The organism is Cupriavidus taiwanensis LMG 19424 (genome assembly GCF_000069785.1).
GTDB classification, from domain to species: domain Bacteria; phylum Pseudomonadota; class Gammaproteobacteria; order Burkholderiales; family Burkholderiaceae; genus Cupriavidus; species Cupriavidus taiwanensis.
This window is the reverse complement of sequence record NC_010528.1, coordinates 788184-844599: the sequence shown is the minus strand read 5'-3', so window position 1 is coordinate 844599 and position 56416 is coordinate 788184. Positions and strand designations below refer to the sequence as shown.

The 56416-nt window shown below is 66.6% G+C and carries 51 protein-coding genes and 1 other RNA gene (1 of these 52 running past the window's edge); 16 read left to right on the top strand and 36 right to left on the bottom strand.

The annotated features are described in order from the left end of the window. Nucleotides 1-14: 14 nt before the first annotated feature. On the bottom strand, nucleotides 15-3527 hold the full coding sequence (gene dnaE, locus RALTA_RS03915) for a DNA polymerase III subunit alpha (protein ID WP_012352120.1): 3513 nt from the start codon (nucleotides 3525-3527) through the stop codon (nucleotides 15-17). 208 nt (nucleotides 3528-3735) lie between these two features. Here dnaE and RALTA_RS03910 point away from each other — a divergent pair, with 208 nt between their 5' ends. Continuing rightward, nucleotides 3736-4584: a sulfurtransferase gene (locus RALTA_RS03910; RefSeq protein WP_012352119.1), complete on the top strand. Its 849-nt coding sequence runs from the start codon at nucleotides 3736-3738 to the stop codon at nucleotides 4582-4584. An 84-nt stretch (nucleotides 4585-4668) separates the two neighbouring features. Here RALTA_RS03910 and RALTA_RS03905 read toward each other — a convergent pair whose 3' ends face one another. The 5 genes from RALTA_RS03905 to rpsP all read right to left on the bottom strand — a co-directional run bounded on the left by RALTA_RS03905 (nucleotide 4669) and on the right by rpsP (nucleotide 7782). Continuing rightward, nucleotides 4669-5349, bottom strand: coding sequence for a CoA pyrophosphatase (locus RALTA_RS03905; RefSeq protein WP_012352118.1), 681 nt, complete (start codon nucleotides 5347-5349; stop codon nucleotides 4669-4671). A gap of 144 nt (nucleotides 5350-5493) precedes the next feature. Further along, nucleotides 5494-5886, bottom strand: a complete 393-nt coding sequence (rplS, locus tag RALTA_RS03900) for a 50S ribosomal protein L19 (RefSeq protein WP_012352117.1) — start codon at nucleotides 5884-5886, stop codon at nucleotides 5494-5496. A 74-nt stretch (nucleotides 5887-5960) separates the two neighbouring features. Continuing rightward, entirely contained in the window at nucleotides 5961-6743 is a 783-nt protein-coding gene (gene trmD, locus RALTA_RS03895) for a tRNA (guanosine(37)-N1)-methyltransferase TrmD (protein WP_012352116.1), read from the bottom strand. Between the two features lie 42 nt (nucleotides 6744-6785). Then, the gene (gene rimM / locus RALTA_RS03890) at nucleotides 6786-7409 is read right to left on the bottom strand and encodes a ribosome maturation factor RimM (RefSeq protein ID WP_012352115.1); all 624 of its coding nucleotides are present in this window, start codon (nucleotides 7407-7409) and stop codon (nucleotides 6786-6788) included. A 121-nt stretch (nucleotides 7410-7530) separates the two neighbouring features. Next, a complete protein-coding gene (gene rpsP / locus RALTA_RS03885) occupies nucleotides 7531-7782 on the bottom strand; it encodes a 30S ribosomal protein S16 (RefSeq protein WP_012352114.1) in 252 nt (83 codons plus the stop codon). Nucleotides 7783-7934: 152 nt separating this feature from the next. Here rpsP and RALTA_RS03880 point away from each other — a divergent pair, with 152 nt between their 5' ends. The 4 genes from RALTA_RS03880 (at nucleotide 7935) to RALTA_RS03870 (ending at nucleotide 10693) form a co-directional block, all read left to right on the top strand. Beyond that, nucleotides 7935-9059 (top strand): PQQ-dependent sugar dehydrogenase, encoded by a 1125-nt coding sequence (locus tag RALTA_RS03880; RefSeq protein ID WP_012352113.1) that lies wholly within the window; start codon nucleotides 7935-7937, stop codon nucleotides 9057-9059. A gap of 153 nt (nucleotides 9060-9212) precedes the next feature. After that, complete coding sequence (locus RALTA_RS03875; RefSeq protein ID WP_012352112.1) at nucleotides 9213-9608, top strand: hypothetical protein; 396 nt, start codon at nucleotides 9213-9215, stop codon at nucleotides 9606-9608. A gap of 287 nt (nucleotides 9609-9895) precedes the next feature. Further along, on the top strand, nucleotides 9896-10054 hold the full coding sequence (locus RALTA_RS30610) for a hypothetical protein (RefSeq protein ID WP_012352111.1): 159 nt from the start codon (nucleotides 9896-9898) through the stop codon (nucleotides 10052-10054). 147 nt (nucleotides 10055-10201) lie between these two features. Then, nucleotides 10202-10693, top strand: coding sequence for an NINE protein (locus RALTA_RS03870; RefSeq protein WP_012352110.1), 492 nt, complete (start codon nucleotides 10202-10204; stop codon nucleotides 10691-10693). A 319-nt stretch (nucleotides 10694-11012) separates the two neighbouring features. On the opposite strand, the gene RALTA_RS03865 is transcribed toward RALTA_RS03870, so the two are convergent. Both RALTA_RS03865 and RALTA_RS03860 read right to left on the bottom strand, forming a co-directional pair. Then, on the bottom strand, nucleotides 11013-12242 hold the full coding sequence (locus RALTA_RS03865) for a PA0069 family radical SAM protein (protein WP_012352109.1): 1230 nt from the start codon (nucleotides 12240-12242) through the stop codon (nucleotides 11013-11015). 11 nt (nucleotides 12243-12253) lie between these two features. Then, complete coding sequence (locus tag RALTA_RS03860) at nucleotides 12254-12757, bottom strand: Lrp/AsnC ligand binding domain-containing protein (RefSeq protein WP_012352108.1); 504 nt, start codon at nucleotides 12755-12757, stop codon at nucleotides 12254-12256. A 107-nt stretch (nucleotides 12758-12864) separates the two neighbouring features. On the opposite strand from RALTA_RS03860, the gene RALTA_RS03855 reads away from it, so the two are divergent. Continuing rightward, nucleotides 12865-14169 (top strand): D-amino acid dehydrogenase, encoded by a 1305-nt coding sequence (locus RALTA_RS03855; RefSeq protein ID WP_012352107.1) that lies wholly within the window; start codon nucleotides 12865-12867, stop codon nucleotides 14167-14169. A 75-nt stretch (nucleotides 14170-14244) separates the two neighbouring features. Here the strand turns inward: RALTA_RS03855 and RALTA_RS03850 are convergent, their stop codons facing one another. The 8 genes from RALTA_RS03850 to RALTA_RS03815 form a co-directional block, all read right to left on the bottom strand. Next, on the bottom strand, nucleotides 14245-16029 hold the full coding sequence (locus RALTA_RS03850) for an acyl-CoA dehydrogenase (RefSeq protein ID WP_012352106.1): 1785 nt from the start codon (nucleotides 16027-16029) through the stop codon (nucleotides 14245-14247). 109 nt (nucleotides 16030-16138) lie between these two features. Continuing rightward, complete coding sequence (locus tag RALTA_RS03845) at nucleotides 16139-17074, bottom strand: electron transfer flavoprotein subunit alpha/FixB family protein (RefSeq protein ID WP_012352105.1); 936 nt, start codon at nucleotides 17072-17074, stop codon at nucleotides 16139-16141. A gap of 19 nt (nucleotides 17075-17093) precedes the next feature. Next, nucleotides 17094-17843, bottom strand: a complete 750-nt coding sequence (locus tag RALTA_RS03840; protein WP_012352104.1) for an electron transfer flavoprotein subunit beta/FixA family protein — start codon at nucleotides 17841-17843, stop codon at nucleotides 17094-17096. Nucleotides 17844-18063: 220 nt separating this feature from the next. Beyond that, nucleotides 18064-18861, bottom strand: a complete 798-nt coding sequence (locus RALTA_RS03835) for a MetQ/NlpA family ABC transporter substrate-binding protein (protein WP_012352103.1) — start codon at nucleotides 18859-18861, stop codon at nucleotides 18064-18066. A 32-nt stretch (nucleotides 18862-18893) separates the two neighbouring features. Then, on the bottom strand, nucleotides 18894-19547 hold the full coding sequence (locus RALTA_RS03830) for a methionine ABC transporter permease (protein WP_012352102.1): 654 nt from the start codon (nucleotides 19545-19547) through the stop codon (nucleotides 18894-18896). Then, a complete protein-coding gene (locus RALTA_RS03825) occupies nucleotides 19537-20571 on the bottom strand; it encodes a methionine ABC transporter ATP-binding protein (RefSeq protein WP_012352101.1) in 1035 nt (344 codons plus the stop codon). The genes RALTA_RS03830 and RALTA_RS03825 overlap by 11 nt, the downstream gene beginning before the upstream one ends. A 164-nt stretch (nucleotides 20572-20735) precedes the next feature. Then, entirely contained in the window at nucleotides 20736-21539 is an 804-nt protein-coding gene (locus RALTA_RS03820; protein WP_012352100.1) for an enoyl-CoA hydratase, read from the bottom strand. 12 nt (nucleotides 21540-21551) lie between these two features. Then, on the bottom strand, nucleotides 21552-22475 hold the full coding sequence (locus tag RALTA_RS03815) for a histone deacetylase family protein (protein ID WP_012352099.1): 924 nt from the start codon (nucleotides 22473-22475) through the stop codon (nucleotides 21552-21554). 170 nt (nucleotides 22476-22645) lie between these two features. On the opposite strand from RALTA_RS03815, the gene mltB reads away from it, so the two are divergent. Further along, the gene (gene mltB / locus RALTA_RS03810) at nucleotides 22646-23752 is read left to right on the top strand and encodes a lytic murein transglycosylase B (RefSeq protein ID WP_041232071.1); all 1107 of its coding nucleotides are present in this window, start codon (nucleotides 22646-22648) and stop codon (nucleotides 23750-23752) included. Nucleotides 23753-23834: 82 nt separating this feature from the next. On the opposite strand, the gene cysM is transcribed toward mltB, so the two are convergent. The 11 genes from cysM to cmk form a co-directional block, all read right to left on the bottom strand. Beyond that, on the bottom strand, nucleotides 23835-24737 hold the full coding sequence (gene cysM / locus RALTA_RS03805) for a cysteine synthase CysM (protein ID WP_012352097.1): 903 nt from the start codon (nucleotides 24735-24737) through the stop codon (nucleotides 23835-23837). A 135-nt stretch (nucleotides 24738-24872) separates the two neighbouring features. Then, nucleotides 24873-26174 (bottom strand): solute carrier family 23 protein, encoded by a 1302-nt coding sequence (locus RALTA_RS03800; protein WP_012352096.1) that lies wholly within the window; start codon nucleotides 26172-26174, stop codon nucleotides 24873-24875. A 231-nt stretch (nucleotides 26175-26405) separates the two neighbouring features. After that, on the bottom strand, nucleotides 26406-26813 hold the full coding sequence (locus tag RALTA_RS03795; protein ID WP_012352095.1) for a ComEA family DNA-binding protein: 408 nt from the start codon (nucleotides 26811-26813) through the stop codon (nucleotides 26406-26408). A gap of 165 nt (nucleotides 26814-26978) precedes the next feature. After that, nucleotides 26979-27974 carry an ADP-glyceromanno-heptose 6-epimerase gene (gene rfaD, locus RALTA_RS03790; protein WP_012352094.1) on the bottom strand — a complete coding sequence of 332 codons (996 nt, stop codon included), beginning with the start codon at nucleotides 27972-27974 and terminating at the stop codon, nucleotides 26979-26981. A 27-nt stretch (nucleotides 27975-28001) separates the two neighbouring features. Next, nucleotides 28002-28949 (bottom strand): D-glycero-beta-D-manno-heptose-7-phosphate kinase, encoded by a 948-nt coding sequence (gene rfaE1 / locus RALTA_RS03785; RefSeq protein WP_012352093.1) that lies wholly within the window; start codon nucleotides 28947-28949, stop codon nucleotides 28002-28004. Nucleotides 28950-29029: 80 nt separating this feature from the next. Then, nucleotides 29030-30421 (bottom strand): UDP-glucose dehydrogenase family protein, encoded by a 1392-nt coding sequence (locus tag RALTA_RS03780; protein ID WP_012352092.1) that lies wholly within the window; start codon nucleotides 30419-30421, stop codon nucleotides 29030-29032. 35 nt (nucleotides 30422-30456) lie between these two features. Further along, nucleotides 30457-31689 (bottom strand): lipopolysaccharide assembly protein LapB, encoded by a 1233-nt coding sequence (gene lapB / locus RALTA_RS03775; protein WP_012352091.1) that lies wholly within the window; start codon nucleotides 31687-31689, stop codon nucleotides 30457-30459. A 3-nt stretch (nucleotides 31690-31692) separates the two neighbouring features. Continuing rightward, nucleotides 31693-32034, bottom strand: a complete 342-nt coding sequence (locus tag RALTA_RS03770) for a lipopolysaccharide assembly protein LapA domain-containing protein (RefSeq protein WP_012352090.1) — start codon at nucleotides 32032-32034, stop codon at nucleotides 31693-31695. A gap of 282 nt (nucleotides 32035-32316) precedes the next feature. Further along, on the bottom strand, nucleotides 32317-32736 hold the full coding sequence (locus RALTA_RS03765; protein WP_025582633.1) for an integration host factor subunit beta: 420 nt from the start codon (nucleotides 32734-32736) through the stop codon (nucleotides 32317-32319). A gap of 30 nt (nucleotides 32737-32766) precedes the next feature. Further along, on the bottom strand, nucleotides 32767-34461 hold the full coding sequence (gene rpsA / locus RALTA_RS03760) for a 30S ribosomal protein S1 (RefSeq protein WP_012352088.1): 1695 nt from the start codon (nucleotides 34459-34461) through the stop codon (nucleotides 32767-32769). Between the two features lie 164 nt (nucleotides 34462-34625). Beyond that, nucleotides 34626-35294: a (d)CMP kinase gene (cmk, locus tag RALTA_RS03755; protein ID WP_012352087.1), complete on the bottom strand. Its 669-nt coding sequence runs from the start codon at nucleotides 35292-35294 to the stop codon at nucleotides 34626-34628. A gap of 123 nt (nucleotides 35295-35417) precedes the next feature. On the opposite strand from cmk, the gene RALTA_RS03750 reads away from it, so the two are divergent. Next, nucleotides 35418-35666, top strand: coding sequence for a DUF2061 domain-containing protein (locus RALTA_RS03750; RefSeq protein ID WP_012352086.1), 249 nt, complete (start codon nucleotides 35418-35420; stop codon nucleotides 35664-35666). On the opposite strand, the gene aroA is transcribed toward RALTA_RS03750, so the two are convergent. The 7 genes from aroA to gyrA all read right to left on the bottom strand — a co-directional run bounded on the left by aroA (nucleotide 35656) and on the right by gyrA (nucleotide 45079). Next, nucleotides 35656-36960: a 3-phosphoshikimate 1-carboxyvinyltransferase gene (gene aroA / locus RALTA_RS03745; protein WP_012352085.1), complete on the bottom strand. Its 1305-nt coding sequence runs from the start codon at nucleotides 36958-36960 to the stop codon at nucleotides 35656-35658. The genes RALTA_RS03750 and aroA overlap by 11 nt on opposite strands. A gap of 49 nt (nucleotides 36961-37009) precedes the next feature. Next, on the bottom strand, nucleotides 37010-37906 hold the full coding sequence (locus tag RALTA_RS03740; RefSeq protein WP_085960190.1) for a prephenate dehydrogenase: 897 nt from the start codon (nucleotides 37904-37906) through the stop codon (nucleotides 37010-37012). Between the two features lie 87 nt (nucleotides 37907-37993). Continuing rightward, nucleotides 37994-39127: a histidinol-phosphate transaminase gene (gene hisC, locus RALTA_RS03735; protein ID WP_012352083.1), complete on the bottom strand. Its 1134-nt coding sequence runs from the start codon at nucleotides 39125-39127 to the stop codon at nucleotides 37994-37996. 27 nt (nucleotides 39128-39154) lie between these two features. After that, on the bottom strand, nucleotides 39155-40318 hold the full coding sequence (pheA, locus tag RALTA_RS03730) for a prephenate dehydratase (protein WP_012352082.1): 1164 nt from the start codon (nucleotides 40316-40318) through the stop codon (nucleotides 39155-39157). A 105-nt stretch (nucleotides 40319-40423) separates the two neighbouring features. After that, nucleotides 40424-41581 (bottom strand): 3-phosphoserine/phosphohydroxythreonine transaminase, encoded by a 1158-nt coding sequence (gene serC / locus RALTA_RS03725; protein WP_041232070.1) that lies wholly within the window; start codon nucleotides 41579-41581, stop codon nucleotides 40424-40426. Between the two features lie 161 nt (nucleotides 41582-41742). Further along, nucleotides 41743-42306, bottom strand: coding sequence for a DUF2059 domain-containing protein (locus tag RALTA_RS03720; RefSeq protein ID WP_012352080.1), 564 nt, complete (start codon nucleotides 42304-42306; stop codon nucleotides 41743-41745). 94 nt (nucleotides 42307-42400) lie between these two features. Beyond that, on the bottom strand, nucleotides 42401-45079 hold the full coding sequence (gyrA, locus tag RALTA_RS03715; protein WP_012352079.1) for a DNA gyrase subunit A: 2679 nt from the start codon (nucleotides 45077-45079) through the stop codon (nucleotides 42401-42403). Nucleotides 45080-45513: 434 nt separating this feature from the next. Between gyrA and ompA the strand changes: the two genes are divergently transcribed. From ompA to RALTA_RS03690, 6 genes are all read left to right on the top strand, one after another. Beyond that, nucleotides 45514-46167, top strand: a complete 654-nt coding sequence (gene ompA / locus RALTA_RS03710) for an outer membrane protein OmpA (protein WP_012352078.1) — start codon at nucleotides 45514-45516, stop codon at nucleotides 46165-46167. A gap of 116 nt (nucleotides 46168-46283) precedes the next feature. Beyond that, on the top strand, nucleotides 46284-47042 hold the full coding sequence (gene ubiG, locus RALTA_RS03705) for a bifunctional 2-polyprenyl-6-hydroxyphenol methylase/3-demethylubiquinol 3-O-methyltransferase UbiG (protein WP_041232069.1): 759 nt from the start codon (nucleotides 46284-46286) through the stop codon (nucleotides 47040-47042). Next, nucleotides 47039-47728 carry a phosphoglycolate phosphatase gene (gph, locus tag RALTA_RS03700; RefSeq protein ID WP_012352076.1) on the top strand — a complete coding sequence of 230 codons (690 nt, stop codon included), beginning with the start codon at nucleotides 47039-47041 and terminating at the stop codon, nucleotides 47726-47728. Before ubiG ends, gph begins: the two co-directional genes overlap by 4 nt. 85 nt (nucleotides 47729-47813) lie before the next feature. After that, nucleotides 47814-48172, top strand: a transfer-messenger RNA (tmRNA) gene (gene ssrA / locus RALTA_RS28985). A gap of 328 nt (nucleotides 48173-48500) precedes the next feature. Further along, a complete protein-coding gene (locus tag RALTA_RS03695) occupies nucleotides 48501-49592 on the top strand; it encodes a fimbrial protein (protein ID WP_012352075.1) in 1092 nt (363 codons plus the stop codon). Nucleotides 49593-49691: 99 nt separating this feature from the next. After that, entirely contained in the window at nucleotides 49692-50093 is a 402-nt protein-coding gene (locus RALTA_RS03690) for a hypothetical protein (protein ID WP_012352074.1), read from the top strand. Between the two features lie 52 nt (nucleotides 50094-50145). Here the strand turns inward: RALTA_RS03690 and RALTA_RS03685 are convergent, their stop codons facing one another. Next, a complete protein-coding gene (locus tag RALTA_RS03685) occupies nucleotides 50146-50640 on the bottom strand; it encodes a cyanophycin metabolism-associated DUF1854 family protein (RefSeq protein ID WP_012352073.1) in 495 nt (164 codons plus the stop codon). After that, nucleotides 50630-52924: a cyanophycin metabolism-associated ABC transporter gene (locus RALTA_RS03680; RefSeq protein ID WP_012352072.1), complete on the bottom strand. Its 2295-nt coding sequence runs from the start codon at nucleotides 52922-52924 to the stop codon at nucleotides 50630-50632. Before RALTA_RS03680 ends, RALTA_RS03685 begins: the two co-directional genes overlap by 11 nt. A gap of 238 nt (nucleotides 52925-53162) precedes the next feature. Here RALTA_RS03680 and cphA (RALTA_RS03675) point away from each other — a divergent pair, with 238 nt between their 5' ends. Next, complete coding sequence (gene cphA, locus RALTA_RS03675) at nucleotides 53163-55796, top strand: cyanophycin synthetase (protein ID WP_012352071.1); 2634 nt, start codon at nucleotides 53163-53165, stop codon at nucleotides 55794-55796. Between the two features lie 44 nt (nucleotides 55797-55840). Next, nucleotides 55841-56416: the start of a cyanophycin synthetase gene (cphA, locus tag RALTA_RS03670; protein WP_012352070.1), read on the top strand. Its footprint extends 1995 nt past the window's final position; 576 of the gene's 2571 nt are visible here — the first part of the coding sequence; its start codon is at nucleotides 55841-55843; its stop codon lies beyond the right edge, outside the window.

Genomic DNA, 56416 nt, shown 5'->3' with positions numbered 1-56416 from the left:
AATGCAGGGGCCGCTTATTCGTAGACTGTGCTGACGGCATCCGCTGACAGCACCTGGCGCAGCGCGGTCAGCGCCTCGTCGGAAGGCACCACCTGCCACTCGGGGCCGAGCATGGCTTCGCAGCTGGCCGCCTTCGCCTCGTAGCGGATCCGCACCGGCAGCCCCTGCATGCCGCTGGCGCGCGCCAGGTGAGGCATCAGCAGCTCGCGCAGCATGCCGGTCGAGGAATTGCCGTTCATCGACAGCCGCACCGCGCTGGCAAAGCGCACCCGCGCGGCGACCAGGTCCATCACCGATTCGGCGGTAAAGCGAACCCCGCCCGTGAAGGTATCGTGGCGCGCATTGCCGGTGGCGATCAGCAGTTCGTCCTCGCGGAACATCTGCCGGTTGGCGTCGAAGACCTCGTTGAACACGGTCATCTCGACCAGGCCGGTGCCGTCGTCGAGCGTGACGATCAGCATCTTGCCGCGCTGGGTCATCTGCGTGCGCATGCCGCTGATCACGCCGGCAATGGTCTTGCCGCGCACGTCGCGGCCGAAGCCGCCGCCGTTGCCCTGCACTTCCTTTTCCAGCCCGGCCAGCGTGCCCTTGTTGAAGCGGCGCACCTCGTCGCGGTAGGCGTCGAACAGGTGGCCCGAGAAGTAGTAGCCGAGCGCCTGTTTTTCTTCCTGCAGCGTGCGCTTGGGGCTCCAGCGCGGCTCGTCGAGCAACTCAGGGCGATGCGCATCGCCGGCATCGCCCATCAGGTCGAACAGCGACACCTGGTTGGCCGACTCCGCCTTCTGCTCGGCGGCTTCCATCGCGATCGGCACCGACGCGAGCAGCTGCGCGCGGTTGTCGTTGAGGCTGTCGAAGGCGCCGGCGCGGATCAGCGCCTCGATGGTGCGGCGGTTGACCTGACGGCGGTCGACGCGCTCGCAGAAATCGAACAGGTCGGTGAACGGCCGCTCCTCGCGCGCGCGCAGGATGTCTTCGATCGCGCCCTGGCCGCTGCCCTTGATGCCGCCCAGGCCGTAGCGGATGGTCTTCGGGTCCGTCGGCGCGAAGCGGTACTCGCTGGCGTTGACGTCGGGCGGCAGCACCGCGATCTTGTTGAGCTTGCAGTCCTCGTAGAGGATCTTGACCTTGTCGGTGTCGTCCATGGCCAGCGACATGTTGGCTGCCATGAATTCGGCCGGATGGTGGGCCTTGAGCCAGGCGGTGTAGTACGCCAGCAGCGCATAAGCGGCCGCGTGCGACTTGTTGAAGCCGTAGCCCGCGAACTTTTCCATCAGGTCGAAGATGTCGTCGGCCTGCTGCGCGGACAGCCCGTTCTTGTCGGCGCCCTCGCGGAACATGACGCGGTGCTGCGCCATTTCCTCGGGCTTCTTCTTGCCCATCGCGCGGCGCAGCAGGTCGGCGCCGCCGAGCGAGTAGCCGCCGATGATCTGCGCCATCTGCATCACCTGCTCCTGGTAGACCATGATGCCGTAGGTCTCTTTCAGGACGGGTTCGACGCGCGGATCGGGATACTCCACCTTCTCGCGGCCGTGCTTGCGCGCGCAGAAGCTGGGGATCAGGTCCATCGGACCCGGGCGGTACAGCGCCACCAGCGCGATGATGTCCTCGAAGCGGTCAGGCTTGGCATCCTTCAGCATGCCCTGCATGCCGCGGCTTTCCAGCTGGAACACGGCGACCGTGTTGGCGGTCTTGAGGATGTCGAAGGCAGGGCCGTCGTCGAGCGGGATATGGCTGCAGTTCCAGTCGGCCTTGCTCGGGTCCAGGCGGCGGATATAGCGCTCGGCCCAGTCCAGGATGGTCAGCGTGGTCAGGCCCAGGAAGTCGAACTTGACCAGGCCGGCGGCCTCGACGTCGTCCTTGTCGTACTGGCTGACCACGCCGCTCATGCCGTCGTTCTGCCCGCCCTGCGTGTACAGCGGGCAGAAGTCGGTCAGCTTGCCGGGCGCGATCAGCACGCCGCCGGCATGCATGCCGACGTTACGCGTCATGCCCTCGACGCGCTGCGCCAGCTCCAGCAGCTGGCGCACTTCTTCCTCGTTGCGCTCGCGCTCGGTCAGCAGCGGCTCTTCTTTCTTCGCTTCCTCGATGGTGACCAGCTTGCCCGGCTTGAACGGGATCAGCTTGGCGATGCCGTCGACGAAGCCGTAGCCGAGGTCGAGCACGCGCCCCACGTCGCGCACCGCGGCCTTGGCGGCCATGGTGCCGAAGGTGGCGATCTGCGACACCGCATCCTTGCCGTACTTCTCCTTCACGTAGGTGATCACGCGATCGCGGCCGTGCTGGCAGAAGTCGATGTCGAAGTCGGGCATCGAGACCCGTTCCGGGTTCAGGAAACGCTCGAACAGCAGCGCGTACTTGAGCGGGTCGAGGTCGGTAATGCCCAGCGCATAGGCGACCAGCGAGCCCGCACCCGAGCCGCGCCCCGGGCCCACCGGCACGCCGTTGTTCTTGGCCCAGTTGATAAAGTCGGCCACGATCAGGAAGTAGCCGGGGAAGCCCATCTTGATGATGGTGCCGGTCTCGAACTCCAGCCGGGCGTAGTATTCGGGGCGCTTCGCTTCGCGCACCGCCTCGTCCGGGAACAGCACCGCGAGGCGCTTCTCCAGGCCTTCCTTGGCCATGAACACCAGGTAGTCGTCGAGCGACATGCCGTCCGGCGTCGGGAACAGGGGCAGGCGCGGCTTGCCCAGCTCCAGCGTCAGGTTGCAGCGGCGCGCGATCTCCACCGCGTTCTCGAGCGCCGAGGGGATGTCCGCGAACAGCGCGCACATCTCGTCCTGGGTCTTGAAGTACTGGTCGGTGGTGAAGCGCCGGGTGCGGCGCGGGTTGGCCAGCAGCTCGCCCTCGGCGATGCACACGCGGGCTTCATGCGCGGTGTAGTCGTCCGGCGTCATGAACTGCACCGGATGCGTCGCCACCACCGGCAACTGCAGCGACGCCGCCAGTTGCACCGCCTGCTGCACGTAGGCGTCGGTGCCGGCGTGGCCGGCACGCTGCAGCTCGATGTAGAAGCGCTGCGGAAACACCGCGGCCCAGTGCTGCGCGGCACGGCGCGCGCCGTCGGCATTGCCGTTGGCCAGCGCCATGCCGATGTCGCCGCCCATCGCGCCCGACAGCGCGATCAGGCCGGTGGCCAGCGGCAGGTCGTCCTCGCCCGGTTCCTGGAACCAGGCCGGGTCGATCTCGGCGCGGCCGCGATGCTGGTTGCCCAGCCACGCGCGCGACAGCAGCATGCACAGGTTCAGGTAGCCGCGCCGGTCCTGCACCAGCAGCAGCAGGCGCGCGGGCTTGTCGCGGTCCTCGGCGTTGGTCAGCCACACATCGGCGCCGACCACCGGCTTCACGCCCTTGCCGCGCGCTTCCTTGTAGTAGCGGATCAGGCCGAAGGCGTTGGCTAGGTCCGTCAGGGCGAGCGCGCCCATGCCATCGGCGGCGGCGGCCTTGACGGCATCATCGAGGCGGACAATGCCGTCCACGATGGAGTATTCGGAATGCAGGCGGAGGTGTACGAAGCGGGGTGCAGACATGGGCGACATTGTACCGGCTCGGCCCGCCCGCATGCCGCCAATGTTGCGTGCTACCGGAGCCGGCGCGCGGGGGCGCATAGCTGATTGGCGTGCTGGGGAATGGGCCACGCGCACGGTCCGCGCACGCTATAATTTCGCCTTTCCAATCAGGCAGTTATCGCAAGCTGTCGGCGCCCCTCGGGACGCCGCCGCGGCGGCGCAGTCTCCCATGCAGATCGTCAATATTTCCGCTTACAAGTTTGTCTCGCTGGACGACATCGAGACCCTGCGCCCGGCCATGCGCGAGCGCTGCGAGGCGGCGGGCCTGAAGGGCACGATCCTGCTCGCGCCGGAAGGCATCAACCTGTTCCTGGCCGGCCCGCGCGAAGCCATCGACGGCTTCATGGCGTGGCTGCATGCCGATGCGCGCTTTGCCGATATCGCCCCCAAGGAAAGCCTGTCGGAGAACCAGCCCTTCAAGCGCATGCTGGTGCGCGCCAAGAAGGAAATCATCACCATGAAGATGCCGCTGATCCGCCCGGAAGCGGGCCGCGCGCCGTCGGTGCGGCCGGCGGACCTGAAGCGCTGGCTGGACCAGGGGCACGACGACGAAGGCCGTCCGGTGGTGATGCTCGATACCCGCAATGATTTCGAAGTGGCGGTCGGCACGTTCGAGAACGCGGTCGAGTATGACATCGCCAAGTTCAGCGAATTTCCCGACGCTGTCGCCGCGCACAAGGCGGAACTGGACGGCAAGACCGTGGTGTCGTTCTGCACCGGCGGCATCCGCTGCGAAAAAGCCGCGATCCACATGCAGGAAGTCGGCATCGAGCGCGTCTACCAGCTCGAAGGCGGCATCCTGAAGTACTTCGAGGAAGTCGGCGGCAGCCACTATCGCGGCGACTGCTTCGTCTTCGACTACCGCACCGCGCTGAACCCCAGCCTCGAACCGGCCGGACCCAAGCAGTGCTTTGCCTGCCGCGCCGTGGTCACGCCCGAGCAGCAGCAAAGCCCGCACTATGTGGTCGGCAAGAGCTGTCCGCACTGCATTGGCGGCAAGGACCGGGCGGCGGCTTAAGCGGCAATGCAGCTCCGATAACGCATCACCTTCTACTGTCATTCCCGCGCAGGCGGGACAATGCGCGGATGCGCAGGTGGCGGCTCAGGCCGCCAGCAGGTGGTAGAGATTGCGCAGCATGCCGGCGGTCGCGCCCCAGATAAAGCGCTGGCCGCCGTTCTCGCGCGGATAGGGCATGGCGTAGAACATGCGTTCGCCGTCGACCCAGCGGAACAGGCGCCGCTCATGGTGCGACGGGTCCATCAGGAAGGCCAGCGGCACTTCGAACACATCGGCCACTTCCGAAGCATCGGGCCGCAGCGTGAAGCCATCGCGCACCAGGCCCACCACCGGGCTGACGTGGAAGCCGGTGCCGGTGATGTAATCCGGCAGCGCGCCCAGCACCTCGACATAGTCGCGGGCCAGCCCCACTTCTTCCTCTGTCTCGCGCAGCGCGGTGTCGATGCGGTTGACGTCCCACGACTCCTGCCGCCCGCCAGGAAAGCTGATCTGCCCGGCATGCGCGCTGAGGTTGGCGTTGCGCTGCGTCAGCAGCACCGTCAGGCCATCGCTGCGCTCGACCAGCGGCACCAGCACCGCGGCATCGCGCAGCCCGCGGCTGCGATCGTAGACCCGCGACTCGTCGGTCAGCTCGGGCGCCCATGCCGGCGGCGCCTGGAAGCGGTGCCGGATAAAGTCCACCTGCAGGCGCGGCGCGCTCAGCGCACCGTTGCGCAGGTCGGTATCGATGACGGGAAGGGATTCGGGATCGAAGGCGGGACGCATAACATCGCAAGTATGACAGAAGCGCGCCATCTGGCGCCGCAGCAAAGCGCGGCCGGTGGACCCGCGCGGCCATGCAAAAAGGGCACCCTGGGGTGCCCTTCCTGAGGAAACGCTGGCCGGGTCGCCCCGGCCGGCATGTCCGGCTTACTCCGCGGCCTTGGCAGCGGCGGCAGCCTTCGACACCAGCTTTTCCTTGATACGTGCGGACTTGCCCGAACGCTGGCGCAGATAGTACAGCTTGGCGCGACGCACGTCGCCGCGGCGCTTCACTTCGATGCCGGCGATCAGCGGCGAGTACAGCTGGAACGTACGCTCCACGCCTTCACCCGACGAGATCTTGCGCACGATGAAGGACGAGTTCAGGCCGCGGTTGCGCTTGGCAATCACGACGCCTTCGTAGGCCTGCACGCGCTTGCGGTTACCTTCCACCACGTTGACGCTGACGACGACGGTGTCGCCGGGCGCGAATGCGGGGATGGTCTTGTTCGCGGTCAGGCGCGCGATCTCTTCCTTCTCGATCTGTTCGATGAGGTTCATCGTTTTTTCTCCGTAACCATCATGCCGGCGTTGTATGCCCCAGGACTTCCCGGGCCCCGGCAGAGGATGGGGTTTTACCTGGCGGGAGTTTCCCCCCGCCCTGCCTTCGCCGCCCACTCCGACAGGAACTTCTCGTCGGCGCGGGTCAGCAAACCTTGTTCGCGGGCCGCCTCGATCAGGTCGGGACGCTTGCTCGCGGTATTGGCCAGCGCCTGCTGGCGCCGCCATTTTTCAATCTCGGCATGATGGCCACCGAGCAGGATGTCGGGGACCCGCACGCCTTCGTATTCTTCCGGCCGGGTGTAATGCGGGCAATCCAGCAGGCCATTGACGAAACTGTCCTGCACCGCCGACTGCGCGTCGCCCAGCACCCCGGGCAGGTGGCGCACCACCGCGTCGATCAGCGCCATCGCCGGCAGTTCGCCGCCCGACAGCACGAAATCGCCGAGGCTGATTTCCTCGTCCACGCGGCGGTCGATCAGCCGCTGGTCGATCGCCTCGTACCTGCCGCACAGCAACACCAGGCCTGGCCGCCGGGCCAGTTCCATGACCTTGGCATGCGTCAGCGTCTTGCCCTGCGGCGACATCAGCACCACATGCGGCTTCGCCACGCCGGCTTGCGCCTGCGCCGCCACCGCGGCATCGATGGCGTCGTCCAGCGGCTTGGCCAGCATCACCATGCCGGGACCGCCGCCGTAGGGCCGGTCATCGATGGTGCGGTAGTTGTCGACAGTGAAATCACGCGGATTCCAGCTGCGCAACGCATACCGCTGCTGCTTGGCCGCCCGGCTGGTAATGCCCCAGTCGGTCAGCGCACGAAACATTTCGGGAAACAGCGTGATCACATCGAACTGCATCCGCTCCCTCCCTTCCTTATCCCGCAGCTACGCAGGTACAGCTCAGTAATCGAGTCCCCAGTCCACCACGATGCGCTTGCCCGCGGTATCCACCTCGCGCAGGAACGCGTCGACAAATGGAATCAGCCGTTCACCGGCCTTGCCGTCGGGCTGCACGAAGGCAACCTGCAGGATCTGGTGGGCACCGTTGTCGATCAGCCCGGACACTTCGCCCAGCAACTCGCCTTGCTCATTGCTGACGTTGCAGCCGATCAGGTCGACCCAGTAGAACTCATCTTCGTCCGGCGCCGGAAAATCCGCGCGCCGGATCCACACGCGACGGCCACGCAGCGCTTCCGCCAGATTGCGGTCGGCCACGCCGGCAGCCTGCGCCACCACGGTGCCGCTGTGCTCGCGCGACTGCGCGATCTTCACGCAGACGGGCTGGGACCGCGCCGCGTCGGCCGCCACCAGCCCCGCCTGCGGCGGGCTCAGCAGCCACCAGCGGCGGGCATGCAGCAGCGCCGACGCGTCGTCGGCATGCGGCTGGACCTTGATCCAGCCACGAATGCCATAGGCAGCGCCGACATAGCCCACCTCCACCAGGTCTTCCGGCAGGGGTTCGGCATACAGCAGCGCCGCGGGCAGCCTGAGCGCCTTGGCGGGCTCGCCCTGCGGCCGGTTCATGGACCGGTTCAGCGGCGGCCGCGTCGGCCGCCCGGCGTCCTGCTTTCGCTCAGTCACGTGTGCGTATGTACCAATGCAAACGCGCCCCGCCGGTTATGGCAAGGCGCGTTGCAGGCGGCAATCAGGCAGCAGCCTTGGCGCCTTGCTTGACCAGGCGGGCAACGGTCGGCGACAGCTGGGCGCCAACGCCTTGCCAGTAGGCCAGGCGGTCTTGCGCCAGGCGCAGGCCTTCTTCACCTTCGGCTGCCAGCGGGTTGTAGAAACCAACGCGCTCAATGAAACGACCATCGCGACGGCTGCGCGAGTCGGTGGCGACGATGTTGAAGAACGGGCGCTTCTTGCTGCCGCCGCGAGCCAGACGGATAACGACCATGGAATGATTCCTCAGAAAACGGGGTGTTCAAGGGCGTTCGAACACGAAACACAAGAGTATAGCCCAATTCCCGAGGCCAAACAAACACTTAGGCGGTTGACGCGTGAACGCGGCGCAGGCATCGTGGCAAAAACCGCGACAGGAGGCCAGTCATGCGTCCCGCTCTGCACTTCATGCTTGGCATGGTACCCCGCACGCTGCGGCTCGCCATGGTCCTCGCAGCGAGCCAGCCCGCGCTGGCCGCCCTGCCGCTGGACCAGTTGCGCCTGCCGCCCGGCTTCCGCGTCGAAGTGCTGACCGACGACGTGCCAGGCGCGCGCGCCATGGCCATGTCCCCGTCCGGCACCCTCTTCGTGGGATCGCGCAGCGAAGGCAAAGTCTATGCGGTCAGCGATGCGCTGGGCGCGCGCCCGCGGGTGCGCACCGTGGCCACCGGGCTGCGCAATCCGCTCGGCGTCGCCTTCCATGACGGCAGCCTGTACGCGTCCTCGGTCTCGAAGATCGTGCGGCTGGACCAGATCGAGGCCCGCCTGGACCAGCCGCCCGCGCCGAGGGTGGTGAGCGACCGCTTCCCGTCGGACGGGCACCATGGCGGCAAATTCATCGGCTTCGGGCCTGACGGCTACCTGTACGTCGCCACCGGCGCCCCGTGCAACGTGTGCGAGCCTGATGAATCCCGCTATGCCAACATCGTCAGGATGAAGACCGACGGCAGCGGCCTGCAGGTGGTGGCCCGCGGGGTGCGCAACACCGTCGGCTTCGACTGGCACCCCGCCACGCGCGAACTGTGGTTCACCGACAACGGCCGCGACCGCATGGGCGACGACGTCCCCGACGACGAACTGAACCGTGTCACCGCGCCCGGCCAGCACTTCGGCTACCCCTACTGCCATGCCGGCAACGTCGCCGACCCGGAATATGGCGGCAAGCGTCCGTGCTCCGAATTCGTGCCGCCGGTGGCGCGCCTGGGCGCGCATGTCGCCGCGCTGGGCATGCGCTTCTACACCGGCACGCAATTCCCGCCGGACTACCGCAACAATGTCCTGATTGCCGAACATGGCAGCTGGGACCGCAGCGAGCCTTCGGGCTACCGCGTGGTGCGCGTGGTGCTGGACGGCACCGGCAAGGCGGTGCGCCAGGAAGTGTTCGCACAAGGCTGGCTGCGCGGCGGCAAGGCCTGGGGACGGCCGGCCGACGTGCTGGTCGCGCCGGACGGTTCGCTGCTGGTCAGCGACGACCATGCGGGGGCGATTTACCGCATCCGCTACCAGCCCTGAATCCGGCGGAAAGCCCCGCCTGGCGGGGCTCTGTGCGTGCGAAACAATCCGTTACACCGGTAACGGGATTGGCATAGGCGCCCCGATGCCCCATGCGTACCATGAACCCATCTTCCAACAGCAACACAGCGCGACAGGACCCTGGGAATCCGCATGCTCACCCGCTCTCTCCTGCGCGACCTGGTGGCTGGCATCCTGGTGGCCTCGGGCCTGGTCGGCGCGGTAGCCACCAGCCATGCCCAGGTCGCGTTCTGGCAACAAATCCGTTCCGACGGCCGGCCCGCCCGGGTCCAGGCTGGCGATGGCTGGCAAACGGCCAGCGTGCGCGCCGAAAGCCGTGAGCACGTGCAGGCGCAGATCGACCGGATGGAGGCGCGTGCCCGCGCCGACGACCGCCTCAGCGGCCGCCGCGCCGCGCTGGCCAATGCCCGCGACGACAATCGCGGCCGCGGTCAGGAGCGCAACCCGGCCACTGACGTCCGCAACGAGCCCCGACAAGGCCAGATCGGCCCCGGCTGGCAGGCGCGCGGTCGCGACAACGGCCGCTGATCGACGCTGACGCCGTCCCCTGCCCTGGCCCGCCGGTAGCCGGCTGAATGCCGCGCCGCGCTGCGCCGCGGAACTCCGCCCCCACCCGGCCTGTCTCTACTTAAGTGTGCACCCCGATTCCGGGCGCGCGCACAGGCTGCCGCCCGGCGCTGTCCGGGGCTCACAGCGTGCCGTCATGTGCGGACGGCAATCGAACTGACCTGCCTCTGCCCGACACCTCCTGCCGGACCCGACCAAGACGGCCCGGGCGCAGCCTCCAGAATGACAATAATTCTGTGAGGTTTGTCATGTCACCCCTGCTTAGCGACCTGGCCGAACATGCGGGCCAGCTATCGCTGTCTGTTCTGTTCATGGGCATCCTGACCCTGGTGCTGTACAGCGAAACTCATATCAGCGAGCACGCGTCCGCCTTCATCCGCGGCCTGCTTGCCAGCGGCTGGCATTAGTGCCGCTTGCCGCGCCTTTTGACGCACCCCCCTTCGTGTGACGGACTGCCGGCGTACAATGTGGGCCGGCCGGTACCCTTGTGCCGCCGCTGCTGCGCCGGCGCACCGCCGGCCCGCATGCCCAGGCTTGAAACCCTATTCCCGACCATGTCCGCAGCCACGCCAGCCCGTCACGCCTCCCCGCTCGCCGCGCCGTCCGCGCGCGGCAAATCGAAGCTGCTGACCGTGGCGCTGGCCTTCCTGTTCGGTAGCCTGGGCGCACACCGCTTTTACCTGGGCGGCCTGCGCGACGTCTATGGATGGGCGCACCTGCTGGCGCTGCTGGCCGGCGCCATCGGCGTGGCCTCCATGGCCACCGGCGCGGGCGCTCCGGCGTTGAACTGGACCTTTGCCGTGGCCGGCGGCATTTCTGTCATCAGCGCCTTCCTGGCGGCCATCGTCTACGGGCTGCGTCCCGACGACAAATGGGATGCCCGCTTCAACCCGCACGGCAAACCCACGCGTTCGGGCTGGCCGGTGGTGATCCTGGTGATCCTGTCGCTGCTGATCGGCACCGGCCTGCTGATGGCGGGGCTCGCCATCAGCTTCCAGACCTTCTTCGAATCGCAGGTCGAGGCCGCGCGCGAACTGTCGCAATAGGCGCTGCGCGCTGGCACCCCGTCTCGCGCATCGCTTGTGCGCGATCAAGGCGGCCGCAATCGCCGGTTTCTCTTTCCTCCAATTCGCCCATACTGGTAGAGCCGTCCGATCCTGGAGGCGTGACGCGCGGCGAGGCTATGCCCCGGCAGCGCAAAGGAGCAGGAATCGACATGCCAAGCTATGAGGAAGGACGCCTGGCGGCGATCGCCGTCAGGCTGGCGCTGTCCTCGGGACTGCCGCCATCGAGCGCGAAGGCCGCGCTGGAACTCGCCAGCAGCATGATCGGCGACCAGCAGGCCACTGCAGCCGCTCTGAAGGCTCAGAACAGCGAACCCTGCGGATCGTCCTTGCCGCGGGGGCCCGCCACCGGCGGGCGAAAACGCGAAGTATCCAGTTCAAACCGGTTGTAGCGGAAGCCGAGCCGTTCGGCGGCCTTGTAGAAGCGCTGGCGCAGCAAGTCCGCCCACACGCCGGTTCCGCGCATGCGCGTGGCAAAGCTGGCATCGTAGGCTTTGCCTTCGCGCATGTCGCGCACGCGGTTCATGACGCGTTCGGCGCGATCCGGGAAGTGCGCCTGCAGCCATTCCTCGAACAGCGGCCGCACTTCCCACGGCAGCCGCAGCACAATGTAGTTCGCATACACGGCGCCCGCCTCGCGCGCCGCTTCCAGCACGCGCTCCAGGTCAGGTTCGGTGATGAAGGGGATCACCGGCGCGATGCTGACCCCCACCGGGATGCCGGCATCGGTCAGCGTGCGGATGGTGCGCAGCCGCCGCGACGGCGTCGCCGCGCGCGGCTCGAGCGTGCGCGCAATGCCGGCGTCGAGCGTGGTGATGGTGAGCGCCGCCACCGCCAGCCGCTTGGCCGCCATCGGCGCGAGCAGGTCGATATCGCGCTCGATCAGTGAAGACTTGGTAATCAGCGCCACCGGGTGATCGCAGTCGTGCAGCACTTCCAGCAGGCGGCGCGTGATGCGCTGTTCACGCTCGATCGGCTGGTACGCATCCGTGTTGACGCCCAGCGCAATGGTCTCGCAGCGGTACGACGGCCGCGCCAGCGTCTCGCGCAGGCGCTCGGCGGCATTGGTCTTGGCATAGAGCTGGGTCTCGAAATCCAGCCCCGGCGACAAGTCCAGGTAGGCGTGCGTCGGCCGGGCGAAGCAATAGATGCAGCCATGCTCGCAGCCGCGGTAGGGATTGAGCGATACATCGAACGGCACATCCGGCGACGCATTGCGCGTCAGCACGGAACGGGCGCGCTCGACATGGACCTCGGTGCGCAGCGGCGGCAGCGGAGCGTCGTCCCCGGCCGGCGCGGCATCGGCTGCCCGGGCGATGTCTTCCGGGGCAGGGCCCCAGCCGTCGTCGAACGCTTCGCGCTGGTCGCGCTCGAAACGCCCCTGCAGGTTGCTGACGGCACCGCGGCCCTTGCGCGCCACGGGCGGGCGCGCGCCGGCCTGCGGCGCCTGGGCGTCGGGATCGGCCTCGCGCCGCGTCGCGCTGGCGGCGGGTCTGGCGGGGGATTTGGGTTTTGGCGGGGGGCGCTCCATGCTGGCCTTCGTTACGCGGCCTGGCTCTTCTCCTCGACCGAGATGGCCAGTGTCTCCTTGATCTCTTCCATCACCACATAGCTCTTCGACTGCGCCGCGCCCGGCAGCTGCAGCAGGATGTCGCCCAGCAGCCGGCGGTACTCGCCGATCTCGCGGATGCGCGCCTTGATCAGATAGTCGAAATCGCCCGACACCAAGTGGCATTCGAGCACTTCCGGAATGCGCAGCACCTCGCGGCGGAATTGCTCGAACATATTGCCCGACTTGTTTCCCAGCGAGATCTCGACGAACACCAGCAGCGCGCTGCCCAGCAGTGCCGGGTTCAGCCGTGCGTAGTAGCCCATGATGACACCATCGCGCTCCAGGCGCTTGACGCGCTCGATGCACGGCGTGATGGTCAGCCCGACCGCCTCGGCCAGGTCTTTCATCGACATCCTGCCGTCGCTCTGCAGCGCGGTCAGGATCTTGCGGTCGAGCCGGTCGAGCGTGCGCTGGGGCTGGCGACTCGTTCTCATGAGTTTTTCCTGTTTTCCTGAGAAATTCGGTAACTATGACTGGTATGCATTCAATAGTATAGAGACAAATCCTCTATACCGTAGTCATCGCAGTTGGAGCCCCCGAAATGCGCGTTCTCGTACTTGGCAGTGGCGTGATTGGCGTCACCAGTGCGTGGTACCTGGCCAAGGCCGGCCATGAAGTGACCGTGGTCGACCGCGAGGCCGGACCCGCGCTCGGCACCAGCTTTGCCAATGCGGGCCAGATCTCGCCCGGCTACGCGTCGCCGTGGGCCGCGCCCGGCGTGCCGCTCAAGGCGATCAAGTGGATGTTCCAGGAACACGCGCCGCTCAGCATCCGTCCGGACGGCACGCTGTTCCAGCTGCAATGGATGTGGCAGATGCTGCTGAACTGCAGCGCCGGGCGCTATGCCGTCAACAAGGAGCGCATGGTGCGGCTGGCCGAGTACAGCCGCGACTGCATCCGCGCGCTGCGCGCGGAAACAGGCATTGCCTATGAAGGCCGCCAGCAAGGCACGCTGCAGGTGTTCCGCACCGACGAGCAGCTGCACGGCGCGGCCAAGGACATCGCGGTGCTGGAACAGGCCGGGGTTCCCTACCAGTTGCTTTCGCGCGAAGAACTCGCCGCGAGCGAACCGGCGCTGGCCGCCGTCCGCCACAAGCTGGCCGGCGGCCTGCGCCTTCCCAATGACGAAACCGGCGACTGCGCGCTGTTCACGCAACGCCTGGCCAACATGGCCAGCACGCTTGGCGTCCGCTTCCTGTACAACCGCTCGATCGACGGCCTGATGAGCCAGGGCGATGCCGTCACCGGGGCCGTGGTCGATGGCGAGCCGATGTCGGCCGACCTGGTGGTGGTGGCGCTGGGCAGCTGGTCGACGCAGCTGGTCAAGCCGTTCCTGCGCGGCATGTCCAACCTGCCGGTCTATCCGCTCAAGGGCTTCTCGATCACGGTGCCGCTGACCGATGCCTCGCGCGGGCCGGTATCGACGGTGCTGGACGAAACCTACAAGGTAGCCCTGACACGTTTCGACGACCGCATCCGCGTCGGCGGCATGGCGCAGATCGTCGGCTATGACCGCAGCCTCGACCCGGCCAAGCGCCGCACGCTCGAGCATGTGGTGACCGACCTGTTCCCGGGCGCCGGCGATGTCAGCCAGGCCACCTTCTGGACCGGCCTGCGCCCCATGACGCCGGACGGCACGCCCATCGTCGGCCCGACCCAGGTGCGCGGCCTGTGGCTGAACACTGGCCACGGCACGCTCGGCTGGACCATGGCATGCGGCTCGGGCAAGCTGCTGTCGGACCTGGTGTCGGGCAAGTCCCCCGCGATCCGCGCCGACGACCTCTCGGTCAGCCGCTACCTGAAGCCAGCGCGCCATCACCTGGCGCCGCGCCCGGCGGCCGCCTGATACAAGCCGGACCCGCCAGCAAAAAGGGCGACCTTGCGGGTCGCCCTTTTTTCGATGCGCCTGCGCGCGTAACGCTCAGAACTGCTCGGCGCTCAACGCATTGACCGGCGCCCCGCCGCTGACCACGGCATCGCGCAGTCCCGATGCCTGCGACAGGATGTGCTCGGCAAAGAAATGCGCGGTCGCGATCTTGGCTTCGTGGAAGGCCGGATCGTCCGCCCGTTTCGCGTCAGCGGCCAGCATGGCGCGGCCGAACTGCCAGCCGGAGAACACGATGCCGCACAGCTTCAGGTAAGGCACGCTGCCGGCAAACACGGCATTCGGGTCCGACTTGGCATTGGCGACGACGAATTCCACCACGGCTTCCAGCGCGGCGCGGCCCCTGGCCAGTTGCGCCTGCACCGCGGTGAAGGCGGCGCCGCCGTGCCGGCCCAGCGCGGCCTCGGTCTCGGCGATCTGCGCGCAGATCGCGCGGGCGACGGCGCCGCCGTCGCGCACGGTCTTGCGGCCGACCAGGTCGTTGGCCTGGATCGCCGTGGTGCCCTCGTAGATCGGCAGGATGCGCGCGTCGCGGTAGTGCTGCGCCGCGCCGGTTTCCTCGATAAAGCCCATGCCGCCGTGCACCTGCACGCCGAGGCTGGTGACATCGATCGACAGCTCGGTGCTCCAGCCCTTCACCACCGGGACCATGAACTCGTAGAACGCCTGGCTCTGCCTGCGCACGGCTTCGTCGGGATGCTGGTGCGCCGCGTCGCTGGCGGCCGCGGCCACGTACGCCACCGCGCGCGCGCCTTCGGTCAGCGCGCGCATGGTCATCAGCATGCGCTTGACGTCGGGATGGTGGATGATCGTCACCGCCTCGCGCGCGGACCCGTCCACCGGGCGGCTCTGCACGCGCTCGCGCGCGTACGCTACTGCCTGCTGGTACGCACGCTCGGACACCGCGATGCCCTGCATGCCGACCGAGAAGCGCGCCGAGTTCATCATGATGAACATGTACTCGAGGCCACGGTTTTCCTCGCCCACCAGCGTGCCGATCGCACCGCCATGGTCGCCGAACTGCAGCACCGCCGTGGGGCTCGCCTTGATGCCCAGCTTGTGTTCGATCGAGACGCAATGCACGTCGTTGCGTGCACCGGTGCTGCCATCGTCATTGACCAGGAACTTGGGCACGATGAACAGCGAGATACCCTTGACGCCTTCGGGCGCGTCGGGCGTGCGGGCCAGCACGAGATGCACGATGTTCTGTGCCATGTCGTGCTCGCCGTAGGTGATGAAGATCTTGGTGCCGAACACCTTGTAGGTGCCGTCGCCCTGCGGCTCGGCGCGGGTGCGCACCGCGGCCAGGTCCGAGCCCGCCTGCGGCTCGGTCAGATTCATGGTGCCCGTCCACTCTCCCGAGATCAGCTTGGGCAGGAAGGTGGCCTTCTGGGCGTCGGAACCCGCCGTCAGCAGCGCCTCGATGGCGCCGTCGGTCAGCAGCGGGCACAGCGCGAACGACAGGTTCGCGGTGTTGAGCATCTCGTTGCACGCCGTGGCGATCAGCTTGGGCAGGCCCTGGCCGCCGAACTCCTGCGGATGCAGCACGCCCTGCCAGCCGCCCTCGCCGAACTGGCGGAAGGCCTCCTTGAAGCCGGGCGTGGTGGTGACCACGCCATCCTTCCAGCTGCTCGGGTCGAGGTCGCCGGCGCGGTTCAGCGGCGCGACCACCTGCTCGTTGAACTTGGCGGCCTCGTCGAGCACGGCCTCGGCCGTCTCGGGGGTGGCTTCCTCGAAGCCGGGCAGCTGGCTGACGGCCTCAAGGCCGGCCAGTTCGTTCATGACGAACAGCATGTCCTTGATCGGCGCACGGTAGGTCATCGATGTCTCCCAACATGTATGAAAAAGCCGTTCACGGGTTGCCCCCGGAACGGCTCGTAACTTGCTGCCTTCGGCGGTCCGTGCCGGCCGCGGCGCGGCCGGCGAAGCCTCAGCCCAGTGCTGCCACCAGCTCCGGCACCACCGTGTTCAGGTCGCCCACCAGGCCGTAGTCGGCCACGGAGAAGATCGGGGCCTCGGCATCCTTGTTGATCGCGACGATCACCTTGGAGTCCTTCATGCCGGCCAGGTGCTGGATCGCGCCCGAGATACCGACGGCGATATACAGCTGCGGCGCGACGATCTTGCCGGTCTGGCCGACCTGGTAGTCGTTCGGCACGAAGCCGGCGTCCACCGCGGCGCGCGAGGCGCCCAGCGCGGCGTTCAGCTTGTCGGCCAGCGGCGTCAGCACCTTGGTGTAGTTCTCGCCCGAGCCCACGCCACGGCCACCGGAGACGATGATCTTGGCGGCGGTCAGTTCCGGGCGGTCGCTCTTGGCCACTTCGCGCGAGACGAATTGCGAAACGCCAGCGTCGGCCACGGCCGGCAGGGTTTCGACGGCGGCCGAGCCGCCTTCGGCGGCGGCGGCATCAAACGCGGTGCCGCGCACGGTGATCACCTTGATCTTGTCTTCCGACTTGACCGTGGCGATGGCGTTGCCGGCGTAGATCGGGCGCTCGAAGGTGTCGGGGGCGTCGACCTTGGAGATTTCCGAGATCTGGGCCACGTCCAGCTTGGCGGCCACGCGCGGCAGGATGTTCTTGCCGTACGGGGTGGCCGGGGCCAGGATGTGCGAGTAGTCGTTGGCGATGGCCAGCGCCTGCTCGGCCACGTTCTCGGCCAGGCCGTCGCCGAAGTACGGGGCGTCGGCCAGCAGGACCTTGGTCACGCCGGCGATCTTGGCAGCGGCATCGGCGGCGGCCTTGGCGTTGGAACCGGCCACCAGCACGTGCACGTCGCCGCCGCATTGGGCTGCGGCGGTCACGGTGTTCAGCGTGGCGCCCTTGATCGATTGATTGTCGTGTTCAGCAATGACGAGTGCAGTCATGTTCTCTCTCTCCCCGCGCTCAGATAACCTTGGCTTCGTTCTTCAGCTTCTGCACCAGCGTCGCGACGTCCGGCACCATCACACCCGCGCTGCGCTTGGGCGGCTCGACCACTTTCAGGGTCGACAGGCGCGGCTTGACGTCGACGCCGAGGTCTTCCGGCTTGACGGTGTCGAGCGGCTTCTTCTTGGCCTTCATGATGTTCGGCAGCGTGACGTAGCGCGGCTCGTTCAGGCGCAGGTCGGTCGTCACCACGGCCGGCAGCTTCAGCGACAGCGTTTCCAGGCCGCCGTCGACCTCACGGGTCACCGAGGCCTTGCCGTCGGCCACCACCACCTTCGAGGCGAACGTGGCTTGCGGCAGGCCGGCCAGCGCGGCCACCATCTGGCCGGTCTGGTTGGAGTCGTCGTCGATGGCCTGCTTGCCCAGGATCACCAGTTGCGGCTGTTCCTTGTCGATCAGCGCCTTCAGCAGCTTGGCCACGGCCAGCGGTTGCAGGTCTTCGTTCGATTCCACCAGGATGCCGCGGTCGGCGCCGATGGCCATCGCGGTGCGCAGGGTTTCCTGGCACTGCGTGACACCGCACGACACGGCGACCACTTCGGTGACAACGCCGGCTTCCTTCAGGCGCACGGCCTCTTCCACGGCGATTTCGTCGAAGGGGTTCATGCTCATCTTCACGTTGGCCAGATCGACGCCCGAACCGTCCGCCTTGACGCGGACCTTGACGTTGTAATCCACCACCCGCTTGACTGCGACGAGTACTTTCATGCGCTCACTCCACTGATAGCTGATAGTCAGAAATTTTGTTCGCTCGTCATTATAACCACCGGGTCGGCGGCTCTCCTGTTTTTCGAACGATCGTACTATTTTATCGGCAAAATGATGCCGGGCATAGGCCCGGCACCCTTTTTACCGGTTGGACGATTGTGCCGCAAAGCCAGGCCTGCAGGCCTCGTCCGATTGGATGAAACCCTCGAGTGACGCCGGCTTACCAGGCGGTAATGACGGAGTCCTTGAAGGTCGATGTGACGTATTGCTTGATTTCCGGCGAGTGGTAGGCCTTCACCAGCTTGGCCACCCAGGGCTTGCCCTTGTCGGCCTCGCGGATCGCGATCAGGTTGGCGTACGGCCCCTTCGGGCCTTCCATGGCGATCGCGTCCTTGGTCGGCGACAGGCCGGCCGATTCCGCGTAGTTGCCATTGATCGCCGCGGCATCGAGGTCGTCCAGCGAACGCGGCAGCTGCGCGGCGTCGAGTTCGACGATGCGGATCTTCTTCGGGTTCTCGGCAATATCCAGCGGCGTCGCCTTCAGGCCGGCGTTCGGCTTGAGCTTGATCACGCCCTTGCTCTGCAGCAGCAACAGGCCGCGGCCACCGTTGGTGGGGTCGTTGGGCACGCCCACGCGCGCGCCCTGCTTGAGCTGGTCGAGCGACTTGATCTTCTTCGAGTACACGCCCATCGGGAAGGTCACCGTGTACGCGATGTGCGTGAACTTGTAGCCGCGGTCCTTGATCTGGGCTTCCAGGTAAGGCAGGTGCTGGTAGCTGTTGGCATCCAGGTCGCCGGCGGCCAGCGCGGCGTTGGGCTGGATGTAGTCGCTGAACTCGACCACCTGGATGTTCAGGCCGTCCCGGGCGGCGACCTTCTTCACCTGTTCCATGATCTGGGCGTGGGGGCCGCCGGTGACGCCGATCCTGATCGGCTTGTCCTGGGCGATCGCGCCGGTGGCCAGCGAGGCGCCGAGCGCGGCGCCGAGCATCCATTGCAGCAGGTTGCGACGTTGCATGATGTGCGTTCCTATCTCGAAAAAAATCTGGTTCAGCGGTGACTGATGCGGCGGACCAGCCAGTCGCCGAAGCTCTGCACCGCCTGCACGAACACGATGAGAATCACCACCACCGCGACCATCACCTCGGTAATGTAGCGCTGGTAGCCATAGCGGATGCCCAGGTCGCCCAGGCCGCCGCCGCCGATTGCCCCGGCCATGGCCGAGTAGCCGACCAGGCTGACGAAGGTGATGGTCAGGCCCGCGACGATGCCGGGCATGGCCTCGGGCAGCAGCACCTTCCATACGATCTGGCCAGTGGTGGCACCCATCGACTGGGCCGCCTCGACCAGGCCCTTGTCGACCTCGCGCAGTGCGCTTTCGACCAGGCGGGCAATGAACGGGATCGCCGCGATGGTCAGCGGCACGATCGCCGCGGTGGTGCCGATCGACGAGCCGACGATAAAGCGCGTGAACGGGATCACCACCACCAGCAGGATGATGAACGGGATTGAACGCACCGCGTTGACCACCACGCCGATGGCGCGGTTGAACAGCGGATGCGACAGCACGCCGCCGCGGTTGGTCAGGTGCAGCAGCACGCCCAGCGGCACGCCCAGCAGCGCGCCGACCACGCCCGAGATCGCCACCATCAGCAGGGTCTCGTTGAACGAGGTCAGGAACAGGTCAAACATTTCAGACCACATGCTCGAACTCCTCCACCACGACGCCTTGCGCCTGCAGGTATTCCATGGCTGCCTTCACGTCGGCCAGTTCGCCGGTAGCCATGATTGCCAGCGAGCCGAAGGCCTGGCCCTGGATCTCGTCGATGTGGCCGTGCAGGATATTGAAGTCCAGCCCGTAGCGGCGGATCGCCTGCGCCAGCACCGGCTGGTCGACGCCCTCGCCGGTGAAGGCCAGGCGATAGACGTGGTCGCGCCCGTTGCCGAGCCGGCTTTCGACGCGCTTGAGCACGCTCGCCGGCAGCTCCTGCGAAATGACATCGCCGATCATGGCGCGCGTGACGTCGTGCTGCGGACGCAGGAACACGTCGATCACGCGGCCGGTCTCCACCACCTGGCCGGCCTCGAGCACGGCCACGCGGTCGCAGACCTGCTTGATGACCTCCATCTGGTGCGTGATCATCACGATGGTCAGGCCCAGCTCGCGGTTGATCTGCTTGAGCAGGTCCAGGATGGAACGGGTGGTTTCCGGGTCCAGCGCGGAAGTCGCCTCGTCCGACAGCAGCACCTTGGGCTTGCTTGCCAGCGCGCGCGCAATGCCCACGCGCTGCTTCTGCCCGCCGCTGATCTGCGCCGGGTAACGGTCCTTCAGCGCCGACAGGCCGACCAGGTCCAGCAGCGGCAGCACGGTGGCGGCGATCTCCGCTTTGGGCTTGCCGGCCAGTTCCAGCGGCAGCGCCACGTTGTCATAGACGGTGCGCGACGACAGCAGGTTGAAGTGCTGGAAAATCATGCCGATCTCGCGGCGGGCCAGGCGCAGCGCGCCGTTGTCCAGCGCGGTCAGGTCCTGGCCGGCAACGACGACGCGGCCGCTGGTGGGCCGGTTCAGCAGGTTGATGGCGCGGACCAGCGTGCTCTTGCCCGCGCCGCTGCGCCCGATGATGCCGAAGACCTCGCCCGCCGCAATCGACAGGCTGACGTCCCGCAATGCATGCACGTCGCCAGACGCGCCCGGGAAGCGCTGCGACAGTCCTTGCAGTTCGATCATGGAAAGGTGACCAAAAGAAAACGGCAACAGGCGAGGGATCTCCAGCGCTGTTGCCGCTCGTTATTTTTCTGAAGCGCGTATTTTATGCGATTCGCTTCATACCTTAAACGACTTTTTGCCGATGTCTTTATGCGTTCCCGGCATATAAAGACCCGACAAGTCGATCAGGAATCACGCCAGGACGGCGACCGCTTGTCGATAAAGGCCTGTACGCCCTCCAGCGCGGCATCGTCCATCATGTTGCACGCCATGGTCTGCCCGGCCAGCTGGTAGGCCGCCTCGATGCCCATCTCGAGCTGGCGGTAGAACAGCCCCTTGCCGGCGGCGACCGCGGCGGCCGGCTTGGCACAGATGCTGGCGGCCAGCCGTGCCACCTCGTCGTCCAGGCCGTCGGCCGGCACCACCCGGTTGACCAGCCCGCGCTCGCGGGCGCTGGCGGCATCGATCATGTCGCCGGTCAGCAGCATCTCCATGGCCTGCTTGCGGTGCAGGTTGCGCGACAGCGCCACGCCCGGGGTCGAACAGAACAGCCCCAGGTTGACACCCGACACGGCAAAGCGCGCATCGTCCGCGGCCACCGCCAGGTCGCACATCGCCACCAGCTGGCAGCCCGCCGCGGTGGCGATGCCGTGGACCCGCGCGATCACAGGCTGCGGCATCTGCTGGATCGCCATCATCATGCGCGTGCAGCGGTCGAACAGGCGCCGGTAGTAATCGTGCGACGGCGCCGCGCGCATCTCGCGCAGGTCATGTCCGGCGCAGAAGGCCTTGCCCGCGCCCGCCAGCACCACCACGCGCACACTGTGGTCGGCGGCGAGCCGGCGCAGCGCATCGGTGAGCGCATCGAGCAGCCCTTCGGACAAGGCGTTGAACGCCTGCGGCCGGTTCATGGTCAGGCGCGCCACGCCGGCGGCGTCGCGCGATTCGGTCAGCAGCGGCGCGTCGACGCGCGCATCGTTCTCGGCCATGGCGGCGGTCTCCTAATGCTCCAGCAGCACCTTCAGGTGGGCCAGCACGCTGCGGCCCAGCGCGCTCAGGTTGTAGCCGCCCTCGAGGCAGCTGACGATGCGGCCTTGTGCATGGACGCGCGCCACGTCGACCAACTGGCCCGTGATCCACGCGTAGTCCTGCTCCACCAGGCCCATCTGCCCCAGGTCGTCCTCGCGGTGCGCGTCGAAGCCGGCCGAAATGAACAGCATCTGCGGACGGAATTCATGCAGGCGCGGCAGCCAGATGGTCTCGACCACTTCACGCACCGCCATGCCGTTGCTGTAGGCCGGCAGCGGGATGTTGACCATGTTTGGCGCCAGGTGCTCGGTGCCGCTGTAGGGATAGAACGGGTGCTGGAAGATGCTGCACATCATCACGCGCTCGTCGCCGCGGAACGCCGCCTCGGTGCCGTTGCCGTGGTGCACGTCGAAGTCGATGATCGCCACGCGCTCCAGCCCGTGTGCCTGCAGCGCATGGCGCGCGGCGATGGCCACGTTGTTGTAGAAGCAGAAGCCCATGGCGCGGCCCGGTTCGGCGTGGTGGCCGGGAGGTCGCACGCAGCAGAACGCGTTCTCGAACTCGCCGGCGATCACCGCATCGGTGGCCGCCACCGCCGCGCCCGCGGCCAACGTGGCGGCGGCAAGCGTGTGCGCGTTCATCGAGGTGTCCGGGTCGATCGCGTGGTAGCCGCTCGCCGGGCTGGCGCTTTCGAGCGCGTCGACGTGCTCTGGCCGGTGCACGCGCTCGAGCTGCTCGCGCGTGGCGGGCGGCGCCTCGCGGCGCTCCAGCAGGCCGTCCAGGCCATGCGAAATCAGGTGATCCTCGATCGCCTGCAGGCGCTCCGGGCATTCTGGATGGAAGTGCCCCATTTCGTGCCGCTGGAACTCGGGGTGCGTGTAATAGCCTGTCGGCATCTCTTATCGTCGCAGTGGGTCGCAATGCGCCGCCATGTTGTCTCCAAACGTTACGTTAGCACAGGGCAGGCCTGGCCACCCAGCCGCGCCGACGCGCCATGCCGGGCCTGCCGCGAGCACGGATGGCGCAGTGGCATCCGCTATACTCGGTGCGACTTGCAAAGGACACCATGACCGACACCCAGCGCTCACTGCGACGCCCCCTGCTGGGCGCCGCGCTTTCCGCTGCCGCACTCGGACTCTGCGGCCTCTCCCCCAGCCTGCTCGCCGCCGGCAAACGCCGCGTCAGCCTCCGCGAGGAAGAGATCGAACCCGGCCGCTACCGCGACAACCCGCAGGCACGCGCCTTTATCGACGAAATGGTGGCGCGCCACGGCTTCGACCGCGGCATGCTGCAGGACTGGTTCGGACAAGCAGTCTACTCGGCCACCGTGGTCCGGCTCATCATGCCGCCCGCCACCACGGGCCGCAAAAGCTGGCGCACGTACCGCTCGCGCTTTATCGAGCCGATCCGCATCAATGCGGGCGTGCGCTTCTGGCAGGACAACCGCGACACGCTGCGCCGGGCCGAGGCCGAGTTCGGCGTGCCGGCCTCGGTCATCGTCGGCATCATCGGCGTCGAGACCATCTACGGCCGCGACATGGGCTCGTTCCGCGTGCTCGATTCGCTGTCGACGCTGGCGTTCGACTACCCCGCCACGCCCAACCGCGAAGCCCGCAGCACCCTGTTCCGCAACCAGCTGGCCGATTACCTGCTGTGGTGCCGCGACACCCGCACCGACGTCTACTCGGTGCTGGGCTCGTATGCCGGCGCCATCGGCATTCCGCAGTTCATGCCGACCAGCCTGCGCGAATACGCCCTCGACTACGACAACAACGGCCATATCGACCTGCGCAACAGCCCCACCGATGCCATCGGCAGCGTGGCGCGCTTCCTGCAGCTGCATGGCTGGGAGCCGGGCCGCCCGGTGGTGTGGCGCATCGCCCCCGACGACGGCAGCCTGGGCGTGGCCACCGCGGCAGCCGATGGCGAGCCGTGGCCGACGCGCACCCTGAACCAGCTGACCCGCGCCGGGCTGCGCGTGGACGAGCCCATCAACCTGGCGCGCGAAGGCGAAACCGGCGTGCTGGTGGTGGACCTGCCCACACCCGACCAGCCCACCGAGTACCTGCTGGGCCTGCGCAACTTCTACGTACTGACGCGGTACAACCGCAGCTTCTTCTATGCGCTGGCGGTGTACCAGCTGGGCGAGGCGGTCAAGGCAGCCATGGGCTGACGCGGCACACGTCAAGGCACAAGGCACAAAGCACAAAGGCCTCGCATCCGCGAGGCCTTTTTCTTTTCTTGCTGCGCCGGTCTCAGGCCGGGAACACGCCGGTCGACAGGTAGCGGTCGCCGCGGTCGCACACCACGAAGACGATGGTGGCGTTTTCGACTTCCTCGGCAACGCGCAATGCCACGCACAGCGCACCGGCGGCGGAAATGCCGCAGAAGATGCCCTCTTCGGACGCCATGCGGCGCGCCATGTGCTCGGCATCGCCCTGGCTCACCGGCTCGGTGCGGTCGATGAAGCTGGGGTCGTAGATCTTGGGCAGATAGGCTTCGGGCCACTTGCGGATGCCCGGAATGCGCGAGCCTTCGGCCGGCTGCGCGCCAACGATCTGGATCTCGGGGTTCCGCTCCTTGAGGTAGCGCGACACGCCGGTGATGGTGCCGGTGGTGCCCATCGCCGAAACGAAATGGGTGATGCGGCCGTCGGTATCGCGCCAGATTTCGGGGCCGGTGCCCTCGTAATGCGCCTGCGGGTTGTCCGGGTTGGCGAACTGGTCGAGGATCACGCCCTTGCCGTCGCGCTCCATCGAGTCCGCCAGGTCGCGCGCATACTCCATGCCGCCCTTGACCGGCGTCAGGATGATCTCGGCGCCGTAGGCCGCCATGCTTTGGCGGCGCTCGAGGCTGAGGTCCTCGGGCATGATCAGCACCATCTTGTAGCCGCGGATGGCGGCCGCCATGGCCAGCGCGATGCCGGTATTGCCCGAGGTCGCCTCGATCAGCGTATCGCCCGGCTTGATGCGCCCGCGCGCTTCGGCCCGGGCGATCATCGACACCGCGGGGCGGTCCTTGACGGAACCGGCCGGGTTGTTGCCTTCGAGCTTGCCGAGGATCACATTGCCGCGCGCGTCGTTGGCAGCGCCGGGGATGCGCTGCAGTCTGACCAGCGGCGTATTGCCGATGGTGTCTTCAATTGTCTTGTAGGCCATGGGGCGAAGGAAGGTCAAAACGGGGGATGCCGGGGGATTCCAGTGCGCCGGCCATTGTAATCCAGACCCCTATCCCACGCCGGCGGGCGGGACTTGCGCGCACCGCCCGCTGCCGCGTGCCTTTGCCCGCCCGGCTCAGTCTTCCTCGCGCTTGCCTTCTCCCAGCAGGTGGTACAGCAGGATGCAGCCGAAGGTCGCGGTGCCGATGCCGCCCAGCGTCATGCCGCCCAGCTTCAGCGTCAGGTCGCCGGCCGCCACCGTCAGCGTGGCGCCCACCGTGATCAGGTTGCGCGAGCTGGAGAAATCCACGTGGTTCTGCACCCAGATGCGGCCCGCGGTGGCGGCGATCAGGCCAAACACGACGATGGTCAGGCCACCGATCACCGGCCCCGGGATCGTCAGGATCAGCGCGCCGAACTTGGGCGAGAAGCCCAGCAGGATGGCCACCGCGGCCGCCACCACGAAGATCAGCGTCGAATAGATCTTGGTGACCGCCATCACCCCCATGTTTTCGGCATAGGTGGTCACGCCGGTGCCGCCGCCGCTGGCCGACAGCATGGTGGCGATACCGTCGCCGATAAAGGCGCGGCCGATGTACGGATCCAGGTTGCGGCCGGTCATCACGCCGATGGCCTTGATATGGCCAAGGTTCTCGGCCACCAGCACGATCGCCACCGGCGCGATCAGCAGCATGGCGTTGAGTTCGAAGGTCGGCGCGGTGAACGCCGGCATGCCGAACCAGCTGGCGGCGGCCACGCCGGAAAAATCGATCGGCTTGCCCAGGCCCATCACATTGGTGCCCAGGTAGTAGGCAAGATAACCGGCCAGGCCGCCGATGAGCACCGGCAGGCGTCCGATCATGCCGGGCGCGCGTACCGCGACCAGCCCCACCGCGACCACGGTCAGCAGCCCCACCCAGGTATCGAGCGCCGCACCGCTGACCGCCTTGACCGCCACCGGGGCCAGGTTCAGCCCGATCGCCGCGACGATGGCGCCGGTCACCACCGGCGGCATCAGCTTTTCCACCCAGGCGTAGCCCGCCGCCTGCACGACCAGCCCGATCAGCGTGTACAGCGCGCCCGCGGCGATGATGCCGCCCAGCGCCACCGGGATATTGAGGTTGGGGCCGCTGCCGGCATAGCCGGTGGCGGCGATCACCACCGCAATGAAGGCGAAGCTGGAGCCCAGGTAGCTCGGTACCCGGCCGCGCACGCACAGGAAGAAGATCAGCGTGCCGATGCCGGAAAACAGGATGGCGATATTCGGGTTGAAGCCCATCAGGATCGGCGCGATGGCGGTCGAGCCGAACATCGCCACCACGTGCTGGATCCCGGCCAGCAGCGTCTGCCCCGCGGGCAGGCGCTCATCGGGCCCGATCACACCTTCGGTCTTGAGCCGCCATTGCGGCAGGAATCCCGCGTCCTCGCCATTCGCCATATCGTCTTGCTCCCTGTGGTCCGGGCTGGCCACCGGATCGGCGGCCGCCGCGCTTGTGCCTGGTTGTTTGGTTGTGCCGGTCGGCAGCCGCGCGGCAGGACCTGCCTGCGCGGCGTCCGCATGATACTCCGCCGCCACGGGGCCTGCGAAGCCGGTGACCTGTAGCACAACGCATACCAGCAACAATGCACCCGGCCGAGGCACGACCGGGCGCAGGGCAGCAATGCTAGGCTAGCGGGCCGGCTTGGCCGGCGCGGGCGCTGCCTTTGCCCCTTTAGCCAGCGCCGGCGTGGCAGCGGGCGTAGCAGGTGGCGCAGCGGATGGCGCGGCGGTGGCCGCCCCCTTGCCGGCGATGGTCAGGCCGGCGTCCTGCAGCTTGGTCACGGACTTCGGACCGATGCCGCTGACGCGCTCGGCCAGGTCGGCGGCGTCCTTGAACGGCCCGCGTTTGTTGCGCTCCTCGACGATGTGGCGGGCCGTGGCCGCCCCCACACCCTTGATCGAGGTCAGCGCCGCCTCGTCCGCGGTGTTGACGTCGACGGCGGCGCGCGCGGTGCCGCCGGCAAGCAGGCAGAAGGTTGCCGCGAGGGAGATCAGGGAATAACGCCGGGCAAGTTGCCGGATCCAGTGCATGGCCATGAAGGCTCTCCTTTCCTGTGGATGGTCTGAGGTACCACCCCCGCCGGGGCGGCGAGGTCAGGTCAGGATAGGGGCGCGCCGCGCGGGCGGCGCATGCGGCAACAAAAGTTGACAGCGGCCGCACGAAAGCGTGTCGGGCGCCGTGAGGCAGGGACGACGCGGGGTTCAGCCGTTGCGCTCGAGCAGCCAGCGGCAGTAGCGCGCCACGCCTTCTTCAACGCTCAGGAAGCGCTCGCTGTAGCCGGCGCCGCGCAGCTTGGACACGTCCGATTGCGTGAAGCACTGGTACTTGCCGCGCAGGGCGTCGGGAAACTTGACGTACTCGACCAGTCCTTCCTGGACCAGGTCGTCCAGCGACAGGGGCGGCTTGCCTTCGGCTTCGCGCAGCGTGTTGACCACGGTGGCGGCGATATCGTTGAACGGCTGGGCGCGGCCAGTGCCCAGGTTGAAAATGCCGGACTTCTCGGGGTGGTCGAAGAAGAACAGGTTGACCTTGACCACGTCCTCCACCGAAATGAAATCGCGGCTCTGCATGCCGGGACCGTAGCCGCCGTATTCGCCGAACAGCTTCACCGTGCCGTCGGCGCGGAACTGGTTAAAGTTGTGGAACGCCACCGACGCCATGCGGCCCTTGTGCGTTTCGCGCGGCCCGTACACGTTGAAGTAGCGGAAGCCGACGATCTGCGACAGCGCCGACGGCAGCCGGCGGCGCACGATCTGGTCGAACAGGAACTTGGAATAGCCGTACACGTTCAGCGGACGCTCGAACTCGCGGTCTTCGCGGAACACCTGCGAGGCGCCGTAAGTGGCCGCCGACGATGCATAGAGAAACTGCGTGCCCTGCTCCAGGCAGCTTTCCATCAGCGACAGCGTGTAGCGGTAGTTGTTCTCCATCATGTAGCGGCCATCGGTCTCCATGGTGTCGGAGCACGCGCCTTCATGGAACACCGCGCGGACCTTGCCGAACTCGCCTCGGGCAAAGCGCGCGAGGAAGTCCTGCTTGTCCAGGTAATCGGAGATCTCGCAATCGACCAGGTTGTGGAACTTGTCGGCACGGGTCAGGTTGTCGACGGCGATGACGTTGGTCTCGCCGCGTTCGTTCAGGCCCTTGACGAGATTGCTGCCGATAAAACCCGCGGCACCGGTGACGATGATGGTCATGGTCGGATCAAAAGAGGACGCCGCGCCTCAGGCGGCGGCGCCGAACAATTCGGGATAAGTGACGACGGCGGTGCCCAGCTTGCCGACCACGATGCCGCCGGCGCGATTGGCATGCTGCACGGCTTCCTTGAGCGGCACGCCGGCACCCATCATGGTGGCGAGCGTGGCGATCACGGTGTCGCCGGCACCGGATACATCATAGACCTCGCGAGCCTGGGCGGACACGTGCAGCACTTCGGCTTCGGTATAGAGCGTCATGCCCTCTTCCGAGCGCGTCAGCAGCAGCGCTTCGAGTTGCAGCGCGCGGCGCAAGTTCTGCGCGCGGATGGTCAGGTCGGCCTCGGTCTTCCAGGCCCCGACCACGGCGCGCATTTCGGCACGGTTGGGCGTGATCAGCGTGGCGCCGCGGTAGCGCGAGTAGTCGTCGCCCTTGGGGTCGACCAGCACCTTGCGGCCGGCCGCGCGGCCGGCATCGATCATGCGCGTGACATGGGTGAGCCCGCCCTTGCCGTAGTCGGACAGCACCAGCACCTGGTAATCGTTGATCAGGCCCTGGAACCGGTCCTGTACCGCGAGCAGCACTTCGTGCGCCGGCGTGTTCTCGAAATCCACGCGCAGCAGCTGCTGCTGGTGCGCCACCACGCGCAGCTTGATGGTGGTGTTGATCTTGGCATCGCGGTGCAGGTAGGGCTGCACGTGGCTCTCGGCCAGCAGTGCCTCGAGCGTGCGCGCCGGCTCGTCGTCGCCGACCACGCCCAGCATGCCGACGCGCGCACCAAGCGCCGCGGCGTTGCGGGCCACGTTGGCGGCGCCGCCGAGGCGCTCGTCGCTGCGCTTGACCTGCACCACCGGCACCGGCGCTTCGGGCGAAATGCGCTCGACGTCGCCGAACCAATAGCGGTCCAGCATCATGTCGCCGACCACCAGGATATGGGACTGCCGGATCTGCTCCTGCGGAATGACGGTCTTGTTCATGAAGATCCTTGGCAATATCGCGGCGGCAGCGGCCACCGCGTTAGCTTATCGGTTGATGAGTCCGTTGACCGGACCGCGCCTCATTGGTTCGGTGCCGCCGCGGCCTTGCGTGTCGGGCGGCCGATGGCGTGGTATTCCACGCCGTTCTCGCGCATCGCCTCGGGCTCATACAAATTGCGTCCATCGAAGATCACCGGCGACTTCAGCCGCCGCTTGATCTGGCCAAAGTCGGGGCTGCGGAACACCTTCCATTCGGTCACGATCGCCAGCGCATCGGCGCCATCCAGCGCATCCATCTGGTGCTGGTGGAAGCTCACGCGCGCGGCACCGCCCGGCACGTCGGCCAGGTCTGCCTCGAGCACCCGGCGGGCCTCTGCCATCGAGACCGGGTCATGCACGCGCAGCGACGCGCCGCGCGAGACCAGCTGGCGTGCCAGCACGCGCGACGGCGCCTCGCGCATGTCATCGGTATTGGGCTTGAACGCCAGGCCCCACACCGCAAAGACGCGGCCGGTCAGGTCATCGCCGAAGCGATGCAGGATCTTTTCGCCGAGCACGCGCTTCTGCGCGCCGTTGACCGCCTCGACCGCCTCCAGCACGCGCATCGGCTTGCCATGGTCCGCGGCGGTGCGCATCAGTGCCTGCACGTCCTTGGGGAAGCACGATCCGCCATAGCCCGCGCCGGCATAGAGGAAGCTGTAGCCGATGCGCGGGTCCGAGCCGATGCCCATGCGCACCAGTTCGATATCGGCGCCGACTTCGTCCGCCAGGTTGGCCAGCTCGTTCATGAACGAGATGCGCGTGGCCAGCATCGAATTGGCCGCGTACTTGGTGAACTCGGCCGAGCGCACATCCATGTAGAAGGTGCGCTCATGGTGGCGGTTGAACGGCGCATACAGCTGCCGCATGGTGGCCTGCGCGTGGCGGCCGGCGGCGTCGGCATTGCAGCCCAGCACGATGCGGTCGGGGCGCATGAAGTCCTCGACCGCGGCGCCCTCTTTCAGGAATTCGGGATTCGACACCACCGAGAACTGCAGGTCTTCCAGGCCGCGCGCGGCCAGTTCCTCGCGGATCGCGGCGGTAACGCGGTCGCCGGTGCCGACCGGCACGGTCGACTTGTCGACCACCACCTTGAACCCGGTCATGTGGCGGCCGATATTGCGGGCCGCCGCCAGCACGTATTTGAGGTCCGCCGAGCCATCCTCGTCCGGCGGCGTGCCCACGGCGATGAACTGCACGTCGGCATGCTCGACGCTGGCCGCCACGTCCGTGGAAAAGGTCAGGCGGCCGGCTTCGCGGTTGCGCTGGATCAGTTCCTGCAGGCCGGGCTCGTAGATCGGCACGCCGCCCGCGTTGAGCAGCGCGATCTTCTGCTCGTCCAGGTCCAGGCAGAACACGTCGTTGCCCTGCTCCGCCAGGCAGGCGCCGGTGACCAGGCCCACGTAGCCGCTGCCGATAATGGTGACTTTCATAGCTTCAATTCACAACCGTTGCACGGCTACCGGAGTCAGCCGAGCGTTTCGGAACGCCGCGGGGCATAGGTTTCCCAGCGGTTGCAACCCGGGCACTGCCAATAGAAGAGCCGGGCACGGAAGCCGCATTCGCGGCAGGTATAGCGCGCCAGGTTGCGGGTGCGCAGTTGCAGCAGGTCGCGGATGGCGGTGGTTTCCTTCGCCTCGTCGCCCGCTTGCGCGCCTTCGGCCTGGCCGGCCTCGCCCTCGACCACCGCTGCGTGCGCGGCGGGCGCGGTGGCGGCCACTGCCGCCTGCGCTTCGAAGTACTTGGTCAGCGCGAGCAGCGTGGGCTGGCGGCGCAGCTGTTCGCGCATCAGGCGTGCCGCGGCCTCGGGGCCATTCACTTCGAGTTCGGCCTTGTACGCGGTGTCGAGCACCTCGGGCGCGAGCTTGCCCTTGAGCAGGCCGCGCAGCCATTCCAGCGCGGCGCCTTGCTCGTCCAGGGCGGCGTAGGCCTTGACCACGCGCTCGGCCACCAGCGGCAGGAAGGCAGCGTCCTGCCGCTCGATGCCGAGCCAGTGGCCCAGCGCCGCGCGCGCATCGCCCGCCGCCGCGGCCACATCGCCCAGCAGGATCGGCGCGCGCACATTGGCGGGATTCTCGGCCACGGCCTGGTTCAGCCACTTCACCGCGTCCTCCGGGCGCTTGCGCTGCAGCGCGTCCTGCGCCAGCTCGCAGCAGAACTGCGCGATCTGCAGGCTGTAGCTCTTCTGCTCCAGCGTCTGCAGCTCGCGCGCGGCATCGATCGCCTTCTGCCATTCCTTTTCGACCTCATAGAGCTCGAGCAGCACGCGCTTGGCCGATGCCGCGTAGGGCCCCGACATCAGCCGGCGCAGCGATTCCTCGGCACGGTCCAGCAGGCCCGCGCGCAGATAGTCCTGGCCCAGTTCGAACAGCGCATGCTCGCGCTCGGGCTCGGGCAAGTCGGGACGCGTGGCCAGGTTCTGGTGCACGCGGATGGCGCGCTCGGTTTCGCCGCGGCGCCGGAACAGCGCGCCCAGGGCAAAGTGCAGTTCGGTGGTTTCCGGGTCCAGCCGGGCAACTTCGACAAAGGCGTCGATGGCCTGGTCGGGCTGCTCGTTGAGCAGGAAGTTGAGCCCCTTGAAGTAGGAGCGCGGCAAGGCGCCCTGCTCGCTGATCAACTGGCGCACGTCGAAGCGTGCCGCCATCCAGCCAAGGCCAAAGACAAGTGGCAGCACCAACAGCCACCAGGTTTCGAACATCATGGATCAGACTTTCGGGCCGACTACGTTATAGGGAGACTTGGCATCGCGCGGCACCGGGGTGGCGCCTGGCTGTGCCGTCGCTGGCGCCGCCGTGGATGGCCGTGCGTCCGCGGCCGCCCGGCGCAGCCTGGCCAGTTCCATGCGCTGGCGCATCAGTCCCGGCGCCACCGATGCCAGCGCGGCGACCGCACCCAGCGCAAACGCGGCAAACAGGATCAGGATCAGCGGCGCGTGCCACACGGCATTGAAGAACAGCTGCAGCGAGGCTTCTGCGGTATTGCGCAGTGCCAGCACGAACAGCAGCACGAATACGACGATGCGGACGATCCAGGCAAACAGTTTCATGCGGGTAAGCGGCGAGGCAGCGTGGCGTTGTGGCAGGCAAACAGCGAGGCAGCGGCTGACATGGCACCCCGTGCAAGGCCCGGCAAAGACCCCGGCATTGTAACGGAATCACTTCACGGATTCGGTAACGTGGCGGTAACGGCGTCCTGGCTCCCGCTTCGCGGGCGCCGATGGTCGGCCCTGGCAACGCCGCGGCACGCCGCCCCGGCTCGCATCGGCACAAAAAAAGCGCCCCACGGGGCGCTTTCTTGACAATACAGCAGCAGGCAGTGCCTGGCGAGGTCAGGAACGAATGAAATCCAGTCCGCTCTCGTGCAACCCCGTCGGCGCGGCGGATGCCGCGCCCTGGCCTGCCTTGCCCGGCAGGGCTTGCGCCGTGCCGCCGGAATGACCGTTGCCATGGGTGCCCGACGACACCGGCTGGCTGCGGTCAACCCGTTCGCGCAATTCCTTGCCCGCCTTGAAGTGCGGCACCCGTTTTTCGGGTACCAGCACCCGCTCGCCGGACTTCGGATTGCGCCCCACGCGAGGCGGACGCCGGTTCAGACCAAAACTGCCGAATCCGCGGATCTCGATGCGGTGGCCATCGGCCAACGCCTCGGACATCGCGTCGAGTATCGTTTTCACCGAGATGTCCGCATCCCGCAGCAGCAGCTGGGGGAAGCGGGCAGCCAGTTTTTCGACAAGCTCCGACTTGGTCATGGGCATACGCGCAAGCGCGAGGGCCTGCGATTACTGGTTGTCCTGGCCGAGCTTGGCCTTCAGCAGGGCGCCGAGGTTGGTCGTGCCAGCCGTGCCGGTGTCGGCCTGGAACTTCTGCATCGCTTCCTGCTGCTCTGCGCTGTCCTTGGCCTTGATCGACAGGTTGATGTTGCGCGACTTGCGGTCGACGTTCACCACCAGGGCGGTGATCTGCTCGCCTTCCTTCAGCACGTTGCGGGCATCTTCCACGCGGTCGGCGGAGATTTCCGATGCGCGCAGGTAGCCTTCGACGTCGTCGGCCAGCTGGACCACGGCACCCTTGGCGTCAACGGCCTTGATCGTGCCCTGAACCAGCGAACCCTTGTCGTTGGCCGAGATGAAGTTGTTGAACGGATCGCCCGACAGCTGCTTGATACCCAGCGAGATGCGTTCCTTGTCGACGTCGATGCCCAGGACCACGGCTTCGACTTCGTCGCCCTTCTTGTACTTGCGCACGGCCTCTTCGCCGGACTCTTGCCAGGACAGGTCGGACAGGTGCACCAGGCCGTCGATGCCGCCCGGCAGGCCGATGAACACGCCGAAGTCGGTGATCGACTTGATCTGGCCGCTCAGCTTGTCGCCCTTCTTGTGGTTGCGCGAGAAATCGTCCCACGGATTGGCCTTGCACTGCTTCATGCCCAGGCTGATACGACGCTTGTCTTCGTCGATATCCAGCACCATGACTTCCACTTCGTCGCCCAGCTGGACAACCTTGGACGGGGCCACGTTCTTGTTGGTCCAGTCCATTTCCGACACGTGCACCAGGCCTTCGATGCCGGCTTCGATCTCGACGAACGCGCCGTAGTCGGTCAGGTTGGTGACCTTGCCGAACAGGCGGGTGCCTTGCGGGTAGCGGCGCGAGATGCCGACCCACGGATCTTCGCCCAGCTGCTTCACGCCCAGCGAGACGCGGTTCTTTTCCTGGTCGAACTTGAGGATCTTGGCGGTGATTTCCTGGCCAACCGACAGCACTTCGCTCGGGTGGCGGACACGGCGCCAGGCCAGGTCGGTGATGTGCAGCAGGCCGTCGATGCCGCCCAGGTCAACGAACGCACCGTAGTCGGTGATGTTCTTGACGATACCGTTGACGATGGCGCCTTCCTTCAGGGTTTCCATCAGCTTCTGGCGCTCTTCGCCCAGCGTGGCCTCGACCACGGCGCGGCGCGACAGCACAACGTTGTTGCGCTTGCGGTCCAGCTTGATGACCTTGAATTCCAGGGTCTTGCCTTCGTACGGGGTGGTGTCCTTGATCGGACGCACGTCAACCAGCGAGCCCGGCAGGAACGCGCGGATGCCGTTGACCATCACCGTCAGGCCGCCCTTGACCTTGCCGGTCACGGTACCCGAGATGATTTCGCCGTCTTCCAGTGCCTTCTCGAGGTTCAGCCACGAGGCCAGGCGCTTGGCCTTGTCGCGCGAGAGGATGGTGTCGCCATAGCCGTTCTCGAGTGCGTCGATGGCCACGGAGACGTAGTCGCCGGCCTGCACTTCGAGTTCGCCCTGGTCGTTCAGGAACTCCTCCACCGGCACAAATGCCTCGGACTTGAGGCCGGCATTGACGACCACGAAGTTGTGGTCGATGCGCACGACTTCAGCGGAGATCACTTCGCCAGCTTTCATATTGGAGCGGGCGATCGATTCCTCGAACAGTGCGGCAAAGGATTCGTTAGTTTGCAGGTCGGACATAAACGTAAGGTGAAATCCGCGGTACGCTGGCCGGCGCGACGATCGCGCTCAGTCTGCCAGTGCAGCGGGGTCAGGTTTGACAAAAGCCAGCCGGGGCAAAGCCCGGACCGGCGCCATCGGGTACGGAAGGGGCGCGCCGCTTTGACGGATGCGCCCGGTGCATGTCATGCATCGGGCCGCACAGCGGCAAACCACTCCAGCACCTGCGCCACTGCCTGATCCACCGTCATGTCGGAGGTATCGAGCAGCTTTGCATCCTCGGCGGGACGCAGCGGCGCGGCGGCACGGGTGCGATCCCGCGCATCGCGCGCCTCGAGGTCACGCAAAAGGTCTTCGATATTAGCAGAAATTCCCTTATCAATCAATTGTTTATAGCGCCTGCGCGCACGCGCCTCGACACTGGCCGTCAGGAACACCTTGAGCTGGGCGTCCGGGAAGATCACGGTGCCCATGTCGCGGCCGTCCGCCACCAGCCCTGGCAGCTTGCGAAAGCTGCGCTGCAGCTGGGTCAGCGCGTCGCGCACCGGCTGGTGCACGGCGATGGCCGAGGCGCGGTTGCCGATCGCCTCGGCGCGGATGGCGAGGCTCACTTCCTCGCCTTGCAGCCAGACGCGGTCAGGACCGAACTTCACATCCAGGCGCGAAGCGATCCTCGTCAGGCTGTCGATGTCGGCCAGGTCAACACCCGCGCGGTCGCTGGCCAGCGCTACCAGCCGGTACAGCGCGCCGCTGTCGAGCAGGTGGAAGCCCACCGCGTCGGCAACCTTGTGCGCCACCGTGCCCTTGCCGGAGGCGGTCGGCCCGTCAATGGTGATGACGTTGACGATAGTCATTGCTTATGGCACCCAGTGAAACGATTGATTGTTAATTCTATTGAGAATCATTATCATTTGATCCATGGCATCCCACTGCAAGAAGCAGTGCATCCCTCAGTATTGGTCGCGAGGCAATCTACCATGGCAAAAACCCTGACGTTCGGCATCATGCACCTCGGCATCGCGTTCAGCGTGACCTATGCGCTGACCGGCAGCCTCGCCGTGAGCGGTGCGGTCACCTTTATCGAACCCGCCATCAATACCGTGGCCCACTACTTCTTCGACCGATACTGGGACAAGCGCGAACGCCGCCAGGTGTCGTCGGCCACGCCCGCCAATGCCGCGGCGCCCGGCAACGGGGGCGCCGGCGCCGGCCTGGTCAGCGCGTAACGCCGGCAAATACGCTGAAATAGTCCGGGAACGTCTTCGCCACGCAGCCCGGATCGTTGATCCGCACCGGCAGCGGCCCGAACGCGGCCAGCGAGAAACACATCGCCATGCGATGGTCATCATAGGTGCCAATGCCGTCGGCCGGCGTCTGCCAGGGCTGTGGCGGCGTCACCCGCAGGTAGTCGGCGCCCTCCTCCACGACCGCACCCAGCTTGCGCAGTTCCGTTGCCATCGCCGCGATGCGGTCGGTTTCCTTGACGCGCCAGCTGGCAATGTTGGTCAGTGTGGTGGTGCCTTCGGCAAACAGCGCCGCCACCGCCAGCGTCATGGCCGCATCGGGAATATGGTTGCAGTCCAGCTCGATGCCATGCAGGCGCCCGTCGTCGCGCTCCGTGCCGCGCACTTCGATCCAGTTGTCGCCCGCCATCACATTGGCGCCCATGCGGTTGAGCGCATCGGCAAAGCGCACATCGCCCTGGATGCTGGCCATGCCGACGCCTTCGACCCGCACCGGACCGCCGCCGATGGCCCCGGCGGCGAGGAAATACGACGCCGACGACGCGTCGCCCTCGACAAAGATCTCGCCCGGCGAGCGGTAAGCCGTCCCGGCCGGCAGGATGAAGCGCTCCCAGCCCTGCCGCTCCACCTCGATGCCGAAACGCGCAAGCAGGTTCAGCGTGATCTCGATATACGGCTTGGAGATCAGCTCGCCCACCACTTCGATCTCGATGCGGCCGCTGGCGGACTGCGCCAGCGGCAGGCTCATCAGCAGTGCGGTCAGGAACTGGCTCGAGACGTCGCCGCGCACGCGGATCGGCGCGTCGATGCGCAGGCTGGCCGGCTGGATATGCAGCGGCGGGAAGCCTTCGTTGCCAAGGTAGTCGATCACCGCGCCGACCTGGCGCAGGCCATCGACGAGGTCGCCGATCGGCCGCTCGTGCATGCGCGGCACTCCGGACAGCTTGTAGCTGCCGCCCTGCAGCGCCAGCGCGGCGGTCAGCGGACGGATCGCGGTGCCGGCGTTGCCCATGAACAGCTCGGCCGACTTGACCGGAAAGTTGCCGCCGGCGCCGGTGACGATGTAGTCGGGCCCGTCCTGGCGCCATGCCACGCCCAGCGTACGCAGCGCCTGCAGCATTACGCGGGTGTCGTCGGAATCGAGCAGGTCGCGCACGCGGGTCTCGCCGTTGGCCAGCGCGGCCAGCAGCAGTACGCGGTTGGAGATGCTCTTCGAGCCCGGCAGCCGGACGGTGCCGGTGGCGCGGGTCAGGGGGCCTAGCGTCAGGTGTTCCATGGATGTCGTGGGCGCCGGGGCGCCGCGGTCGGGCGAGTGGCCAAGGCCATCAGGGTTCGATATGGTTGCCCGCGGCACGCTCGGTGCCCCAGGCCAGGCGGGTCTTGCTGGCGCGCGTGAAGATGCGCTCGAGCGCATCGCCGTCGCCCTTCTCGATCAGCGTCTTCAGGTGCGCCAGCACGGATTGGTAGGTCTGCAGCTCGCGCAGCAGCGCCTCGCGATTGGCCACGCAGATGTCGCGCCACATCTCCGGGGACGAGGCCGCGATACGCGTAAAGTCGCGGAAACCGCCGCCGGCGAAATCCAGCTTCAGCGCCGCGTCTTCCGCATTGGCCACCTGGGCTACCAGCGCGTACGACAGCACATGCGGCAGGTGGCTGACAGCGGCAAACACGGCGTCGTGCTGCACCGCCGACATCACGTGGCAATCCGCGCCAGCGCTTTCCCACATGGCGCGCACGGCGGCGACGTCGGCGCGCGCGTTTTCCTGCAGCGGGCACAGCACCGTCTTCTTGCCCACATACAGGTCCGGCAGCGCGGCCTCGACGCCGTTGAGCTCGCGCCCGGCGATCGGGTGCGCGGGGACGAACTGCGCGGCCTTGTCGCCCAGCGCGGTCTTGGCCGCGACGATCACGTCGGACTTGGTGCTGCCGGCATCGGTGACGATGGTGCCCGGCTGCAGGTGCGGCTCTAGCGCGTGCAGCAAGGCAAAGTTCTGCGCCACCGGCGCGCACAGCACGATCACGCTGGCACCGCGCGCGGCATCGGCCAGCGTCGCGGCCTCGTCGATCACACCGAGGTCCAGCGCCTTCTGCAGCGAAGCGGCCGAGCGCCCCACCCCGACCACCGTGCCCACCACGCCGGCGCGCTTGAGCGCCAGCGCGAGCGAGCCGCCGATCAGGCCGACGCCGACAATGACAACACGGGAAAAATGCAATGCACTCACAATCACAGGCCGCAAGCGGCGGTAGTTCGGTTCAGACCGAGGTCAATCATCGGGTGGCAAGGCCACCGGCGTTGGCAGCGGCCGGGCTCAGGCCAGCGCCCGCTCCAGCGCCGCGATAAACGCCGCGTTTTCTTCCGGCAAGCCGATGGTCACGCGCAGCCAGCGCGGCAGGTTGTAGTTGCCCACCGGGCGCACGATCACGCCCTGCCTGAGCAACGCCAGGTTCACGTGCGCGCCGGCGCCATCATCGTCGCCCACCCGCACCAGCACGAAATTCCCGGACGACGGCACGTATTCCAGGCCGAGCCGGTCGAACGCCTCGGTCAGCTGCCGCTTGCCGTCACGGTTCAGTTCCGCGCTGCGGCGCAGGAAACCGGTATCGGCCAGCGCAGCCATGGCGGCTGCCTGCGCCACGCTGTTGACGTTGAACGGCTGGCGGATGCGGTTCAGCAGGTCGGTCAGTTCCGGCTGCGCCACCGCATAGCCGATGCGCAGCCCCGCCAGGCCATAGGCCTTGGAGAACGTGCGCGACACCAGCAGGTTGGGATAGCGGCGCACCCAGGCAATCGCATCGTATTGCTGGTCGGCATCGAGGTACTCGTTGTAGGCCTCGTCCAGCACCACCACGACATGGCGCGGCACCCGCTGCAGGAAGGCTTCGAGCTGCGCAGCCGGCAGGAAGGTGCCGGTCGGGTTGTTGGGGTTGGCGATAAAGACCAGGCGCGTATCCGGTGCAATCGCCGCGGCCATCGCGTCCAGGTCATGGCCGTAGTCGCGCGCGGGCACTTCGATGGCGCGGGCGCCGATCTCCTGCGTGGCCAGCGCGTACACCGCGAACGAGTACTCGGCATAGACGATCGACTGGCCCGGCTCCACCAGCGCATGCGCGGCCAGCTCAAGGATGTCGTTGCTGCCGTTGCCCAGCGTCAGCCACTCGGCCGGCACGCCGAAGCGCGCCGACAGCGCACCCTTCAACGCAAAGCCGTTCGCGTCGGGATAGCGGCCCAGTTCAGCGACGGCCGCGGCCACCGCAGCGCGGGCCGAATCCGGCATGCCCAGCGGGTTTTCGTTGGAGGCGAGCTTGACGATGCCGGCCTCGTCCAGGCCGAACTCGCGCGCGACTTCGGAAATCGGCTTGCCAGCCACGTATGGCGAAATCGCCCGCACATAGTCCGGCCCGAATACCGTGGTCGCGCCGCCCTGCTTGCCCTGCTCTGCCATCTCGTCTCCTTGTTCTTTCCGGCTGCCTTACTTGCTCGACGGATACGAGCCCAGCACCTTCAGGTAGGCAGCATTGCGGCGCAGCTCTTCGATTGCGCGCGCCACCGCCGGCTCATGCTGGTGCCCTTCCACGTCGACGTAGAAGTAGTACTCCCACGCGCCGCTGCGCGCCGGACGCGACTCGAAGCGGCACATCGACACGCCGTTCGCGGCCAGCGGCGCCAGCAACTGGTACACCGCGCCGGCCTTGTTGGGCACCGACAGGATCAGCGAGGTCTGGTCGCTGCCCGAGGGCTCGGTCTCATAGCGGCCGATCACGGCAAAGCGCGTGCGGTTGTGCGGATCGTCCTGGATATGCGTGCGCACCAGGTGCAGGTGGTAGCGGTTGGCGGCGGACTCGCCGGCAATCGCGGCCACGGTGGGGTCTTCGCTTGCCATGCGCGCCGCTTCGGCGTTGCTCGACACGGCCTGGCGCTCGAGGTGCGGGTAGTTGGCGGTCAGCCAGTGCTGGCACTGCGCCAGCGCCTGCGCATGCGCGCGCACCACCGTGACGCCTTTCATGTCTGGCGTCGACGCCATCAGGTTGTGGTGCACCTTGAGCGCGATCTCGCCGCTGATCTTCAGCGAAGTCTGCAGGAACAGGTCCAGCGTGCGCGACACCGCGCCCTCGGTCGAATTTTCGACCGGCACCACGCCGTACTCGACCGTGCCCGCCTCGACCGCGCGGAACACCTCGTCGATGCTCGGACAAGGCACGCCCGACACCTCGTGGCCGAAATGCGCGTACAGCGCCTGCTCCGAGAAGGTGCCGGCCGGGCCCAGGAACGCCACTTCCAGCGGCTTCTCCAGCCCGCGGCAGGCCGACATCACCTCACGCCAGATGGCCGCCACGCTTTCCCCCAGCAACGGGCCCGGGTTGGCGCCCTGTACCTTGCGGATGACCTGCAGCTCGCGCTCCGGACGGAACACCGGTGCCCCGTACTTCTTCTTGACCTCGCCCACTTCGAGCGCCAGCTTCGCACGGCGATTCAGCATCGCCAGCAGCTCGCGGTCCACCGTATCGATCTGCTCGCGCAGCGGGCCCAGTTCGACCGACAGCTTGCGCTCGGCATCACTCAGGTGGCTGTCGCCGTTGTGCGGCGCATTGGGCGGCGTCTCCTCGCGCGCGGGGGTGCGGTCTTGGCTTGTCATGTTGTATCAATCCGGTAGGCCGCCAGGCGTGGCGGCCAGGAAAACGTCCCGCGCCGGCCGGCACGCCGCGAATGGCATGCGCGGGCCCGCCAGCGGGAATGCGCGTCAGGCGGAGGTCCGCTCGAATTCGCGCATGAAGTCGATCAGCGCCATCACGCCTTCGAGCGGCATGGCGTTATAGATGCTGGCGCGCATGCCGCCCACGGTCTTGTGCCCCTTCAACTGCACCAGGCCATTGGCCCGCGCCTGCTGCAGGAACGCCTCGTTGCGCGATTCGTCGCCCAGGAAGAACGGTACGTTCATGCGCGAGCGGCAGCTGGGATGGATCTCGTTGCGATAGAAATCGCTCTGGTCGAGGTAGTCGTACAGCGCCGACGCCTTGGCGATATTGCGCTGTTCGATCGCGGGCACGCCACCCTGGCGCTTGAGCCACTGGAACACCAGGCCAGCGATATAGATCGCATAGGTCGGCGGCGTGTTGTACATCGAGTTGTGCTCGGCCACCAGGCGCCAGTTGAATGCCGACGGGCACAGCGGATGGGCGTGGCCGATCAGGTCCTCGCGCACGATCACGATGGTGACGCCTGCCGGGCCGATGTTCTTCTGCGCGCCGCCGTAGACCACCTGCACCCGCGACCAGTCGATGGGCCGCGACAGGATATGGCTGGACGCGTCCGCCACCACGACGCGGTTGCCCTTGACTTGGCCGATGTCCGGAATGTCCTGGAACTCCACGCCGACGATGGTCTCGTTGGTGCACAGGTGCACGTAACCGGCGTCGTCAGACAGCTTCCAGTCGGCCACGTCCGGAATGCGGTGGTATTTCTGGGCCTCGCTGCTGGCGGCGATATTGACCGCGCCGTAGCGGCGTGCTTCCTGCTCGGTCTTGACCGACCAGGTGCCGGTGACGACGAAGTCGGCCTTGGGCGCGTCGGCATGGCGCAGGCGCATCAGGTTCAGCGGCACGATGCCGTTTTCGCCGATGGCACCGCCCTGCAGGAACAGCACGCGGTAGTTGGCGGGAATATGCAGCAGTTCGCGCAGGTCGGCGATGGCCTGGTTGTGGATGCTTTCGAACTCGCGGCTGCGGTGGCTCATCTCCATCACCGACACCCCGGTCCCGCGCCAGGACAGCATCTCCTCGGCAGCCTGTTGCAGCACTTCGGCAGGCAGCGCTGCCGGGCCGGGCGAGAAGTTGTAGACGCGTTCGGCCAATGCACGCTGCATCATGCCGGCGAGAGCGGGATTCTGGGGATCGTTCATGAGACGGGGGATGGAAAAATGGCTGCCGGTGTTACCCAAGCAGCCATTATCCCTCAAACCCGCGCCCCGTTGGGCGCCCGGGGGTCAGCCCCCCGGTTTGCAGCGCCCGCCCGAACGCGGTCGGGCGGGGGCCGGCCGATCCGTTGCGGATCACACCGGCATCACTTCGAGGCGGCGGTGATTTCCTTCTCGGCGGCGTCACGCATCGACTTGCCGACCTGCGGGCCGTACTTCTGCATCATCGAGCCCCAGATTTCCTGCGTTGCCTTGCCCTGGTTGGCCATGAACTTCTGGCCGGTCGGCGACTTCAGGAAGGTGGTCAGGTCCTTCAGTTCCTGCGTGGTGTAGTACTTGCCGAAGGCATCGTAGTGCGCCTGGATGGCGTCCTTGCGGAAACCGTCCGTGGTGAACGCCGTGCCGGCGCCATCGACGATGCGCTGGACCGCGCCGTTCTTCTTCAGCTTTTCAACGGCGGCCTGCTTCTGCTTGTCGCTCAGGGTCTTGTTTTCGACCAGCACCTGCTCGAGGACCAGCGGCGCTTCCTGCTTCGCGCCCTGCTGCCAGTTCTCTGCCTGGCCCTTCACAGCCTGGTCTGCCTGCATGACGGAAAGCAGTTCCTTGATGGCCGCTGTCTTTTCCGCGTCCTGTGCGTGGGCATGCTGCGCCACCATGAAGGTCGGGACAAAAGCAGCCAGAACAGCGATACGTCGATAGGTTTTGAGCATTGTGACTCCCTGGTAAATACGTCCGTTTTAGTCCGGACAGCCGCGAGGCGAGTTCCGGCTGGCGTCCTATTGTTGCAACAATTTACGTTTTGCCTTAGGGCTTCGCGTCGGCATCCGCACCGGCGGCACCCTCGGCGCCTTCCGTACCGTCGGCTTCCTCCGGCTCCTCGCCATTGCCGCCGTTGTCGGCATCGCTTTCGACGATGCGCTGCAGCCCGGACAGCTTGGTGCCTTCGTCCACGTTAATCAGCGTGACACCCTGGGTGGCGCGGCCCATCTCGCGGATTTCTGCCACGCGCGTACGGATCAGCACGCCGCCGGTGGTGATCAGCATGATTTCGTCTTCGGGCGACACCAGTGCAGCAGCCACCACACGGCCGTTGCGCTCGCTCGTCTGGATCGCAATCATGCCCTTGGTGCCGCGGCCATGTCGAGTGTACTCGGCGATGGGCGTGCGCTTGCCGTAGCCGTTCTCGGTCGCGGTCAGCACGCTGCCGCGCACGCCTGCATCCGCCGCCTCTTCAGCGGTCTCGGCCGGCGCCACCAGCATGGCGATCACCGCCTGGCCCTCTTCCAGGTTCATGCCGCGCACGCCGCGCGCCTGGCGGCCCATCGGGCGCACATCGTTCTCGTCGAAGCGAACCGCCTTGCCGGCGTCCGAGAACAGCATCACGTCGTGCTGGCCGTCGGTCACGGCCGCACCGATCAGGTAGTCGCCTTCGTCGAGATCGACCGCGATGATGCCGGCCTTGCGCGGGTTCGAGAATTCGGTCAGCGCCGTCTTCTTGACCGTACCGCGCGCGGTCGCCATGAAGATGAAATGCTCGGCGTCAAACTGCCGCACCGGCAGGATGACGTTGATCTTCTCGCCTTCCGAGAGTGGGAACATGTTGACGATCGGCCGCCCGCGCGAGTTGCGCGAGCCCTGCGGTACCTCATAGACCTTCAGCCAGTACAGCCGGCCACGGTTGGAGAAGCACAGGATGTAGTCGTGGGTGTTGGCCACGAACAGCGTGTCGATCCAGTCGTCTTCCTTGGTCGCCGCCGCCTGCTTGCCCCGGCCGCCACGCTTTTGCGCGCGGTATTCGGAGATCGGCTGGCTCTTCATATAGCCGCTGTGCGACAGCGTCACCACCATGTCCTGCGGAGTGATGAGGTCCTCGGTATCCAGCTCGGTCGCGTTCAGCTCGATCTGCGAGCGCCGCTCATCGCCGAATTCGGCGCGAATCGCCGTCAGCTCGTCGATGATGATGGTAGTAATGCGTTCGGGACGCGCCAGGATGTCGAGCAAGTCGGCGATTTCCGCCATGATGTCGCGATATTCCTGGACGATCTTGTCTTGTTCGAGGCCAGTGAGGCGTTGCAGGCGCATTTGCAGGATTTCCTGCGCCTGGCCATCGGACAGCCGGTACAGGCCGTCCGGCTGCATGCCAAATACCGCCGGCAGCCCGTCCGGCCGGTACGACGCGCGCCCACCGGGGGTTTCGCCTTCCGCCCGGGCCAGCATTTCGCGGACCAGCGCGGAATCCCACGCCTTGCTCATCAGCTCCTGCTTGGCAATCGGCGGTGTCGGCGCCGCCTTGATGATGGCGATGAACTCGTCAATGTTGGCCAGCGCCACCGCCAGCCCTTCCAGCACGTGGCCCCGCTCGCGCGCCTTGCGCAGTTCGAACACCGTGCGGCGGGTCACGACCTCGCGGCGGTGCGCCAGGAAGTACTCCAGCATCTGGCGCAGGTTCAGCAAGCGCGGCTGGCGGTCGACCAGCGCCACCATGTTCATGCCGAAGGTGTCCTGCAGCTGGGTGTTCTTATATAGGTTGTTGAGGACGACCTCGGGCACCTCGTTGCGCTTGAGCTCGATCACCACCCGCATGCCGGACTTGTCCGACTCGTCGCGGATATCCGAGATGCCTTCGATCTTCTTTTCCGTGACCAGCTCGGCAATGCGCTCCAGCAGCGTGCGCTTGTTGACCTGGTACGGCAGCTCGTCAACGATGATGGCCTGGCGCTGGCCGCGGTCGATATCCTCGAAGTGCGTCTTGGCGCGCATCACTACGCGGCCGCGGCCGGTGCGGTAGCCTTCGCGAACGCCCTGAATGCCATAGATAATGCCGGCGGTGGGAAAATCCGGCGCCGGAATCAATTCAATCAGCTCGTCCACCGTCGCCTGCGGGTTACGCAGCAGATGCAGACAGCCGTCGACGATTTCATTCAGGTTATGCGGCGGGATATTGGTGGCCATGCCGACGGCAATACCCGACGAACCATTGATTAGCAGATTGGGAATTCGCGCCGGGAGAATCGAAGGCTCTTTTTCAGAGCCGTCATAGTTGCTGTCGAAATCGACGGTTTCCTTGTCGATGTCATGCAGCATCTCGTGCGCGATTTTCGACAGGCGGATTTCGGTATAACGCATGGCCGCGGCGTTATCACCGTCCACGGAACCGAAATTCCCCTGGCCGTCGACCAGCATGTAGCGCAGCGAGAAGTCCTGCGCCATGCGCACGATGGTGTCGTAGACAGCGGTATCGCCGTGCGGATGGTACTTACCGATCACATCCCCAACGATACGGGCCGACTTCTTGTAGGCGCGGTTCCAGTCGTTGTTGAGTTCGTGCATCGCATACAGCACGCGCCGGTGCACCGGTTTCAAGCCATCCCGGACATCGGGAAGCGCGCGCCCGACGATCACGCTCATGGCGTAATCCAGGTAGGAGCGGCGCATTTCCTCTTCTAGGGAGACCGGAAGGGTTTCTTTTGCGAATGGATCCATTGCGGCGTGGTTTATGCGGCAGGTTTAAGCAAATGGCAGGGCCTTTGGCACGCGGCGCCGAGGGGCGCCTGACGGCTGGCCAACGTGCCATTCTAACATGCCGGCAACCCCTGCCCGCCGCTCCCCGGACAGGCCCCGCAGCGCCCCTCCGAGGGCAGCACTGAAACCCGGAATCCCTGATGCCACAAGGCTTTGCGGGCGACACAAGACCCATGTTGCACAAACACCACAGGCCCAAAACCCGTGCGGCGAATCGAATATATTTACTTCTTAGGAAACGACCCTTGTGGCACAATTCCCCAGCGAAGAGCCAGACATTGTTCGAAGTGGAGCATCCACCACATCGAGAATGTTATACTCCGAAGAATGTATGACTTGTTTTCGTCCATTTGCTCGCAGTAACCCTGCGGTGATCTCATCCTGAGAGGAGAAATATGAAAAAATTTGCCAAGCTCGCGCTCGTTGCAGCTACCGCAGTAATGGCTGCATCCGCTCAAGCTCAGTCCGTCCCTTATGAAAAGAAGGCAGTGAACGACAACTGGGGCAACGGTACGAGCGAGTACGTGTGGAAGAATGGCACGAACGAGCTCTGCTGGCGCGACAGCTCCTGGACCCCGGCCACGGCCAACGCGCTGTGCGACGGCGCCCTGGCTCCGGCTGTGGCCGCTCCGGCTCCGGCTCCGGTGGCTCCTCCGGTGGTTTCGAGCGAGAAGGTCACTTTCGCTGCTGACACCCTGTTCGACTTCGACAAGGCTGTGCTGAAGCCCGAAGGCAAGGCCAAGCTGGACGACCTGGTGTCGAAGCTGCAAGGCATCACCCTGGAAGTCATCATCGCCGTTGGCCACACCGACTCGTTCGGCTCGGACAAGTACAACGATCGCCTGTCGATCCGCCGCGCTGAATCGGTCAAGGCTTACCTGGTGAGCAAGGGCGTTGAAGCCAACCGCGTCTACACCGAAGGCAAGGGCAAGCGCCAGCTGAAGGTCGACCCGAAGTCGTGCAAGGGCAACCGCAAGTCGCAGATCGCCTGCCAGCAGCCGAACCGCCGCGTGGAAGTCGAAGTGGTCGGCACCCGCAGCGCACGTTAATCGGAGCTCTTCCGATCCAAGAAGCCCAGCGCAAGCTGGGCTTTTTTTTTGGTACAGTTGCCCGGACTGTCTCCTTCCATCACCCGCCGCGGCCAGCGCCGCCGGACCCGCATACGATGACGTTGCAATCGCACACCCTCCACGCAGCCGACGCCGCCAGCCAGCAACCGCCGCGCCGGAATGCCGACCCCAAGGAAATCGACAAGTTCAGCGAACTGGCCCACCGCTGGTGGGATCCGCAGAGCGAGTTCAAGCCGCTGCATGAACTGAACCCGCTGCGCCTGGGCTGGATCGATGGCATCGCCGCACTGGCGGGCAAGCGGGTGGTCGACGTGGGCTGCGGCGGCGGCATCCTGTCCGAGAGCATGGCGCGCCTCGGCGCCACCGTGCGCGGCATCGATCTCTCCAGCAAGGCGCTGAAGGTGGCCGACCTGCACAGCCTCGAGTCCGGCGTTGCCGTGACCTACGAGGAGATCGCCGCCGAAGCGCTGGCCGCGCGCGAGCCGGCCAGCGTGGATGTGGTCACTTGCATGGAGATGCTGGAACACGTGCCGGACCCGGCTTCGATCGTGCACGCGTGCGCGACGCTGGTCCGTCCGGGCGGCCATGTGTTCTTCTCGACCATCAACCGCAACCTGAAGGCCTACCTGCTCGCCATCGTCGGCGCCGAATACGTGCTCAACATGCTGCCGCGCGGCACCCACGACTACGAGAAATTCATCACGCCCGCCGAACTGGCCCGCTTCGCGCGCCAGGCCGGACTCGACCTGATCGAGATGCGGGGCATGACCTACAACCCGCTGTCGCAGGTCTATACGCTGGGCCGCGACACCGATGTGAATTACCTGATGGCGTTCCGCCGGGTGGCGGCATGAGCGCGGGGTTCGCATCCGCAGGGTTCGCAGGCGTCTTCTTCGACCTCGACGGCACCCTTGCCGACACCGCGCCGGACCTGGCCGCGGCGGCGAACCGGCTGGTCATCGAACGCGGCCGCCCGCCGGTGGCTTACGACAAGCTGCGTCCGGTGGCATCACACGGCGCGCGCGGATTGCTGGGCGCCGCCTTCGGCCTGCGGCCGGAAGATGCGGAGTTTCCTGCGCTGCGCGATACCTTCCTGGATTACTACGAGGCCGACATCGCGGTTCACACCCGCCTGTTCGACGGCATGCCGCAGGTACTGGCCGCGCTCGAGGCCGCAGGCATCCCGTGGGGGATCGTGACCAACAAGATCGCGCGCTTCACGGTGCCGCTGGTCGCCGCGATCGGGCTGGCGCCCCGCGCCAGTGCCGTGGTCAGCGGCGACACCACGCCGCACGCCAAGCCGCACCCCGCCCCGCTGCTGCATGCCGCCGCGAGTGCCGGCGTCGACCCGCGCCGCTGCGTCTATGTCGGCGACGACCTGCGCGACATCCAGGCCGGCAAGGCCGCCGGCATGGTCACCGTGACCGCCGCCTATGGCTACTGCGGCGAAGGGGAGCCGCCCGAGGCCTGGGGCGCGGACCACCTGATCCGCCACCCGTCAGAGCTGATCCCGCTGCTGGTGCCCGCCGCGGTCGCCTGAAAGTGCGCTGGCAGTATCCGGGGGCACGCCCTGGAACTCCCCAAGACAGCTTGCGTCCAACCGGGTACAATCCAGCTTCCTCACTGGGGCCGACCTGGTTTCGACGTGGGTTACAAAGCAGTGGAGGGCATACCGAGGACCCGTCACCTCGTTAATCAATGGGAATGCAATAACTGCTAACGACGAACGTTACGCACTGGCAGCCTAAGGGCCGCCGTCCTCGCACTGGCTCGCTGACGGGCTAGGGTCGCAAGACCACGCGAGGTCATTTACGTCAGATAAGCTCCGGAAGGGTCACGAAGCCGGGGACGAAAACCTAGTGACTCGCCGTCGTAGAGCGTGTTCGTCCGCGATGCGCCGGTTAAATCAAATGACAGAACTAAGTATGTAGAACTCTCTGTGGAGGGCTTGCGGACGCGGGTTCGATTCCCGCCGGCTCCACCAGTATTCAGTCCGATGCAGCACCAGCAGGACCAGAAACCCGCGACAGCTCAGGCTGCGCGGGTTTTTCTTTGCCCGGCGGCAGAGGCACAGCCGCGGAAAAAACAACATCCCCAGATTTGGGGATGCCGGACCTGCCACACAGGCCCAAGATGCAATGCGGGCGATCCGCGACTCGCCCGCTGCCACTTCAAGCCCTCGCCCACCCGGCCGAGGGCTTTTTCTTTGGTGCGCCGGTCAGCGAACGGGAAAATTTCCCAACCCAAAATAGGCCAAGCCTTATCGATTCACGAGCGTGCGGGTCCTATCGTAGCAAGGAATCTTGACTGGCATGCCGCTGGTTGTCATTGGCTGGCTCCAGCGCGCCGCGGCGTTGCGCGAGGCAGCCACATCCTTGACCCCTGTTATGAACAGAACACAATTCTTCCATCTCGTGCGTCGCTGGCTGGTCGTGATAGCGTGCCTGGCAGCACCGCACCTCGCCCATGCAAATTGCACTGCCACGCCGGCGATGCCCATTCTGCAGACTCTCGACAGCATGGCGGTAGCGGTGAACCTTACCGTCGGCAGCACGATTCCCGGCACGGTGCGCAGCTACCAGTTCAGCGGCAGCTGCGCCAACGTGGCGCCCTGGGTGGTGCCTGGCGCGCCCATCATCTCGTGCTACTACGGCTCAGGCACCGAAGTGATGCCAGGCGTTTACTCCACCGGTGTCGCGGGCGTCGGGATTCGCCTGCGCAATGCGGCCGGCCAGCCGGTCACCAATGCTTCGACCATCTGGTGCGACACCCGCTCGGCCAACCTGGGCTACCTCAACGCCGACATGACCTATTCGGTTTCCGTCACCATCGAATTCGTCAAAACCGGCCCGATTGCGTCTGGCAGCCTCGACCCCTCCCAGACCATCTTTGGCTTCGGGGTGTATAACGGCTCTCGGGACGGTGCGCTGGGTGGCGCAGGCAATAACTACATCGGCATTTCCGGCACGATCGCAACACGCGAAATTTCCTGCCATGTCCTCTCTCCCACCACAGTCAGCCTGCCGGCGATCAGCGCCAGGACGCTCGCCACGCAAGGCTCCGGCGGCAACACGCCGTTCGCCATCCAGCTGAATTGCAACAGCGCAGCCATCGTCGGCATCACGCTGGACGGTGCCGCCGGCACGCCAGTGATGTCGGCCCCGGCCGGCATCCTGGGCCTGAGCAATGCCGGGACTGCCGGCGCGGCGAGCGGCGCGGGCGTGCAGATCATGAATGCCAGCGGCACCGCGCCGGTACCGCTGCAGGTGCGCAATGCCATGGGCAGCATCCAGGCCAACGTACCCGCCACCTATCGTTTCGGCGCCCGCTATGCCAGCCTCGGCGGCACCCCGTCGCCGGGTACCGTCACCAGTTCGATGGTATTTACGCTGGACTACCAGTAACCGCGAGCGCGGCCGGGATGTGACGCAGGCATGGTTCATCGCTACATCCGGGAACCGAAGGACTACAATAGCCCGCTGCAGTCCTTCAAGGCTTTCGCGATGTCCGACCATCCCCGCTTCACCATCAACCGCTCCATGATCGCCCTGGTCCCGGAACAACCGTTCCTGGAGTGGATCCAGGCAGTCGATCCCCAGCCCGTGGCCGGCCTCACGCTGGAGCAGGTGCGCGAAGACCAGAGCGTATTCCTGCTGCCCGAGGAACTGGCTGACACGCACGAGAACGCCGTGCGCTGGGTCGAGAAGCGCTGGCAGGAATTCTTCGAATTCATGCTCGGCGAATGGTTCGACGACTCGTCATGGCCCGAGGAACTATCGCTGAAGATGTTCCGCGAGTGGTTCAGCGTGCGCTATCACTCGATGGTATTCGACATGGCGCCCGATGTGCCGGTGATGCACGACGACTGGGACGACGAGGACGATTCGTCCGAGTTGCTGCACTGACCTCCCGGCGGCGCCTGGCGAGCGCGGTGGCCAGGCTGCCGCGCCCTGCCTCTCATAGGAAGCGGTCGAGTATCTTGCGGCTGTGCTTGTCCAGCGCCATCAGGTCGCGGATCAGGTAGTGGATGCCGTGCGTGTCCGAGATCAGCAGCGTACTGCCGGCCAGGCGCCGGATCGCCTCTTCGCCGCGCAGCACCAGGTCGGTCTGGCCGCGGTCGGTCTTCACCGTCCACACGCTGGGCGTGGCGTAGGTCGACACACTGACGATACGCTCGATTTCCGGCATGAACTCGCGCGAGGCCAGCTCCGCCTCGATCATGTCGCGCTCGGCGACCGGCAGATCTTCCAACCGCGGAATCCATACCACCTCATGCCCGTCGGCACTCATCATGCCGATGCCGCCCTGCGGCGCCGAGATCGGGAAAGCGCGCACCGGCACCACGCCTTCATGGACGGTGCCATCCTCGGCGATCAGCACCAGGCGGCCGAACGGATTGCGGTCCAGCGTGAATACAGGGGCCCGCGCGGCGGCGGCGATGTCATTGGGCATGGGCGGTTTCGGGAATCTGGATGGGCGCTTCGGCATCGTCGTCTTCGGTGTCGACATTGCGCGCCTGCGCCTGGTAAAGCTTGTAGTACGCGCCTTCGCGCAGCAGCAGCTCGTCGTGGCTGCCCACTTCGACGATCTGGCCGCGGTCCATCACCACCAGCCGGTCGGCCTTGCGCAGCGTCGACAGGCGGTGCGCGATGGCAATGGTGGTACGGCCTTGCACCAGGTTGTCGAGCGCCTTCTGGATTTCCTTCTCGGTGGCGGTGTCGACCGACGAGGTGGCCTCGTCCATGATCAGGATGCGGGGGTTGATCAGCAGCGCGCGCGCAATCGAGATGCGCTGGCGCTCGCCACCCGACAGCGCCTGGCCGCGCTCGCCGACCAGCGAGTCATAGCCGTGCGGCAGCCGCAGGATGAACTCGTGCGCATGGGCGGCACGCGCCGCGGCGATGATCTCTTCGCGCGTGGCATCAGGCTTGCCATAGGCGATGTTGTCGGCAATCGTGCCGAAGAACAGGAACGGCTCCTGCAGCACCAGGCCGATATGGCGGCGGTACTCCGATACCGGCAGCGAGCGGATATCGACCCCGTCGACCCGGATCGCACCCTCCGAGACATCGTAGAAGCGGCAGATCAGGTTGACCAGCGTGCTCTTGCCCGAGCCGCTGTGGCCGACCAGGCCGATCATCTCGCCCGGTGCGATCGACAGGTTCAGCCCGCGGATCACCGCGCGGTTGCCGTAGCGGAAGCCCAGGTCGCTCATGTCGATCGCGCCCTCGACCCGGTCCAGCCGCGCCGGCCGCGCCGGCTCGGGCACGCTCGACACATGGTCGAGGATGTCGAAGATGCGCTTGGCTCCGGCGGCGGCCTTCTGCGTCACCGAGACGATGCGGCTCATCGAATCCAGCCGCGTATAGAAGCGGCTGATATAGGTCAGGAACGCCACCAGCACGCCCACCGTGATGGCACTGTGCGACACCTGCCAGATGCCGAACACCCACACGATCAGCAGCCCGATCTCGGTCAGCAGCGTCACCGTCGGCGTGAACAGCGACCACACCGCGTTGACGCGGTCGTTGATCGCCAGGTTGTGCTTGTTGGCTTCGCGGAAGCGCGTGACTTCGCGCTTTTCCTGGGCGAACGCCTTGACCACGCGGATGCCGGGGATGGTGTCGGCCAGCACGTTGGTGATTTCCGACCAGATCCGGTCGATCTTCTCGAAGCCATGACGCAGGCGGTCGCGCACCAGGTGGATCATCCACGCGATAAACGGCAACGGCACCAGCGTCACCAGCGCGAGCCACGGGTTGATCGAGACCAGGATCACCGCCGTCATCAGGATCATCAGCACGTCGGTCGCGAAGTCCAGCAGGTGCAGCGACAGGAACACGCAGATGCGGTCGCTTTCCGAGCCGATGCGCGCCATCAGGTCGCCGGTGCGCTTGCCGCCGAAATACTCCAGCGACAGCTTCAGCAAGTGTTCATACGTGGTCGTGCGCAGGTCGGCGCCGATGCGCTCGGATACCCGCGCCAGCAAATACGTACGCGCCCAGCCCAGCGACCACGCCACCAGCGCCGCCCCGAGCAGCCCGGCCAGGTACAGGCGCACCAGGCCATAGTCGATCGGCACGCCGTTCTGGAACGGGATCAGTACCTTGTCCATCAGCGGCATGGTCAGGTACGGCGGCACCAGCGTGGCGGCGGTCGACAACAGGGTCAGGAGGAAGCCGCCGAGCAGTTGCCAGCGGTATGGCCGGGCGAAGCGCCACAGGCGCAGCAGCGCCCAGGTTGAAGGCGGCGTCTCCAGTTCGCGGCTGCATTGGGGACACTGTTCCTCGTCCGGCGGCAGCGGCGCCTTGCACGTCGGGCACAACACCTCGCCCCCACCGGACGCCGGGCGCGAGGCGGCGGCGTCGCGCTGGGCCTCGAACTGGTCCGCCAGCCGCAAGGCCGCCGGATTGTAACCAAGCGTATATCGCCAGGTGGCGAGCCGGCCCGCCGGTCCGCTCAGTTCCAGCGTCCCCACCCCGGCGTGGTCGGTATGCGACAGGCGCAGCGCCGGGGCGATGTTCCATTCCCGCACAATTTTTTCGCCGGGGGCGTGGGCAACGATGCGCTGGTCCGTCACAACCAGCCACCCTTGGGTAAAATGCAGCCTCGCATCGAGGTCCAGCGCCAGTCCGGCCAGGACAGTCTCGCCGGGTCGGAGCCACGATCCGGCTTCAGCCTGCCAGGGTTCATCGGCGGCGGTAGCGGTAGGGACAGGCAAGGAGGACTGGGTCATGGATGGCGCGGCGTGCGTCCAGGGATTGCGGACATAACTTGAAACAATTTAGGCCGGGCACGCGCTGGCGGCCCGCGAATTCGCCCGCAGTATACATAACGACGAACGCGCGGGTAGCCCTGATGCATTGCACAATCACTTTTACACCAAGAAAGTCAACCCGCTCTGTGCTGTAACGTTACTGAAAGGTTAGGCTTCCATTTCTCGGGCGTTCCGCCCACTGCCTCAAGCTAATTCAATGAAAAAGAAGGACATTGAGATTGTCGATGTCATGTCGCTGCGCGGCCCGAATATGTGGACATATCGGCCCGTCCTGGAGGCATGGGTCGATATCGGGGAACTGGAGGACTTTCCCTCCAACACGATTCCGGGGTTCTACGAGCGCCTGTCGGCGTGGCTGCCATCGCTGATCGAGCACCGCTGCAGCATCGGCGAGCGCGGCGGCTTCCTGCAGCGGCTGAAGGAAGGCACCTGGCCGGGCCATATCCTGGAGCACGTGACGCTTGAGCTGCAAAATCTGGCCGGGATGCCGGGCGGCTTCGGCAAGGCTCGCGAAACCCCGGTGCGCGGTGTCTACAAGGTGATCGTGCGCGCCTGGCACGAGGAAGTCACCCGCGCCGCCCTGTTCGGCGCGCGCGACCTGGTCATGGCCGCGATCGAGGACCGCCCCTACGACGTCGCGGCCACGGTGGAACACCTGCGCCGCCTGGTCGACAAGCATTGCCTGGGCCCCAGCACCGCCTGCATCGTCGATGCCGCGGACGACCGCGACATCCCCGCCATCCGCCTGTCCGACGGCAACCTGGTGCAGCTTGGCTACGGCGCGCGCCAGCGCCGCATCTGGACCGCCGAGACCGACCGCACCAGCGCCATCGCCGAAAGCATCTCGCGCGACAAGGACCTGACCAAGAGCCTGCTCGAATCCTGCGGCGTGCCGGTGCCGGAAGGCCGCCTGGTCGAATCGCCGGAAGACGCCTGGGATGCCGCCGAGGACATCGGCGTGCCGGTGGTGGTGAAGCCCTATGACGGCAACCATGGCCGTGGCGTGTTCACCAACCTGATGACCCGCGAGGAAGTGGAAACCGCCTACGGCGTGGCCATCGACGAAGGCAGCGGCGTTATCGTCGAGCGCTTCATCCCCGGCAACGAGCACCGCCTGCTGGTGGTGGGGGGACGCCTGGTGGCCGCCGCCATGGGCGAGACCGCCAGCGTGGTCGGCGACGGCAAGTCGACCATCGACGAACTGATCGAACTGCAGATCAATTCCGATCCGCGCCGCGGCAACACCGAGGATCACCCGCTGAACCGCGTGCGGCTGGACTCCGCCGCGCGGCTGGAACTGAAGCGCCAGGGCATGGACGGCAGTTCGGTGCCGCCGCAAGGCCGCACCGTGCTGATCCAGCGCAACGGCAACGTCGCCTTCGACGTCACCGACCGCGTGCACCCGAGCGTCGCCGCGCATGCCGCGCTGGCCGCGCGCGTGGTGGGGCTGGATATTGCCGGCGTGGACCTGGTGGCCGAGGACATCTCGCGCCCGCTGCACGAACAGCGCGGCGCCATCGTCGAAGTCAACGCCGGCCCCGGGCTGCTGATGCATATCAAGCCCGCCGAGGGCACGCCGCGCCCGGTGGGCCGCGCCATCGTCAACCACCTCTTCCCCGAGTCGGACGACGACCAGGGCCGCATCCCGGTGGTGGGCGTGACCGGCACTAACGGCAAGACCGTGGTGGCGCGCCTGGTGGCGCGCCTGCTGCAGCTGTCGGGCAAGCATACCGGCCTGGCCTGCAGCGACGGCCTGTTCCTCGACCGCCGCCAGGTCGAAAGCGGCGACCGCGCCAACTGGGAAGCCGGCCACCGCATCCTGATGAACCGCGCGGTCGAGGCCGCCGTGTTCGAGAACGACAGCGGCAGCATCCTGTCCGAGGGCCTGGCCTATGACCGCTGCCAGGTGGGCGTGGTCACCAACTTCGACCAGCCCGACCATCTCGGCGACTATTACGTCGAAGACGAAGACCGCATGTACAACGTGCTGCGCACGCAGGTCGACGTGGTGCTGCAGGACGGCGCCGCCGTGCTCAACGCGCGCGACGAGCGCCTGGTCGAGATGGCCGGACTGTGCGACGGCGACGTGATCTTCTTCGGCCTGACCCCGGAGCTGCCGGCGATCGTCTCGCACCGCGCCGCGGGCAAGCGCGCGGTGTACGTGCGCGAAGGCAAGATCGTGCTGGCCACCGGCACCAGCGAGACCGCGCTGGTGGACGTGGCCGCGGTGCCGCTGACCTATGCCGGCCGCGTCGCGTTCCAGATCGAGAACGTGCTGGCGGCGGTGGCCGCCGGCTGGGCGCTGGGCATCTCCAATGACCTGATCCGCGCCGGCGTGGTGACCTTCGATGTGGGCCAGGTCGACGTGCCGGGCCGCTTTACGCTGTTCGAGCGCAACGGCGCCACGGTGGTGGTCGACGACGCCCACAATGCCCCCGCGCTGGAAGCGCTGGCGACCGCGCTGGAGCGCTTCCCGGCCGAGCGCCGCATGGTGGTCTACGGCGCCGGCGTGCAGCGGCGCGACCAGGACCTGGTGCGCCAGGGCAAGGTCCTGGGCCAGCATTTCGATCGCGTGTTCCTGTGCGAAGACCGCAGCGTCAAGCGCGCCCTGCCCGACGCCGAGGCGCGCGCGCTGCTCAAGCAGGGCCTGTACGAAGGCCGGCGCGTAACCAAGATCATCGACGAAGGCACGCGCGCCAGCGCCATCGAGGCCGCCCTGAGCCAGCTGGTGCCGGGCGACCTGCTGGTGCTGCAGTGCGACGAGGCCGCCACCGGCGCCACCGTCGACCTGGTGCATCACTGGATGGGCCAGCCTGCCCGCCGCGCCTGACGCCCCCCAGCCCAACCGCGCATAGAAGACACGGAAACCGTTCTATGGAAGTCTCCCGTATCCGGGCCCTGCGGGGCCCGAACCTGTGGTGCCGCCACACCGCCATCGAGGCGATCGTGGCCTGCCAGGACACCGCCAACATGCTGTCGGCCCTGCCCGGCTTTGAAGACCGGCTGCGCGCCCGCTTCCCCGAGATCGGGCCGCTGCGCCCCGACGAGGAATCGGTCGAACTGTCGCTGGCCCACGTGCTGGAAGTGACCGCCCTGCGCCTGCAGGCTGCCGCCGGCTGCCCGGTGACGTTCAGCCGCACCGCGCAGACGGTCGAGCCCGGCATCTACCAGGTGATCGTGCAATACAGCGAAGAGGAAGTCGGCCGGCTCGCCTTCGAACTGGCCGAGGCGCTGTGCCATGCCGCCCGCCACGACACTCCGTTCGACCTGGCCGACGCGCTGCACCGCCTGCGCGAGCTGGACGAGGACGTGCGCCTCGGGCCTAGCACCGGCTCGATCGTCTACGCCGCGGTCGCGCGCGGCATCCCGTACCGGCGCCTGACGCAGGGCTCGATGGTGCAGTTCGGCTGGGGCAGCAAGCAGCGCCGCATCCAGGCGGCCGAGACCGAC

Bases quoted from the DNA above. Each gene is read 5' to 3' on its own strand.
- RALTA_RS03860 (WP_012352108.1), bottom strand. From the start codon at position 12,757: ATGAGAACGAGTCGCCAGCCCCAGCGCACGCTCGACCGGCTCGACCGC.
- rfaD (WP_012352094.1), bottom strand. From the start codon at position 27,974: ATGACCATCATCGTCACCGGTGCCGCGGGTTTTATCGGCAGCAATCTC.
- RALTA_RS30610 (WP_012352111.1), top strand. From the start codon at position 9,896: ATGTCACCCCTGCTTAGCGACCTGGCCGAACATGCGGGCCAGCTATCG.
- trmD (WP_012352116.1), bottom strand. From the start codon at position 6,743: ATGCAGTTCGATGTGATCACGCTGTTTCCCGAAATGTTTCGTGCGCTG.
- RALTA_RS03770 (WP_012352090.1), bottom strand. From the start codon at position 32,034: ATGAAACTGTTTGCCTGGATCGTCCGCATCGTCGTATTCGTGCTGCTG.
- cysM (WP_012352097.1), bottom strand. From the start codon at position 24,737: ATGGCCTACAAGACAATTGAAGACACCATCGGCAATACGCCGCTGGTC.
- RALTA_RS03815 (WP_012352099.1), bottom strand. From the start codon at position 22,475: ATGCCGACAGGCTATTACACGCACCCCGAGTTCCAGCGGCACGAAATG.
- rpsP (WP_012352114.1), bottom strand. From the start codon at position 7,782: ATGGTCGTTATCCGTCTGGCTCGCGGCGGCAGCAAGAAGCGCCCGTTC.
- RALTA_RS03865 (WP_012352109.1), bottom strand. From the start codon at position 12,242: ATGGAGCGCCCCCCGCCAAAACCCAAATCCCCCGCCAGACCCGCCGCC.
- RALTA_RS03840 (WP_012352104.1), bottom strand. From the start codon at position 17,843: ATGAAAGTACTCGTCGCAGTCAAGCGGGTGGTGGATTACAACGTCAAG.
- aroA (WP_012352085.1), bottom strand. From the start codon at position 36,960: ATGGAACACCTGACGCTAGGCCCCCTGACCCGCGCCACCGGCACCGTC.
- RALTA_RS03880 (WP_012352113.1), top strand. From the start codon at position 7,935: ATGCGTCCCGCTCTGCACTTCATGCTTGGCATGGTACCCCGCACGCTG.
- RALTA_RS03690 (WP_012352074.1), top strand. From the start codon at position 49,692: ATGTCCGACCATCCCCGCTTCACCATCAACCGCTCCATGATCGCCCTG.
- lapB (WP_012352091.1), bottom strand. From the start codon at position 31,689: ATGATGTTCGAAACCTGGTGGCTGTTGGTGCTGCCACTTGTCTTTGGC.
- RALTA_RS03765 (WP_025582633.1), bottom strand. From the start codon at position 32,736: ATGACCAAGTCGGAGCTTGTCGAAAAACTGGCTGCCCGCTTCCCCCAG.
- RALTA_RS03835 (WP_012352103.1), bottom strand. From the start codon at position 18,861: ATGCAACGTCGCAACCTGCTGCAATGGATGCTCGGCGCCGCGCTCGGC.
- rpsA (WP_012352088.1), bottom strand. From the start codon at position 34,461: ATGTCCGACCTGCAAACTAACGAATCCTTTGCCGCACTGTTCGAGGAA.
- hisC (WP_012352083.1), bottom strand. From the start codon at position 39,127: ATGGCAGAGCAGGGCAAGCAGGGCGGCGCGACCACGGTATTCGGGCCG.
- RALTA_RS03850 (WP_012352106.1), bottom strand. From the start codon at position 16,029: ATGACCTACCGTGCGCCGATCAAGGACATGCTGTTCGTCATGAACGAA.
- cphA (WP_012352071.1), top strand. From the start codon at position 53,163: ATGAAAAAGAAGGACATTGAGATTGTCGATGTCATGTCGCTGCGCGGC.
- RALTA_RS03800 (WP_012352096.1), bottom strand. From the start codon at position 26,174: ATGGCGAATGGCGAGGACGCGGGATTCCTGCCGCAATGGCGGCTCAAG.
- RALTA_RS03855 (WP_012352107.1), top strand. From the start codon at position 12,865: ATGCGCGTTCTCGTACTTGGCAGTGGCGTGATTGGCGTCACCAGTGCG.
- RALTA_RS03680 (WP_012352072.1), bottom strand. From the start codon at position 52,924: ATGACCCAGTCCTCCTTGCCTGTCCCTACCGCTACCGCCGCCGATGAA.
- rimM (WP_012352115.1), bottom strand. From the start codon at position 7,409: ATGAACCGGCCGCAGGGCGAGCCCGCCAAGGCGCTCAGGCTGCCCGCG.
- RALTA_RS03830 (WP_012352102.1), bottom strand. From the start codon at position 19,547: ATGTGGTCTGAAATGTTTGACCTGTTCCTGACCTCGTTCAACGAGACC.
- rplS (WP_012352117.1), bottom strand. From the start codon at position 5,886: ATGAACCTCATCGAACAGATCGAGAAGGAAGAGATCGCGCGCCTGACC.
- RALTA_RS03845 (WP_012352105.1), bottom strand. From the start codon at position 17,074: ATGACTGCACTCGTCATTGCTGAACACGACAATCAATCGATCAAGGGC.
- gyrA (WP_012352079.1), bottom strand. From the start codon at position 45,079: ATGGATCCATTCGCAAAAGAAACCCTTCCGGTCTCCCTAGAAGAGGAA.
- RALTA_RS03820 (WP_012352100.1), bottom strand. From the start codon at position 21,539: ATGGCCGAGAACGATGCGCGCGTCGACGCGCCGCTGCTGACCGAATCG.
- ubiG (WP_041232069.1), top strand. From the start codon at position 46,284: ATGACGTTGCAATCGCACACCCTCCACGCAGCCGACGCCGCCAGCCAG.
- cmk (WP_012352087.1), bottom strand. From the start codon at position 35,294: ATGACTATCGTCAACGTCATCACCATTGACGGGCCGACCGCCTCCGGC.
- RALTA_RS03905 (WP_012352118.1), bottom strand. From the start codon at position 5,349: ATGCGTCCCGCCTTCGATCCCGAATCCCTTCCCGTCATCGATACCGAC.
- serC (WP_041232070.1), bottom strand. From the start codon at position 41,581: ATGAACGATCCCCAGAATCCCGCTCTCGCCGGCATGATGCAGCGTGCA.
- ompA (WP_012352078.1), top strand. From the start codon at position 45,514: ATGAAAAAATTTGCCAAGCTCGCGCTCGTTGCAGCTACCGCAGTAATG.
- dnaE (WP_012352120.1), bottom strand. From the start codon at position 3,527: ATGTCTGCACCCCGCTTCGTACACCTCCGCCTGCATTCCGAATACTCC.
- RALTA_RS03910 (WP_012352119.1), top strand. From the start codon at position 3,736: ATGCAGATCGTCAATATTTCCGCTTACAAGTTTGTCTCGCTGGACGAC.
- RALTA_RS03825 (WP_012352101.1), bottom strand. From the start codon at position 20,571: ATGATCGAACTGCAAGGACTGTCGCAGCGCTTCCCGGGCGCGTCTGGC.
- pheA (WP_012352082.1), bottom strand. From the start codon at position 40,318: ATGACAAGCCAAGACCGCACCCCCGCGCGCGAGGAGACGCCGCCCAAT.
- mltB (WP_041232071.1), top strand. From the start codon at position 22,646: ATGACCGACACCCAGCGCTCACTGCGACGCCCCCTGCTGGGCGCCGCG.
- RALTA_RS03750 (WP_012352086.1), top strand. From the start codon at position 35,418: ATGGCAAAAACCCTGACGTTCGGCATCATGCACCTCGGCATCGCGTTC.
- RALTA_RS03870 (WP_012352110.1), top strand. From the start codon at position 10,202: ATGTCCGCAGCCACGCCAGCCCGTCACGCCTCCCCGCTCGCCGCGCCG.
- RALTA_RS03795 (WP_012352095.1), bottom strand. From the start codon at position 26,813: ATGGCCATGCACTGGATCCGGCAACTTGCCCGGCGTTATTCCCTGATC.
- RALTA_RS03875 (WP_012352112.1), top strand. From the start codon at position 9,213: ATGCTCACCCGCTCTCTCCTGCGCGACCTGGTGGCTGGCATCCTGGTG.
- RALTA_RS03695 (WP_012352075.1), top strand. From the start codon at position 48,501: ATGCCGCTGGTTGTCATTGGCTGGCTCCAGCGCGCCGCGGCGTTGCGC.
- gph (WP_012352076.1), top strand. From the start codon at position 47,039: ATGAGCGCGGGGTTCGCATCCGCAGGGTTCGCAGGCGTCTTCTTCGAC.
- RALTA_RS03720 (WP_012352080.1), bottom strand. From the start codon at position 42,306: ATGCTCAAAACCTATCGACGTATCGCTGTTCTGGCTGCTTTTGTCCCG.
- RALTA_RS03780 (WP_012352092.1), bottom strand. From the start codon at position 30,421: ATGAAAGTCACCATTATCGGCAGCGGCTACGTGGGCCTGGTCACCGGC.
- rfaE1 (WP_012352093.1), bottom strand. From the start codon at position 28,949: ATGAACAAGACCGTCATTCCGCAGGAGCAGATCCGGCAGTCCCATATC.
- RALTA_RS03685 (WP_012352073.1), bottom strand. From the start codon at position 50,640: ATGCCCAATGACATCGCCGCCGCCGCGCGGGCCCCTGTATTCACGCTG.